The sequence below is a fragment of the Streptomyces sp. NBC_01275 genome, assembly GCF_026340655.1.
Classification (GTDB): domain Bacteria; phylum Actinomycetota; class Actinomycetes; order Streptomycetales; family Streptomycetaceae; genus Streptomyces.
Genome location: NZ_JAPEOZ010000001.1, coordinates 401,501 through 459,171, shown reverse-complemented (window position 1 = coordinate 459,171; position 57,671 = coordinate 401,501). Strand labels below are relative to the sequence as shown.

Sequence of the window (57,671 nt, the reverse complement as noted above, 5' to 3'; positions counted from 1 at the left end):
ACGTACTCCCGCATCCGCGAGGCGATCCGGAAGGCCGCCGAAGGCCGTCGGACCGACGCCTGACCCCGCGCACCGGCACAGCCGTCTCCCGCCCCCCCGGAATCCGGGTCAGGCCCGCCCGTGTGCCTCCTGCGAGCGGCGGGACAGGGAGTCGATGACCACCGCCGCGAAGAGCACCCCGCCCGTGATCACGAACTGGAGGGCGGTGGGGGTGTCCGTGATCGCCATGCCGGAGGCGATCGACTGGATGACCAGCATGCCCAGCACCGCGGACCAGGTCGTGCCGCGCCCGCCGAACAGGCTGGTGCCGCCGATGACGGCCGCCGCGATGGCGTTGACCAGCAGGACGCCCGAGCCCGAGCTCTGGCTCACCGAGGTGATGCGGGAGGCCAGGAACAGGCCGCCGATCGCGGCCATGGTGCCCGACACCGCGAGCACCGCGGTCTGCACCCGCAGCACGCTGAGGCTGGCGCGCCGGGCCGCCTCGACGCTGCCGCCGACGGCGTAGACCTGCCGCCCGTAGTGGGTGCGGCGCAGCACGATGTCGAGGCCCGCCACGATCACCAGGAAGATCAGGAGGGCCAGCGGCAGTCCCTGGAACCGGTTGAGCAGATACGCGACGGTGAACGCGAGCACCGCGACCATGCCCGTGCGCACGAGGACGCCCCGGAGCGAGCGGTACGGCATGCCGACCGCCCTGCGCCGCCGTCGGTCTCGGTCGGAGACCAGGAAGACCACACCCGCGGCGACCGCGGCGAGGCCGTAGGCGACGGCGTCCTGGCTGAAGTAGTAGCTGGTCAGTTTGGCGACGAGGCCGTCCTCGTCCAGGTTGACGGTGCCGCTGTTGCCGAGGATGGACAGCATGATGCCGTTCCAGGTGAGCAGCCCGGCGAGGGTGACCACGAACGCAGGGACCCGGGTTCTGGCGATGGAGAAGCCCTGGACGGTGCCCGCTGCGGTGCCCGCGAGCACGGCGAGGATCACGGCGAGCCACTCCGGCACGCCGTGGTTCACGTTCAGCACGGCGAACACGGCCGCCGCGAGTCCGCTGATCGAGCCCACCGACAGGTCGAGCTCGCCGAGCAGCAGTACGAAGACGATGCCGACCGCGATCAGGCCGGTGCCGACGATGTCCACGCTGAGGTTGGACAGGTTGCGGGGGGAGAGGAAGTTGTCGTTGAGGGACTGGAAGGTGATCCAGACGACGGCGAGGACGAGGACCACGGGGAGCGATCCCAGGTCGCCGGCCCGCAGCCGGCGCCGGAAGGCGGCGATCCCGCTCTCCGCGGCACGGGCGACGGCCTGTCCGCGGCGAGGTGGGCGGGGCGCGGCGTCGGCCGCGGCGCGCTCGGTCCGTGGGTCGTCCGCAGTGCTGCGCATGTCTTTCACCACCCCGCCTCCCGGGAGGCCGGCCGGCGGGGCACGTTCTCCGTGGCGCCGGTGATGGAGGAGATGATCTGCTCCTGGGACGAGGTGTTCACGTCGAAGAAGCCGTTGTTGCGGCCGAGCCGCAGTACCGCGGCGCGGTCCGCAAGCGCCTTCACGTCGCCCATGTTGTGGCTGATGAGCAGGACCCCGAGGCCGCGGTCGCGCAGTTGGTCGATGAGGTCCAGGATCTCGGTGGTCTGCTCGAACCCCAGCGCGGCGGTCGGCTCGTCCAGCAGGAGGACGCTGGGGTCGCCGAGGAGCGAGCGGGCGATGGCGACCGTCTGCCGCTGTCCGCTGGAGAGCGAGACGACCGGGCCGCGCAGCTCGGGCAGCCGCCGGGTCAGGCGCTCCAGCAGTTGCCGGGTACGGCGCTCCATCTCCATCTCGTCGAGGAACCCGTACCGGCGGATCTCCCGCCCCAGGAACAGGTTCCCGACGACGTCGAGGTTCCCGCACAGCGCGAAGTCCTGGTGGACGGTGGCGATGCCGAGGTCCCGGGCGTCGTGCGGGCGTCTGATGTGGACCGCCCGGCCCTGCCACTCGATGACGCCCCTGTCGGCGGGGGCGACCCCGGAGATCACTTTGACCAGGGTGGACTTGCCCGCCCCGTTGTCCCCGAGGAGAGCGACGACCTGACCGGGGTGGATCTCCAGCTCGATGTCGGTGAGGACCTCGACGGCGCCGAAGCGCTTGCACACGCCGCGCAACGCCAGCAGCGGGGGATCCGCCACGTCAACCATCTCCTTCCCCGGCCGGAACCGGCCGGTCAGGTCAGCCCGACCCGGTCGCAGGCGGTCCGCAGCTGCGGGATGCAGATCTGCTGGACCGTGTACAGGCCCTCCTTCAGCACGGTCTCCTTGAGGTTGCCGGCGGTCACGGACACCGGGGTGAGCAGAACGGCCGGGACCGTCTTCCCGTCGTCGGTCCGCACCTCGCCGGTGGACACCCCGTCGAGGCCTTCCCCGCGGGCCGCGGCCACCGCCATGGCGCCCCCGGCGGCGGCCTCGGGCCCGAAGGGCTTGGACACGGTCATGTACTGCTCGCCGGCGACGATGCGCCGCAGGGCCGCGAGTTCGGCGTCCTGCCCGGTGACGGGCGGCAGCGGGTCGACCTTGTTCGCCTTGAGGGCGGAGATGCTCCCGGCGGCGAGGCCGTCGTTGGCCGCGTAGACCCCGTCGATGCTTTCGGCGCCGAGGGCCGAGAGGGCGCCGGACATGTTCATGTGCGCGGTCTCCGTCCGCCACTGGAGGGTGTCGTACGCCTTGCCGATCTTCACCCGTCCGTCGAGCACGGACAGCGCGCCCTCCTTGAAGGCCACGGCGTTCGGGTCGCTGGGGTCGCCGTTCATCATGACGATCTGGCCGCCGGGCACCTTGTCGCCCATGGCCTTCAGCAGCGCGCGGCCCTGGAGCCTGCCGACCTCCTTCCCGTCGAAGGAGACGTATCCCGAGATCGGGCCGGCGGAGAGCCGGTCGTAGGCGATGACCGGGATGTCCGCCTGCTGGGCCTTGGCGACGGCGGGGCCGAGGGACCGGCCGTCGACGGCCACGAGCAGGATCGCGTCCACGCCCTTGGTGATCATGGAGTCCATCTGTTCCTGCTGGAGGGCCACGTCGCCCTTGGCGTTGGCGTGCTCGACCGTGCACGTGTCGCACAGCTCCTTGATCTTCTTCTCGAGCAGGGGGCGGTCCCGGGTCTCCCAGCGGGCCGTGGTGGCGTCCGGCAGCAGCACGCCGATGCGCGGGCCGTTCCCTCCTTCGGAGTCGTGCTCCGCCCCCGCCCCGCAGGCCGCGAGGGCGACGGCCGTCCAGAACGCGGTCACGGTGACGGCCGTGGCCCGTATACAGGCCTTCATGTGCGACACCGCCTGCTGTCTAGGGCCATGAGGTCGATGGCAATAAGGTAGATATGTTCGGTTGGCCCGTATATGCGATTCTGGTGTGCGGGTGCCCTGATCTCAACCTGTCGCACCGTCGACCTGGACGGGAGGTGGGTGGCGGACATGCCTCATGACGGCCGTGCCGGGGCCGGGGTCTCGCAGCTGTGGGCGACCGAGGCCGCCGCGGCGGACACCGGCCCGCCGCCCCTGGCGGCTCAGCCCGCCACAGGGGTTCCGGCCCTGACATTCGCCGGAGTGGACCTGGCGGCGGTCTACGCGCCCCGGGGCGAAGAGCTTCGACTGCTGGACAGCGCCGGGGCCGCCCGCGCCGGGCCGGGGCCGCCCGAGCTGCTGCCGCTGTCCGGCGACTCGCCCGCGGCGCGGGCCTACCGCACCGACCGGCCCCTGTGGCCGGCCCCCGGCGAACCCGCCTCCCTTCCCGGGACCTCGCTCGTCGCACTGCCCCTGCGCACGGAGGGCAGACGGCTCGGCTGCCTCCTCGTCACCGGGGCGTCGTCGGACGGCTTCGCGCCCGAGCAACGCCGCTTCCTGGAGTCGTACGCCGACGCGGTCGCCGACCGGCTCGGGGCCGGGCCGAGCCCGCCCGTGCCGTCGGCGCTGCTCGAGCCCGCCCTGCGCGCTCTGGGCGTCGGCTCCTTCGTGCTGGTCCCGGACACCGGCCTGATCGAGGCCGACGACACGCTGCTCGCCCTGGTCGGCATCACACCGGACGACTTCGACGGCAAGGCCGACACCCTCCTCGCGCACGCCCTCCCGGAGGACATGCACGCGCTGATGTCGGTCCTGGAGACGTCCACCCAGACGTCCGGCCGGCGCGACCTGGAGTTCCGGGTCCGCGGCCCCACCGGCGAGATGCGCTGGCTGAGCCTGAGCTGCCGGGTGGAGGCGGGCGCCGGAGACCGGCTGGAGCAGGTGCGGGGCGTGGTGACGGCGACCTCGGTCCTGCGCCGCGGCGCCGACGACGTCTCCCGGATCCAGTGGCTGACCGCCGCACTCGACGACGCCGCGACCGTCCGTGACGTCGGCCGGGTCGTGATCGCCGCCCTGCGCGAGCCGCTGGGCGCGGACCGGGTGGCGCTCGCCGAGGTGCAGGACGACCGGCTCATGGTCAGCGTGCTCGACCCGCCGTACCCCGCCGCCTGGCCGGAGATCTGGCGTTCCGAGTGGCGTACGGAGTGGCCCGACGCGCCCGTCCGCGCGCTGCCCACCCTGCAGAGCGCCCTGCGGGACGGACGGATGGACCTGTGGCCCGCCGGCGCCGCCCTCGAACCGGGGCTCGCGGGCATCGGCGCCGGGGGACTGGCCGTGCTGCCACTGCCCGCCAAGGGCCGGGTCGCCGGGCTGTGCCTGATCGGCTGGGACCAGCCGCACGAGTTCGTCCCCGAGGAGCGGTCCCTGCTGACCGCCACCGCGGCCCTGGTCGGACAGGCCCTGCGGCGGGCCCACGCGCACGACGCGGAGCAGGAGCTCGCGACGATGCTCCAGCGCAGCCTGCTGCCGCGCCGCCTCCCCGAACTGCCCGGGGGCACGGCCGTCGCCCGCTATCTGCCCGCCCGCCGGGGCCTGCAGGTGGGCGGCGACTGGTACGACGTCATCGCCCTCTCCGAGGACCGGGTGGCCCTGGTGATCGGGGACGTGCAGGGACACAGCGCCGGAGCCGCGACGATCATGGGACAGATGCGCACCGCGGTCCGGGCCTACGCCATGGAGGGCCACCCGCCCGACGTGGTCGTCTCCCACGCCAACCGGCTCCTCGTCGCCATGGAGACCGATCTGTTCGCGACCTGCTGCTACGCCGAACTGGACATGGAGGAGGGCAACACCCTGTTCGTCCGGGCCGGCCACCTCGCCCCGCTGCTGCGCCGGCCCGACGGCACCGCCGAGGAGGTGGAGGTCGAGGGAGGGCCCCCGCTGGGCGTCCTCGCGGAGGCGGACTTCCCCATGACCGCGGTGGCGCTGACCCCCGGCACGGTGCTCGCCCTGGTCACCGACGGCCTGGTCGAGGCCGCCGACCTGCCCCTGGACGAGGGGATGCGCCGCACCCGAGGCGCGCTCGCCGCCGCCGACCCGGCGGACCTGGGCAGGACCGCCGACGAACTCCTCGGCGACGTCGGCCGCCGCGAGGACGACGTGGCGGTACTGCTCCTGCGCTACGACGGCATGGCGGTCCGGCCGATCAGGGCCGGCTGGATGGTGTGGCGGCTGCCCGACGCCGTCATGCACGCCCGCCGCTTCACCGCCCGCATCCTGCGCCGCTGGAAGGTCGAGGAGACGGCCGACGCGGTGCTGCTCGTCGTGTCCGAACTCGTCACCAACGCCCTGGTCCACACCCAGGGCCCGGTCCGCCTCGACCTGGTGCTGCGCGGGAACCGGGTGCGCGTCTGCGTGAGCGACTCCTCGCCCCGCGCGCCCGCCAAGCCGGTGATCGTGGACTGGGAGTCCACCGGCGGCCGCGGCCTGCTGCTGGTCGAGGCGATGTCGGACTCCGTCGGCTCGATGCCGGTGGCCGGCGGCAAACAGGTGTGGAGCGAGATCGCCGTACCGGACGGGGAGTCGGCTCCCGAGGCCTCGGGCCCCGCGGCGGAACGGGAGGGCCTGCCATGAGAGCGCCCAGGCAGACCTCCGGACCGGCCTCCGGACCGGCCTCCGGACCGGCCTCCGGACCGGCCTCCGGACCGGCCTCCGGACCGGCCTCCGGACCGGCCTCCGGACCGGCCTCCGGACCGGCCTCCGGACCGGCCTTCGGACGCATGCGGCGACGCGGACGCGTCCTCGCCGCGCTCGCCGCGGCGCTCCTGGCGCTGCCCCTGGCCGCCTGCGGGGCGGACCACGGGAAGGACGCGGACGGCTTCACCGTCGGCCTGCTGCTCCCGAGCCGCGCGGTCCCCCGCTGGGAGCACGCGGACCGGCCGCTCATCGAGGAGCAGCTGAAGAAGCGCTGTCCCGCCTGCACGCTGGAGTACGCCAACGCCGAGAACGACGCGACGCGACAGCGGCAGCAGATGGTCACGATGATCACCAAAGGGGCCGAGGTCCTGATCCTGGACGCCGCCGACACCAGGGCGCTGCGCTCCTCGATCCAGGAGGCGCGCCGGGCGGGCGTCCCCGTGGTCGCCTACGACCGGCTCGCCGAAGGCCCGATCGCCGGCTTCGTCGGCTTCGACGGCCGACAGGTCGGCAGACTCCAGGGCGAGGGGCTGCTGCGCGCCATGGACGCGGCGAACCCCGGGCGCGTGGGCACCGTCGTCATGCTGAACGGCGACCCGACCAGCCCCAACGCGGCCTGGTACCGCAACGGCACCCTGTCCGTCATCGCGGGCAAGGTGCGCATCGGCAGGTCGTACGACGTCCAGGACTGGAGCACGCAGAACGCCCACGTCGCCATGTCCGCCGCCATCGCCGCCCTGGGCCCCGACGGGATCGACGGCGTCCTGGCGGCCAACGACTCCATCGCCGCGGGCGCCGTCTCCGCGCTCAAGGCCGCCGGCGTCACGGACCTTCCGCCCGTCACCGGCCAGGACGCCGACCTCGACGCCGTACGGCGCCTCGTCAACGGCGAGCAGTACATGACCGTGTACAAGTCCTTCCGGCAGGAGGCCGCGGCGGTCGCCGCCATGGCGGTCGCCGTGGGGCGCGGCGGGGACGCCCGCGACACCGCCACCACGACGATCGACAGCCCCACCGCCCGGCGGGTCCCGGCCGTCCTGCTCACCCCCAGCGCGGTGACCCTCGACACCATCAAATCGACCCTGGTGAAGGACGGCGTGTTCACCGTCGACCGGATCTGCGCGCGGGAGCTGCGCGCTGCCTGCGACCGGGCCGGACTCGCCGGGTGAGCCGACGACGACCGACCCGGCGCTCGCTCGGCCGGCGCTCGCTCGGGCGGCACCCCCTCAGCGGGTGGCCGTCCAGCTGTGGGCGACGTCCACGACCAGGTGGCCGTCCAGACGCAGTACCCGGAAGGGCAGCCGGGCGCGCACGCCGAGCCCGAGCTGTGTCTGGCCCTCGAAGCTGCTGGCGAACCGGGTGTCGCGGAAGGTGAGATACCCGGTGAGGTTCACGCCGGGCAGGGGCTGTCCGGCCCGGCCGGGGTAGGTGGAGGCGCCGGTCTCCGGGTCGTAGGAGGGGGCGTTCACCCGTACTTCCAGGATGGCTCCGCCGCCGACCGGGATGACCCGGCCGGAACCGTCCTGGTACAGCGTGTCGACGTACCCGACGGAGTAGCCGAGGTCGTCGCCGGCCGCGCCGGGCACGTCGATGACGAGCCGGTCGTAGCAGTCGTGGCGGCCGGTCCTGACGTTGGTCACGGGCGTCGAGGTGCTGGAGAGGTATGTCTTGTCGAGGCTGCCCCAGCCGGTGGGGCAGGCGACGGCCTGCGCGGCGGCGACCGGCGCGGCCACGGCCGGAACCGCGGCCACGCCCAACGTGGCGGTCATGAGGGCTGCGGTCACCCAGACGGCGCTGCTTCGTACCATGATGTCCCCCGAAGAGTAGGAGTGCCGGATATCAGGTGAGACATTCTGGTTAGCCCAAAGGTTGCACTGTTTTTCGGTCAGTCGGCGCGTTGAACGACCACGGGACGGCGACCGCACGCCCCGTGCACGCCCACTCGACGAGCTCTCAGTCCTGTGGACCGTCTGTGAGTGCGGTCCGAAGGGTCGGCTGCGCTCCGGCGGTCGCGCCGGTCAGGTACGGGTTCTCGATCGGCGCCAGGTGCGACGACCTGGCTCAGGGCCCCTGTGCTCAGGGGCGGCCCGGCGTTGCCCTGAGCACAGCGGGCGGTGGGCGCGGGCGTGATAGGTGCAGCGGCTCGAAGGAGGATCAGGCGCCCGTTCATGGGTGCTGCGTCCGGGCTGATCGGTGGGGTTCAGGGGCGAGGGGCGGAGCCTCCGTTCGACGACGACGCGCTCGACGGCGGATGCGACGAAGGGCTCGACGACCGGCGTGACGACGGGCTCGACGACGTACTGTGCGTGCCTCCGCGGGTGGGGGAGGCGGTGTGCCGTCCGCCGGCCGGGGTCGTCCGGGCCGGCGGTGGTGCGGTGGAGGCGCGAACGGCGAGGTCGACCGGTGGGTCGCTGGACGGCAAGGGATCTGCGTCCGGGTTCTCGATCGCGTGCACGAGACGCTTGAGTCCCTCCTGCGCCACGGCGTCGAACGGCTGGGGCACCGTGGTGAGGGGAGGCGTCACATAGGCGGCGACCGGGACGTCGTCGAAGCCGACGACGCTGACGTCCTCAGGCACCCGCCGTCCGGCCTCCGACAGCGCCCGGATCAGACCGATCGCCATGTCGTCGTTGGCGGCGAAGACCGCCGTGACGTCACCGTCCTCGGCCAGCACGCGTCCCGCGCGGTAGCCGGAAGCGGCCGACCAGTCGCCCTCGACGACCGTGGGCACGGTGCTGCCCCGTTCGATCAGCGTCGCCCGCCAGCCCTCCAGCCGGTCCCGGGCGGCGTACCACCGTTGCGGACCGGCCAGATGATGGACCGTCAGATGACCCAGATCCAGCAGGTGCGCGGTCGCCGAGCGGGCCATCAGGTCGGCTCCGACCCCCGCGGTCAGCACCAGGGGCGCGGAGACCGGGGAGGGCGCGCCGAGGACGAGGACGGGTACGTCGACCCGGAGGGGGGCCTGTCCTTCTGCCCCCGTGCCCTCCTCGTCGATCGGCTCGGAGACGACGATGCCGTCCACGCCCTGGTCGAGGAGCGAGTCCACGGCGCCGGCGAGACCCGCCGGGTCGCCCTCCATGGTGTTGACCACGCGGAGCGCGTAGCCCGTGTCCCGGACGGCCCGCTCGACGCCCATGAGCAGCGAGGCGGGCCCGTACAGGGCGGTGCCCAGGGTGACCACGCCGATGGAGCGGGTCCGTCCCGAGGCCAGGGCTCGAGCGGCGTTGTTGCGCCGGTAGCCGAGCTGTTCGGCGGCCTCCAGGACGCGCCGGCGGACGTCGGCGGAGACGTACGGCTCGTCGTTGAAGACCCGGGACACCGTCTTCTGGGAGACCCCGGCCAGCCGGGCCACGTCCATACTGCGCGGCGCGGCGGAACTCCCGCCCCGCCCTGTTCCTCGCGTCATGGCGTCTCCCGGTGGCCGTTCGATCGAGCCCGGGGTCGAGCCCGGCAGCAAGCTCGGCGTCTAGCTCAATGATGTCAGGCGCGCCTTATGGCTGCGCAGTCATGCCTGCGCAGCCATAACGCGGGCGTCAAGAGTTCGGAACGCGCCTGCGGCGATAAATCCCCCTGGGGATATATGGGTCTTATCGACTCAAAGTCGCGCAGGGGTGTCGCTAGACTGGCGCGGTCCAGGACCCGGGCTCCCCACGGATAGGGTGATCGTCTTGCTCTACATCGCATTCCTGCGAGGCATCAACGTCCCCGGCCGCTCGGTGAAGATGGACCATCTGCGAGGGCTGTTCCGTGACATGGGCTTCGACTCCGTCCGCAGCCACATCCAGAGCGGGAACGTCTTCTTCGAGACCGACGAAGAGGACCGGAAGGTGCTCGCCGACACGATCGGCGCCGGTCTCCGGGAAGCCCTCGGCTACGACGTGGCGGTCTGCCTGCGCACGATCCCCGAGGTGGAGGCGCTGATCGCGCTCGACCCGTTCAAGGACGTCACCGTCACCGAGGGCATGCGCTGCTGCGTGGTGTTCACGACCGAGCGGATCGATCCGGCGCTGGAGCTGCCGCTGCTGTCCCCGAAGAAGGACATGGAGATCATCGGCGCCAGTCCCTACGAGGCCTTCGTGGTCTGGTACCTGATCAAGGGGCGGCCCCCCGCCGCCAAGGGCTTCCAGCGGCACCTGGGACATGACGCGACGACGCGCTTCTTCCACACCCTCGTAGCCATCCTCGCGGCCGCCAAGAAGGGCGTGTCCTGACGGACCGGGCACCCGATCGGGAAGCCGTCAGCCGTCAGCCGTCAGCCGTCAGCCGTCAGCCGTCACCGTCAGCCGTCGAGTGCGCCGAGGGGATCCCCGACGAGGCCGGCCGCCAGCCACTGCTCCACCGCCGCGATGTGGACCGTGGCGGTGGAGACCGCCAACTGCGCGTCGCGGGACCGCAGTGCGCGGAGAATCTCGTCGTGCTCCCGGTGGGCGTGCTCCACGGCCCGCTGGGTCCGGGTGCCCCGGACGATGCGGACCCGCTGGGTGCGGGTGGACAGCACGCGCAGCAGCATGGACAGCACCGGATTGCCGACCGCCTCGACGATCCGCAGATGGAACGCGATGTCGTGGCCGACGAACTCCTCGACCGTCGCGGCGGACCGGGACCGCTCCAGGATGGCGCCCAGCTCCTGGAGGTCCTCCGCGTCGAGCAGCGTGGCGGCCAGCCCCGTCGCCTGGGGTTCGAGCAGCCGGCGCACCTCGAGCAGTTGCAGGGCCGTCTGCCCCTGCGAGACGTCCGAGGCGAAGGACAGCGCCTCCAGCAGGAGATGGGGCTCCAGACTGGACACGTACGTGCCGTCCCCCTGGCGGGTCACCAGGATCCGCATGGCGGTCAGCGCCCGCACCGCCTCGCGCAGCGAACTGCGGGACAGTCCGAGCTGTCCGGCGAGGATCTCCTCCTTGGGCAGCCGCGAGCCCGGCGCGAGGTCGCCGGCCACGATCATCGCCTTGATCTTGTCCATGGCCTCGTCCGTCACTGCCACGAGCGTGCCTCTCTGCCCGACTGCTGCCGATTCGACTCCCGGTTCCGCTCCTGCGGTCGCTCCTGGTTCCGCTCCTGGCGCTACTCCTGCTTCTCGCCGGACGCGAAGCGGGAGATGATCAGCGCGACGATGATGATCGCGCCGTTGAGGAACTGGTTCCACAACGGCGGCACACCCGCCAGCGTCATCACGTTGACCACGAGCTGGAGCGTCAGCACACCGGTCAGCGCGCCGAACACGGAGCCCTTGCCGCCGTTGAGGCTGACCCCGCCGATCACGGTCGCGGCGAAGACCTGGAAGATCCAGCCGCTGCCCTGGGTGGCGGAGATCGAGCCGTAGTGACCGCTGTAGAGGATGCCGGCGAACGCGGCCAGCAGACTGCCGATGATCAGGACCGCCCACACGATCCGGTCCACCCGGATGCCTGCCGTGCGCGCCGCCTCCGCGTTGCCGCCGATCGCGTACAGTGCCCGGCCGTGCCGCAGCCAGGCCAGGGCGGCGCTGCCGAGGGCGAACAGCACCACGCAGATCCAGATCGCGGCGGGCGCGCCCCACCATGACGCCTTGCCCAAGTAGGTGAAGGAGGACGGCAGTTCGACGATGGACTGGCCCTCGGAGAGTGCGACCTGGAGCCCGCGCAGCATGGTGAGCATGCCGAGGGTGACGATGAAGCCGTTCAGGCGCAGCTTCAGGATCAGGAACCCGTTGACGGCCCCGATCGCCACGCCGACCAGCAGACAGAGCGGCACGGCCGTCCACTCCGGGAACAGCCCGAGGCCGGTGAACCGCGCGCCGCTGGTGGGCAGGACCAGCCAGACGGCGATGACCGGAGCCACGCCGATGGTCGACTCCAGGGACAGGTCCATCCGTCCGCAGATCAGGATCAGCGCGGTGGCGAGGACCAGCAGGCTCAGCTCGGTGGACTGCTGGGCCACGCCGATCAGGTTGTCCGAGGTCAGGAAGGCCGGCGAGACGATGAACCCGATCAGCCCCAGGACCAGGATGGCCGGGATCAGCGACAGCTCACGGAAGCGGCCGAGGTCGAGCCTCCGCCGGGCGCCCTCGGCGGCGGGCTTCTGCGCCGTGCCCGCTCCCGGGTCGGTGACATCTGTGGTGGCGGACATGACTACCTTCCGTGCTCGTCGGTGTCGGATGCGTCGGCCCGGCCGGCCACGCCCTCCATGGCGGCGACCATCTGCTCGTCCCGCCAGCCGGGGGCGAACTCGGCGACCACCCGGCCGTGGAACATGACGACGACCCGGTCGCACCCCCTCAGGTCGTCCAGCTCGTCGGAGACGATCAGCGCGGCCTTCCCGCCGTCCGCGACCTGGCGGATACGGCGCAGCAGGAACTCCTTGGAACGGACGTCCACCCCGTTGGTGGGGCGGACGGCCACCAGGACCCGGGGGTCGGTGGCCAGCGCCCGCGCGACCACGACCTTCTGCTGGTTGCCGCCGGACAGCGCGGACACGGGGGTGCCCGCCCCCGGGGTCTTGATGTCGAGATCCCGGATCATGCGCTGCGCGAAGACCCTGGTCCGGGAGGGCAACACCGTGCCGAACGGCCCGAGTTGGCCGGTGACGGTGAGCGTCGCGTTCTCCGCCACACTGCGGTTGTTGACCAGCCCCTGGAGATGGCGGTCCTCCGGGACCAGCCCGACGCCGGCGGCGAGCGCCGACGGGACGCTGCCCGTGCGGACACCGCGGCCGCCGACCGAGATCCGGCCCGCCTCGGCGCGGTGCAGACCGGCCACGGCCTCCCCCACCCGCACATTGCCGCTGGCCGCCGCTCCGGCGAGCCCGACGACCTCGCCGGAACGGACCGCCAGCGACAGATCACGGCAGGCGCCGGGAAGGGTGAGGCCCTCGATCGTCAGGAGTTCCCGGACCTCGGCCGGTGCGGCGGCAGAGCTGTCGCCGAGCGAAGCGCCGCCGAGGGAACTGCCGGTGGGGGAAGCGGTCTCTCCGGTCATGGCCTCCACCAGGGCCTGGTGACCCACCTCGGCGACGGGCGCGGTGAGGACATGGGTCGCGTCACGGTAGACGGTGACGGTGGTGCAGAGGTCGTACACCTCCTGGAGGTGGTGGGAGATGAAGAGGAAGGCGACGCCCTGCCGCCGTAGGTCGTGGAGTTTGTCGAAGAGTCGGCCGATGCCGCGGGCGTCGAGCTTCGCGGTCGGCTCGTCCAGGACGATGAAGCGTGCGCCGAACGACAGCGCGCGGGCGATCTCCACGAACTGCCGCTGCTCCACCGTGAGTTCCCTCGCCCGGGCGGTGGGATCGACGTCCACGCCGTACTCGCCGAGGAGTTCCTCGGCCCGTCGGCGCAGTTGCTTCCAGCGGATGGGCTGCAGGGGGCCCGCGCTCTGCCGGTTGAGGAAGAGGTTCTCCGCGACGGTCAAGTCCTGGATGATGGTGGACCGTTGATAGACGCAGGCGACCCGGGAGCGCCAGGCGTCGATGTCGCCGACGGCCGGGGCCGGTTCGCCCGAGAAGCGCACGGCGCCGGTGTCGGGCCGCTGGAGTCCGGTCAGCAGGGACACGAGCGTCGACTTGCCGGCTCCGTTGCGGCCCACCAGGGCGTGCGACTCACCGGCGGCGACGGCGATCCGGGCGTCGCGCAGCGCCACGGTCGCGCCGAACCGTTTGCCGACTCCGATGGCCTCGGCCACCGGGGCCGGGCTGCCGCCGCCGTGCGCCGGCGCGGACGCGGTCTCCGCCATGCGGGATACCGTCCTTCGTGGGGAGGGGACGAGGGGGTGCGGACGAGGAGGAGGGGTGATCAGGTCGGTCACTGGCCGACGTTGTTGCCCCACAGGGTCTTGTCGTCCACGTTGTCCTTCGTCACCAGCGGCGCCGGCAGCTGGTCCTCGAGGCCGTTCGGGATCTTGATGATCGTGGAGTCGTGGTCCGTCTTGCCGGGCTCGAAGGTCTTGCCGTCGGCCGCCGCCTGGGCGTAGTACAGCGCGTACTTGGCGTAGAGGTCGGCGGGCTGGGAGACGGTGGCGTCGATCTGGCCCTTGCGGATCGCTTCGAACTCCTGCGGGATGCCGTCGTTGGAGATGATCGAGATGTGCCCCTTCTGGCCGGCCGGCTTGAGCAGTCCCTTCTGCTCCAGCAGGGCCAGCGTCGGCTGCAGGAAGACGCCGCCCGCCTGCATGTAGACGCCGTTGAGGTCGGGATGCTGGGCCAGCAGGCTCTGGAGCTTGGCGGAGGCCACGTCGCCCTTCCAGTCGGTGGGCAGCTCGAACACCTGGATCTTCGGGAACTTCTCCTTCATGCACTGTGCGAAGGCCTCCGAGCGGTCGCGCCCGTTGATGGAGTCCAACGCCCCCTGCAGCTCGGCGACCTTGCCCGTGCCGCCGAGCTGCTTGCCGAGGAACTCGCAGGCCTTGGTGCCGTACGCCCGGTTGTCGGCGCGTACGACCATGTAGACGTCGCCCTTGTCGGGGCGGGTGTCGACGCTCACCACGGGGATCTTCTTCGAGGCGAGGGTGTCGAGGGTGGAGGCGATGGCGCCGGTGTCCTGCGGGGCCATGACGACGGCCTTGGCGCCCGTGTTCTCGAACACCTGGACGTTGGCGACCAGTTTGGTGATGTCGTTCTGCGAGTTGCTCAGCGGCAGCGCGTTGACCGCGTCGGTCTTGATGTCCTTCTTCAGGTATTCGGCGTAGGAGTTCCAGAAGTCCGAGTCGGCGCGGGGCAGGTCGATCCCGATGGCGGGGCTGTCGCCGCCCGACCCGCCCGAGCCCGAGCTGTCCCGGTTGCACGCGGTGAGGAGGGTGAGGGCCGCGACGACGGCGCCGACTGCTGCGGCGGTGGAACGGGTGCGAGCGAGCTTCATGGCCGGGTTCTCTCCTTAGCCAGGGCTGTGAGCCGCGCGAGGCGGTGATTCCTCCGATGTATCTCGAATGCTGAGGACGTTACGGCGGCGTTGCGCGCACTGACAAGAGGTCGTCACCGACGAGTTGCGCGCACACATGCAGCCGGGGCGACGGATGTTCTCCGTCGCCCCGGCCGCCAGGTGTCAGTACTGTCCGGTACTGTCTCTAAAGCCGCTTTGCCGTCATTCCTCCGATGAATGGCTGTTACTCGACGGTGGCCCAGTCGAGCGTGCGCTCCACCGCCTTCTTCCAGCCCGCGTACCCCTCGGCCCGCTGTTCCTCGGACCACTGGGGCTCCCAGCGCTTGGACTCCTGCCAGTGGGTGCGCAGTTCGTCGGTGTCGCGCCAGAAGCCGGTGGCCAGCCCCGCCGCGTAGGCGGCGCCGAGCGCGGTGGTCTCGGCGACGACCGGGCGGCTCACCGGCACGCCGAGCACATCGGCCTGGATCTGCATGCACAGGTCGTTGGCGGTCACGCCGCCGTCGACCTTCAGCACGTCCAGGTGGACGCCGGAGTCCTGCTCCATCGCCTCGACGACGTCGCGGCTCTGGTAGCAGATGGCTTCCAGGGTCGCGCGGGCGAGATGCCCGTTGTCGTTGTAGCGGGCGAGACCGACGATCGCGCCGCGTGCGTCGGAACGCCAGTACGGGGCGAACAGGCCCGAGAAGGCCGGGACGAAGTACATCCCGCCGTTGTCCTCGACGGTACGGGCCAGCGTCTCGCTCTCGGCCGCGTCGCTGATGATCTTCAACTGGTCCCGCAGCCACTGCACCGCGGACCCGGTGACCGCGATGGAGCCCTCCAGGGCGTAGATCGCCGGGCTGTCGCCGAACTGGTAGGCCACCGTGGTGAGCAGCCCGTTCTGCGAACGCACCAGCTCCGTACCGGTGTTGAGGACCAGGAAGTTGCCGGTGCCGTAGGTGTTCTTGGCCTCGCCCGGCGCGTAGCAGACCTGGCCGACCGTGGCCGCCTGCTGGTCGCCGAGCACCCCGGCGATGGGGATGGCGGCCCGCAGCGGGCGGGAGGTACGGGTGACCCCGTACGCCTCGGCGTGGGACGAGGGGTTGATCTTGGGGAGCATGCGCCGGGGGATGCCGAAGAAGCCCAGCAGTTCGTCGTCCCAGTCGAGGGTCTCCAGGTCCATCAGCATGGTGCGGCTGGCGTTGGTCACGTCGGTGGCGTGGATGCCGCCGTCGGGGCCGCCGGTGAGGTTCCACAGGACCCAGCAGTCCGTGTTGCCGAAGACCGCGTGTCCCTGCTCGGCGGCCTCGCGGACGCCGTCGACGTTCTCCAGGATCCACTGGATCTTGCCGCCGGAGAAGTACGTCGCCGGCGGCAGTCCCGCCTTGCGGCGGATGACGTCGCCCTGGCCTGAGCGTTCCAGGGCCGCGGCGATGGAGTCGGTGCGGGTGTCCTGCCAGACGATGGCGTTGTAGTAAGGGCGTCCGTTGCGCGGATCCCATACGACGGTGGTCTCCCGCTGATTCGTGATGCCGATCGCCGCCAGGTCCTCCGGCGCCAGGTTCCCGTGCCGCAGGGCGTTCTGCATCACCGAGTTGGTGCGCTCCCAGATCTCCACCGGGTCGTGCTCGACCCACCCGGAGCGCGGGAGGATCTGCGCGTGCTCCAGTTGGTGCTTCGCCACCTCGTTGCCCGCGTGGTCGAAGATCATGAATCGGGTGCTGGTGGTGCCTTGGTCCACCGCGCCGACGAAGTCAGCCATGGGTTGCCGCCTCTGTAGTGGGTGTCAGTCCTCGGGGGGCGCGATGCGTCCCGCAGGCTCCGGCTCCGCCGTCGGCAGGAACCGACCGATGAAGGCCTTGTACAGCCCGGCGCCCAACAGGCCGCCGACCAGGGGACCGATGATCGGCACCCAGAAGTAGAGGTTGCCGTACTGATCTCGCCATGCTGTGCCGTAGCCCGTGAAGAAGCTCGCCAGCCGGGGTCCGAAGTCACGGGCCGGGTTGATCGCGTAGCCCGCGTTGGTGCCCCAGGCCATGCCGATGCCCACGACGATCAGGCCGACGATGAACGGGGCCAGGTTGGCGCCCGGCGGGGTGTTCAGCAGATCCGTGACCGCCAGGATCAGCAGCAGCAGGATGGCCGTGCCGATGACCTGGTCGCGGAACGCGCCCCACTCGTGGACCGGCAGGTTCGGATTGCCGTTGGCGGGGAGCGTGGAGAAGACGCCCTGGGTCTTGATGGTGTGCCCCGGGTCGGCCTTGGCCAGGGCCTCGGTGTAGTTCCAGCGCACGATGAGGGCCGCCACGAAGGCGCCGGCGGTCTGCGCCAGCGCGTAGGGCGCCACCTTGCTCCAGGGGAACCCCTTGAACGTGGCCAGGGCGACGGTCACCGCCGGATTGAGGTGGGCGCCGCTCAGCCGCGCGGCGACGTAGACGCCCATGGTGACGCCGATGCCCCAGGCCCAGGCGATGCTGTCGTGGTTTCCGAGGCCGCCCGGGGGCGTGGTGAGCGCTCCGCCGGCGACGACCTGGGCCACCACGCCACAGCCGAAGAGGATGAGAATCATGGTGCCGGCGAACTCGGCCGACACCTCGCCGATCAAGCCCAATCTTTTGAATCGCTCAGCCATGGAAGCCCGCTTTCCCGCCGGCACAGAGCCGGCTGTCGACTGCCCGAGCTCTCCCGGTAACAGCATAAGGCGATCAGTGATTTATCGCATAGATCGTGAAATGTCCCCCTCCTTGCTCGGGTGTAGGCCCGGTGGATATGAGTTCGGCAGGTCATCTGAAAGGTCGAATTTTCAGTACGACACTTGTTTGCGTACGGCCTGTCCGGGACTCTCCTAGCGACAGCGACGACGGTCACTACGCGCAACGGGGGGTTCGGTGACCGAGGACTGCGGTGCGACCGCGGGGGCGCGGCCATGACCGCCGCGCGCGCGAGAGCCGCGAAAGCGATGAGAGACGGTGCCGCACCGGCCCGCGCCGACGGCGCCCGGACTGCGGCGGACCGACGCTCGGCCGAGACCGAGGCGGGCTGCGACCTGACCGCGGGCCGTCCACTCGATCCGGCCGTCCGGCTGGCGATGGAGGCCAGGCTGGGCGCCGACCTGTCCCGGGTCCGGTTGCACACCGACGGCGCCGCGGCAGCGGCGGCCGACCGACAGCACGCCAAGGCCTTCACCGTGGACCAGGACATCGTCTTCGGAGCCGGCGAGTACAGCCCCGGCGACACGTCGGGCCGCGCGCTGCTCGCCCACGAACTGGCGCACACCGTGCAACAGGCCCGCGGCGGGCCCGCACCGGCGGGCGGGCGCTCCGCCGAGCGGGCGGCCGACGCGATGGCGGCGGGGGGCGGCGCGAGGACGGCGGGGGGCGGCGCGAGGACGGCGGGGTCCTTCGCCGGAGGCGCGGGGAGTACGGCGGGCACCGCGGTGGGGATCGCCCGGCAGCCCAAGGACGGGGAACCCAAGGACGGGCAGGCCAAGGAGGGGGCGCCCCAGGACGGGCGGCGGGCCCCGGGACCGGGACCGGACTCGCTCGGATTCTTCGGGGACGCGATGATCGATCTCGTCGCCGGAGGGTTCGCCGCCGACGGGCTCGCGCACCGCATGCTGGCCGGCGCCCTGCGCTCCTTCCTCGCCCAGCTGCGCCGGGAGGCCGAGGCGGGAGCCGGGCAGGGCGTCGCCGCACTGAAGGCGAAGGTCGCGGAGTTCCTGGTGCCGGCCAACGCCAGGGAGTTCGGCCGCGGATACGGCCTCGGGGTGGCGGCCGGCTTCGTCAGCCCCGCCACCGATCTGCTGATGCTGACCGCGACGGCTGAGCAACTCCCCCTGATCGCGGCCGGTGTGCTGACGCGCGCCGGCCAGGCCGGGGCCGGGCTGGCCGCGGAGGCCCTGCAACTGGAACGCGACCTGCGGGCCAGGGCGGACGAGCTGCCGGGCATGCTCACCACCCTGTGGCTGACCAGCCCCCGCGAGATCTACCAGCTGATCGAGGACCAGGGGCCCGCGACCGAGCAGGCGGCCGCGGAGATCGGCCGCAACGCCGCACGGACCCTGGCGGCGCTCGTCACCGGCAAGGGCTCGGCCGAGGAAAGCGGCAAGGGCGAGGCAGGCGACAAGGGCGAGGCAGGCGACAAGGAGGCGGGCGGCGGGCTGCCGGGGCAGCCGAAGGGGCCCGAGACCCTCGGCCAGATCCTCGGCACGCACACCGCCGCCGAACTCAGCGGCCCCGTCAGCTTCGGCGTCGGCAAGGCGAGCCGCGCCGTCGACGCCCAGCTCACCACCCCCCACTCACGGACCGGATACGACGTCGGTCACGCGGTGGGCGCGATCGTGAGCAACCTGTTGCTGGCCCTCTTCAGCGTCGGCGTCGGCAACGTCATCAGCAAACTCGCCGGGACCCTCGGCCGCTTCGGCGGGCTGCTCGGCCGGGTCGGCGAGGGCGTCGCGGTGCTGGGCGCGGCCGTGACCGCCGTGGAGGAGGCGATCGCGGCGGTAGCCGGGGTCGTACTCAGGGCGAAGCCCTTGCAGCGGCTGCTCGGGCCGCTCATGAAGGTGTGCGAGCGGCTCATCGGGTTCCTGCGGCGGGTGCTCGGGATCGCCGGGCGTGGGGTCGAGGCTGCGGCGACGCACGGAGCGGCGACGGCCGGCGAGCGGCTCGCGGAACACGGCCCGACGGCACACCCGCCGGGTCCGGCACCCGCACCGGCCCCGGCGACTCCCAAGCCCGCGACTCCTTCGCCGGCCCCGGCGGCTCCCAAGCCCGCGACTCCTTCGCCGGCCCCGGCGGCTCCCGAGCTCGCGTCCACGACCCCCACGCCCGCCCCACTGAAACCCGCTCCCGCGACACCCGCGCCGGCCCCCGCGGCCCGGCCCGGCGCGAAGGTGCTGCCCCTCAAACGCGCGACGCCCCCGCCCGTGTCCGAGCTCAGCCGCACCCAACGGGCCAAGCTGGACGCCCTCCCCAAGGGCGGGAGCGAGGTGAGCCATCTCCCGGCCCCGCACCAGCCCCGGCTCCCGGACGAGATCCCGCACGTCGCGGCGGTCCACGCGGAGGAGGACGCGGTCCTCGCAGCGACCGGCACGGACGGCCCCGGCCCTGCCCCGGCACGACCGGGCGAGGTCCGGGCGTCGGCGGCAGGCGGTGGCCGACCGCCCAAGGCAGGGACCAACAAGGCTGTGCCCAACAAGACCGTGCCCAGTAAAACCGTGTCCGACAAGGTCGTGCCCAACAAGCCCGTTCCGGCCGGGACACGGCGGACGGCCGGTCCGAAGGCAGCCGGGAGCGGGAAGGCGGGGGCCACGGCGGCGCCGGGCCGATCCGGCCCCGCCGCCCGCCCGGGCGGCGGCCCCCGCACTCCCGACGACGAGTTCGAGGACTTCGTGACCTGGCTGAAGGGGGAGGGCGCGACGACACTGCCGGAGTCCTCCGAGATGCTCGAGTTCTTCGCGTACCGCAACGGCACGCGGGCACGAGCGGCGTATCGCAGCGCGATGGGAACCGAGCACGCGACGGTGGACCTGAGCAAGTCGCAGGCACTGCACCTCCACCCCCAGTCGGAGGGGTGGAAGAGCGTGCCGGACTACAACCCGGACGACGCCCTCACCTTCTTCGGGAACGATCCGCTGCTGCCCGGGGAGAAGTGGGCGAAGCCGTGGGACCAGGCCAAGCACCGCAGCCTCGACGGCCCCTGGAAGTCGGCGCAGAGGGAGTGGGTGAAACGCGGAAGCGTGACGCCCCAGGAGGTGTACGACGCGGTGGCCGCCGCCATCGACCAGGCCCCCCATATGACACCCGCCCGTAAGGCGACCCTCAAAGCGCGGCTCCAGGACGAGATGTTCGTCGAGCATGGCCTGATCCCCGACAAGCCGTACTCCGCGAAGCCCGTGCCGCACCACCTCCGCAAGCCGCCCAAGAGGCAACGATGACGACGGCGCCCGCACGACACTCTACGGAGCACGGCGACCCGCTCCGCCTCCCCGCCCTGGCCCGCCTCGACGCCCTCCTCCGCCGCGCCCTCCGCGAGGCCGGTCTGACCGGTGCGGGTGAGGCTGCGGCGGACGGTGAGGCTGTGGGTGAGGTGCCGGGCTGGGGTGACATCTGTGCCGGGGACGACGGGTGGGGGTGGCTGCGCGGGGCGTACGGGCTGACGGAGTTCGAGCTGGACGTCGTACTGCTGGCGCTCGCGCCCGAGGTGGATCTGCGGTACGAGCGGATGTTCGCGTATGTGCAGGACGACGTCGGGCGGCGGCGGCCGACGGTCGGGCTGGCGCTCGATCTGCTGACCGACGGGCCGCGTGAACGCCTGGCCGCCCGGGGCCGGTTCGCCGTGGACGCGCCGTTGACGGCCGCGCGGGTGCTGGAGCTCGTGCCGGCCGGACCGCATGCCGTTGCGCCGCCGCTGCTCGCCCACGTCCTGGTGCCCGATCCGCAGATCGTGGACGTCCTCCTCGGCCAGAGCGGACTCGACCGCCGGCTCGCACCCCACTGCCGGCTGTGGACGCCGACCGCCGACACCGCGGCCGTCGGCGCGGCCGACCCCCGGCTGCTCGCACCGGCCCGTGCGGCCTGGGGCCTTCGCCCTTTGCGACTGCATCTGCACGGTCCCCGGGGAAGCGGCCGGAGACGGGCCGCCGCCGCGCTCGCCGCCGCGCTCGACGTTCCTCTCCTGGGCGTCGACCTCGGGCGGCTCTCCGACGGCCCCGACGACCGCGAGGCCCTCGGGGACCTGCTCGCCCTCGTGCTGCGCGAAGCCCTGCTGCACGGCGCGCTGCCCTGTCTGGAGGACGTCGACTCCGTCGCCGGACGGCCGGAGCTGACCGAGCGGCTCGCCGCCCACGACGGGGTCGTCGTCCTCGTCGGCGGCCGGCCCTGGACGCCCGCGCCGGGGCGGCCGCTCGCGGTGCGGTCCGTGCCCTGCGCACGGCTCGACGCGGCGAGTCGGCGCGCCGCATGGGAGGCCGCCCTCGCCGCGCACGGGACGCGCACCGGGGACGGCGAACTCAACGCGCTGGCCGGGCGGTTCCGCCTGGGTCCCGACCAGATCGAGAACGCCGTGGTGACGGCCCTCGCCGCCACGGACGACCCCGCCGACCCCGCCGACTCCTCCGGTCCTTCCGGCGAAGTCGCCCTGCACTCCGCCCTGTTCGCCGCCGCCCGCGCGCAGGGCGCCGGCGTCCTCGACGGACTCGCCCGCCGTGTCGAGCCCCGTCGTGGCTGGTCGGACCTGGTGCTGCCCGACGAACCGCTGTCCCAGTTACGGCAGTTGGGCGACCGGGTCGTGCACCGGCAGCGTGTCCTGGACGAGTGGTGCTTCGAGCGCCGGACCGGCGGCGCCCGGGGCGTCACCGCCCTGTTCGCGGGACCGCCCGGCACCGGAAAGTCGCTGGCCGCCGAGGTGATCGCGGCGGAACTCGGCCTGGACCTGTACGCCGTGGACCTGTCCGCGGTGGTCAGCAAGTACGTCGGCGAGACGGAGAAGAACCTGGAGCGCGTCTTCACCGCCGCCGACGACATCGACGCCGTCCTCTTCTTCGACGAGGCCGACGCCCTCTTCGGCAAGCGCTCCGAGGTGCACGACGCGCACGACCGCTACGCGAACACCGAGGTCGCCTACCTGCTCCAGCGGATGGAGCGCCACGACGGCATCGCGCTGCTGGCCACGAACCTGCGCGGTCACCTCGACGAGGCCTTCACCCGCCGGCTGCACTTCGTCGTCGACTTCCCGCTTCCCGAGGAGCCCGAGCGCCGCCGGATCTGGCGCGTCAGCCTCCCCGAGGAGGCACCCCTGGACCCGGCCGTCGACCTCGACGCGCTCGCCGCCGACCATCGGCTGGCCGGCGGCGCCATCCGCAACGCGGCCCTGCACGCCGCCTACCTCGCCGCCGCCGAGGGCGCCCGCATCGGCTCGGCGCACCTGCTCGCCGGAGTCGGACGCGAGTACCGGGCCCTGGGCAGACTCGCGCCCCCGACCGGGAGCCCGCATGAGCGCTGAGCACCTGGACCCGCAGCCGCAGCCGCCCGAGCCGACCCGAACGAGGTGAGCCGCACATGTTTCAGGACCTGGACGCCACGCTCGCCGCGCTGCTCGACGACCCCGCGGCCCCGCCCGCGCTGCGCGCGGCCGACATCAGCTTCGCCACGCCCGACAAGGACTTCCGCCCGCCGCAGCCCACGGTGAACCTGTTCCTGCACGCGCTGCACGAGAACCTGGACCTGCGGGACCAGAGCCCCCTGGTGGAACGCACCACGGGCGGCGGGTTCGTCCACCGGCGTCCGCCCCTGCGGGTGGACTGCTCCTACCTCGTCACCGTCTGGTCGGCGCTGGCCGGCGGTCTGAAGGCCGAAGAGGAGCACCGGCTGCTGGGCCTCGCCCTGCTGTGGCTCAGCGGCTTCCCGGTGATCGAGGAGCGCCACCTGCGCGGCGGACTCACCCACCCGCCGCAGCTGCACGCCGTGCCCGCGCAGTGGGGCCGGGCGGAGGACGGAACGGGCTCGGGCCAGTTCTGGACGGCGCTCGGGGTGCCGCCCCGGCCCGCGCTCACGCTCGTCGTCACCGTGGACGCCCTCCTGGCGGAGGAGCCCGACGTCTATCCGCCGACCAAGGAGGTCCAGGTGAAGACGCGCTTGCGGTGACCCGTGCGAAGCCGAACGCGACGAAGCCGAACGCGACGAAGCCGAGAACGAAGAGAACGAGCAGAACGAAGAGAACGAAGAGAAGGAAGAGGAGGAGCGGGTGCTGAACTACGCGGACAAGACCCCGGGCGTCCACATCGAGGAGGACACCGCGGCCGGTCCGATCACCGGCGCGGGGACCGGCGCGGCGGCGTTCATCGGCATCGTGGCCAAGCCGCCGCCCGACGCGCAGCTGGGCAAGCCGGTGCCCGTCACCAGCTGGACCGCGTACACCGACGCGTTCGACGGCCACAAGGCGGGCCTCAACCTGCCGCACGCCGTGCGCGGTTTCTTCGAGAACGGCGGCGCCCTCGCCCACATCGTCCCCGTCAAGGACACCGCGGGCGGCCTCGCCACCGCCCTTGACCAGCTCGAACGGCAGCCCGGGATCGGCATCGTATGCCTGCCCGGAGTGGTGGAGCCGGCGGCGCAGAAGGAGCTGGTCGGGCACTGTGCCCGGTTGCGCGACCGGTTCGCCGTTCTCGACGGCGCCCAGGACTCGAACCCGCTCAAGCTCGACGGCGTCCTCCAGACCCAGCGCAGCGGGCTCGTCTCGTCCGACGGGGCCTACGCCGCCCTGTACTGGCCGTGGATCGTGGTCAGCGACCCGCTGGCCCCGGCCGACAAGCCCGGCCTGCTCACCGTCCCGCCCTCCGGGCACGTCGCCGGGGTCATCGCCCGCAGCGAGGACCGGCGCGGGGTGCACAAGGCGCCCGCCAACGAACCGCTGCGCGGCGCGCTGGACCTGGCGTACGCGCTCAACGACACCGAGCACGGCAAGCTCAACGAGGGCGGCGTCAACGCGGTCCGTCGGTTCGCCGGCCGGCCGCCGCTGGTCTGGGGCGCACGCACCCTGTCCGACGAGACCGCCTGGCGGTACATCAACGTGCGCCGGCTCGTGTCGTACATCGAGGCGTCCCTGCTCCAGGGACTGCGCTGGGCCGTGTTCGAACCGAACAACACCACCCTCTGGAAGGGGCTGGAGCGGTCGGTCACCGAGTTCCTCACCCGGGTCTGGCAGTCGGGCGCCCTGTTCGGGCGGACCGCCGGCGAGGCCTTCTACGTCAAGATCGACGAGGAGCTGAACCCGCCTGCCGTAAGGGAGTCGGGGCTGGTCGTGATCGAGGTCGGGGTGGCCCCGACCAGGCCCGCCGAACACGTGGTGGTGCGGTTGGGGCTGTCGGCCGGCGGCGCACAGCTCAGCGAGAACTGACCCGAGGCATTGAGAAGCCCGAGGCATTGAGAAGCCCCAGGCGCTGAGAAGCCCCAGGCACTGAGAAGAAGGAGAAGGAGGAGCCAGCATGCCGCAGACCGGTCAGCGCGTCGATCCGTTCCGCGACTACAACTTCCTGGTGGAGCTGGAGGGCATCGCCCGCGCCAGTTTCACCGAGTGCACCGGACTCGGGTCGTCCACCGAGGTCATCGAGGTCCGGGAGGGCGGTGACAACACCACCGTGCGCAAGCTGCCGGGCCGGACCACGTTCGGCGACATCACCCTGAAGTGGGGGCTGACGGACTCCACCGAGCTGTGGGCCTGGCGGCAGCAGGTCGTCGACGGCGCGCTGCTGCGCAAGAACGGCTCGATCGTCGTGTACGACCTGGCGGGCCGTACCGAGGTGGCCCGCTGGAACTTCGTCAACGCCTGGCCCAGCAAGTGGGAAGGCCCGGGGTTCCACGCCAAGGGAAGCGACATCGCCATCGACACGCTGACCCTGGTGCACGAGGGCGTGACCCGGGCGTGAGCGAGGGGGCGCTGGTCACCGAGGTCGAGTTCGAGCTCCCCAAGGGCTATGTCGACGGCGCCGGGACCCTGCACCGGCGCGGGGTGATGCGGCTGGCCACGGCCGCCGACGAGATCTACCCGCTGAAGGATCCCCGGGTGCGCAACTGGCCCGCGTATCTGATCGTCGTCGTGCTGTCCCGGGTGGTGACCCGGCTCGGCACCGTGCCCGAGGTCACCCCCGGGGTCGTGGAGGGGCTGTTCTCGGAGGACCTGGCCCACCTCCAGGACCTCTACAACCGCGTCAACGGCCTCGCGCCGACGGCGGTCGCCGTGCAGTGCCCCGAGTGCGGTGCGCGGCACGAGGTGGAGGTGGACCCGCTGGGGGGATGACGGGCTACCCCCTGGACCGGGTTCACCGGGAGGTGGCCTTCCTCGGACGACACGTGCACTGGACCCTCGCCGAGACACTCGCCCTCGACCACGCCCAACGGCGCCGCTGGGTAAAGGAGATCACCGATCAGCTGGCCGCGGAGGAGCCCTGAGAACCGGAGGATCCCTGAGACACGGAGCAGTCCTGACATGACGGAGGAGCCCTGACATGACGGAGGAGCAGGACCGCGCGCCGCGCACCCTCGGCGTGCGGCTCGACGCGCAAGGGCGGCGGCTGACGGCCCGGCTGGCGCCGCGCTTCCCCTGGGCCGGACCCCTGCGGGCCGTGGCGGAGCGGGCGGCCGACCGGGCGACGGCCTTCGAGGGACGCTACGAGCGGAGCGAGACGGCTCCGCCCGAGGAGGGGCGGCGCCCGCAGTCCCTGCCCTGGGCGCGCCCGAGCGGACCGCCCCGGTCGACGAGTCCGCACGCATCGCCGCCCACCGGGGCGAGGGCCGTTGCGGACCCCTCTGCGGATCCCGCTGCCGGGACGACCCCGGCCGCAGCGGATCCGGCCGTCGGCCGCCCCCTGCCCGCCGACGTCCGGGCCCGTCTGCGGGACCACGTCGGGCCCGCCGCCGACGCGCTGCGGGTGCACGACGACCCGGCCGCCGACGCGCTCGCCCGCGCCCACCGCGCCGACGCCGTGACCGTCGGCCGGGACGTGCACGTCCGCTCGGGCCGGTACCGCCCCCGGGAACCGGAGGGCTTCGCGCTGCTGGTGCACGAGGCGAGCCATGTCCTGGCGCTGCTGGAACCGGGCGCGGCCTGGCACCGGGCGACCGGCGCGGCGGTCGCGGAGGAGGAGGCCACGGCGCTGTCCCGTGAACGCACCGCCGCGGCGCAGCACACGGCCCCGGACCGCTCCCCCTCCGCCCCCTCCGCTCCCTCCGTCCCTGCCCACACACCCGCCGACTTCCCCGACACCTCGCCCCCCGCGGCGAGTTCACCCGCCGCCCGCCCCGCGACCGCCCCCGCCGACCGGGACGCCGGCGCCGGACCCCTCTCGCCGCCCCAGCCGTCCCCGCTGGACCTGGAGCGCCTCAAACAGAGCGTGCTGCGGGAGCTGACCGACCGGCTGCGCACCGAGTTCGAACGCGGAGGATGACACCGTGCCGCCCCTCGACAAGGCACTGATCACCAACACCACGACCGGCGAGAGCTTCCCGGTCATGTACAACCCGGAGGAGTTCAAGCTCGACCAGGGCAACAGCTTCGCCGAGATCGGCATCCCCGGCCTAGGCAGCCCGCCCCTGCAGTACGTCCGGGGCCGCGCCCGCACGCTCACCATGGACCTGCTCTTCGACACCTACGCCGCCTACGGCACAGGCATCACCGGCGCAGGAGCCGGGGCCGGGGCCGGAGCGGCCCAGGACGTGCGCCGCCGTACCGCCCCGATCGTGCGCCTGCTGGACAAGGACCCCCTCACCCACGCCCCGCCCGTCCTGCTGTTCTCCCTGGGCGGCTTCCGCTTCGAGTGCGTCCTCGTCGACGCGGGGCAGCGGTACTCGATGTTCCTGCCCGACGGCACACCGGTGCGCTGCACGCTGTCCGTGCGTCTCCAGGAGTACGTCCGGGTCGACATCGACGTCCGCAGCGGACTGTTCATCGGCTCGCCCACGGTGTCGGCCGCCCTCGACACGGCCGCCGCACGGGCCCGTTCGGTGCTCCAGGGGGCGGCGACCGTGCACATCGCCGTCCAGGGCGACACCCTCAGCAGCCTCGCCGCCGACTACCTCGGCGACCCGGGGCGCTGGCGCGAGATCGCCCGCGCCAACGACACCGAGGACCCCTTCGCCCTGCCGCCCGGCCTGCCCCTGATCATCCCCACGGCCGGCGGGAGGCGCCCGTGACCGAGCCCGCGTACTACGCGCCGCGCTTCGAGGTGCGCGTCCAGGGCCTCACCCTCGCCGCCGACATCGCCGAGCAGGTGCTGAGCCTGACCGTCGAGACCGACCTCGACCTCGCGGGCAGCTTCGCCCTGGTGCTGCGCAACTCCGACAACGCCCTGCTCGACTCCGCCCTGCTCGACCTCGGCCGCACGGTCGAGATCCACCTCGGCTACGGCGCCGAGCTGCACCCCGCGTTCCTCGGCGAGATCACCGCCGTCGAGCCGTCGTTCCCGCAGGACGGCCCGCCCACCGTACGGGTGCGCGGCTACGACCGGTCGTACCGGATGCGGCACAGCCGGCCCGAGCCCACCTCGTACCCGCTGATGAACGACGGCCTGATCGCCGCGCGCATCGCCCTGGAGAACGGGCTCGTCCCCGTCGTCGACCCCACCCCGGGCCTGCCGCAGACCATCCCCCGGGCCGAGAGCGACATGGCGTTCCTCAAGGCGCGCGCCCAGAAGTATTGCTTCGACGTGTACGTCGAGTGGGACCGGCTGCACTTCCACTTCCCGCGCCCTCGCACGGCCGCCCACATCCTCGAATGGGGCCGCAACCTGTCCAGTTTCTCGCCCCGCATCTCCGGGGCCGGACTCGCCGGACTGCAACTGATCCGGGGCTACGACCAGGAGCTCGCCCAGGCCGTCCACAGCGTCGCCTTCGCGGCCGACTTCGACGTGGCGACGCTGACCGAACGCCTCGGCTCCGCGGCCCTGGACCTGCTCGCCTCCTTCGTCCGCGAGGGCGACCGCACCCACAGCGCCGACGACCCGCTCACCGCCGCCACCCTCGCCCGGTCCCTGCTCACCCAGCTGCTGGAGGGCCTCTACGAGGGCGACGGCTCGTGCATCGGACTGCCACGGCTCACGGCGGGCGCGTACGTGGAGATCCGGGGCGTCGGCAAGCGGTTCAGCGGGACGTACCGGCTGCGCAAGGTCACCCACCGCATCGACGCGGGCGGCTTCACCACGGACTTCTCCATCACCCAGCGCGGCCACACCAGCCTCCTCGGACTGCTGCGCAAACAGCTCACCGAGGAGCCCGCGCCGGACCGGCCCGAGCGGTTCCACGGGGTCGTCGTCGGCGTCGTGGAGGACAACGACGAACTGCGTTCCGTGCCTCCGCAGGTGCCGCTCGGCCGGGTCAAGGTGTCCTTTCCGGGTCTGTCGTCCACGCTGACCAGCGGCTGGGCGCCCTGCGCCCGGCCCATGACCGGCGACGGCTTCGGCTTCTACGCGCTGCCCGAGCCCGGCGACCAGGTGCTGGTCGCCTTCGAACACGGCGACCTCGCCCGGCCGTACGTCCTCGGCGGACTGTGGTCGGCGCAGCAGACCCCGCCCGTCGTCAACGCCGACGGCGGCAACAGCATCCGGGTCATCAAGAGCCGGGCCGGGCACAGCATCACCTTCGACGACACCCTGGACACCGGGGAGCTGGTGATCCGGGACGGCTCGGGCAGCACCATCACGCTCGACGCCCGCACCGGCGCGATCACCATCGAGGCGGGCACCGACCTGACCATCAAGGCCGGGGGCGCGATCAGCCTGGAGGCCGCCGGAGGCGCGACCAAGATCTCGATGAACGCGACGGAAGTCGATGTCACCTGACGGCGGGGGAGACCGGACGCGGGTGACGGCGAGGCAGCGAAGGAGACCACCATGGCGTACCCACTGACCACCGGCGGCGCGGTCGGCTGTGCCCATCCGCCCGGCGCCGTGAAGCTGGCCGGCACGGCGAAACTCAAGGTCAAGGGCAATCCCGTGCTGCGCCGGGGCGATCTCGTCGACGCGATGGTGCAGAGCTGCGCCCCGCCCGGGAGCCCACCGCCGCCGCCCTGCACCAAGGTCGCCGCCGTCACCGCGGGCGAGGCGCTCAAGCTGCGGGCGGGCGGCGCACCCGTCCTGCTCGACACCCTCGCGGGGACCAGCGTCAACGCCAACGCCGTCACCTTTCCGCTGTCCTCGGCCCAGGCCGGCCAGACCCGGCTGAGCGCCGTATGAGAGGGGCGGTGCAGCGGACATGACCTCAGCGGACCCGGCGGCCGCCGCCTTCCACGGCAACGGCATCGCCTTCCCCGTACGACCCGCGGCGCTGGGCCTCGCCCAGTCGTCCGGGGCGCGCAAGGTCGAGGAGTCCATCCGGATCATCCTCGGCACCCAGTACGGCGAGCGCGTCATGCGCCCCCGTTTCGGCAGCAACCTCAAGTCCCTCGCCTTCGCGCCCAACGACGCCACCACCGCCCACCTCGCCCGCCATCACGTCGAGGAGGCGCTGCGCCAGTGGGAGCCCCGCATCGAACTCCTCGACGTCACCGTCGACAACGACCTCACCGCCTCGGCCCTCCTGATCGGCGTGACCTACCTGCTGCGCGCCACCCGGGAGACCGGCCACCTCGTTCTGTCGTTCCTCCTGGAGCAGCCACGATGACGTACGAAGCGCAGCGCGGGCGGATCCTCCCGCCCGACCTCGACGACCGGACCTGGGAGGACCTGGTGGCCGAGATGCGCGCCCTGATCCCCCGGTACGCGCCGGGCTGGACCGACCACAACCCCAGCGACCTGGGGATCACGCTCATCGAACTGTTCGCCTGGCTCGCCGAGGGGATCATCTACCGCCTGAACCGGGTGCCGGACAAGCACTACCTGGCCTTCGTCAACCTCCTCGGCATCACCCGCGACCCGGCCGCTCCCGCCCGCGCCCATCTGACCTTCACCACGGGCGCCGGAGCGGTGCGGGTGCCGGCCGGGACCCAGGCCCAGACGGCCGCCGGGGAGGGCGAGCAGCCCGTCGTCTTCCAGACCGACGAGGACGTCACCGTCCTGCCCGCCGCCCTGAGCTCCGCCGTCCTCGTCGGACCCTGGGCGACGGGCGCGACGACCGCCCAGTACGACGACGCGACCGCCCCCGTCGCCGGCCCTCCGGCCGCCCGGTACGAGGTGACCGTGCCGGCCGGGCGGACCGTCCAGCTCTGCCTGGGCTTCGACCGGGCGGTCACCGACGAGGTGGCGCTCCGCCTGCGCTTCCATCAGCCGGCGCCCGCCGCCCCGCCGACCGCCGACCCGCCGGTCCCCGAGAAGATCCAGGTGACCTGGGTGTACGCCCGGGACACCGGCCAGCCGTTCGACTGGCCCGCGGTACCGGCCGTCGTCGACGGCACGGACGGACTACGGCACGACGGCACCGTACGGCTGCGGCTTCCCGCGGAGTGGCGGGCGCAGCACCCCACCGCACCGCCCGGCGGCCCGGCCGGACCGGTCTGGGGCAAGGTCACCGCCCGCGACCCGGCCCGCACGGTCACCGACGCCCGCTTCTGGACCGGGCCGCGCATCGCCAACGCCTCCGACACCCCGCTGACCGTCGGCTTCGAGCGGGTGCTGTTCAACTCGGCGCTCGCCCACGCCGCACCCGGCCTGCGCGCCCCCGAACCGCTCGGCGAGTCCACCGGCGGGGCCTTCCAGACCTTCGCGCTGCGCGGCCGGCCGCTGTTCGCCGAAGGCGACGATCTCGTGGTCCAGGTGGGACAGGGCGACCCGCCTGACTGGCGGACCTGGCGACGCGTGGACGACCTGCCCGAAGGGCCGGGCGAGGTGTACCGGGCCGACCCCGTCACGGCCGAGATCATGTTCGGCAACCACGACGCCCGCACCGGCGAGGGCCACGGCACCGTGCCGCCGCAGGGCAGCCTGGTCCGGGCGCTGAGCTACCGGCACGTCATCGCCGGAGCCGCGGGCAACGTCGGCCCCGAGCAGATCACGGTCGTCGGCACCGCCCCCGACGGCTCCCGGCCCGCCGGGATCACCCGGGTCACCAACCTGGGCGCCGCGGTGGACGGCGTCGACGAGGAGCCGGTGGAGGAGACCCTGCGCCGCGCCCCGGAACAGCTCAAGATCCGTGATCGCGCGGTCACCGCCGACGACTACGAGTACCTGGCCCGGGAGAGCGCGGGCATCCGCGTCAGCCGCTGTCTCGGCCCGCGTCTGCAGACCGCCGACGGCCCCGGCTCCCCGCCCGCCTGGAAGAAGGACGACCCCTGGAGCTTCGCCGGCATCGTCCGTGCACCCGGCAGCGTCAACGTCATCGTCGTCCCCGACCAGGGCCCGGCCGTGGCCCGGCCCGAACCCGGTCCCGACGCCCTGCGCTCGGTCCGCGCCCTGCTCGACGCCCGCCGCGACCTCACCGCCCGGCTCCAGGTGCACGGGCCCCGCTATCTGCCCATCGTGGTGAAGGCGGACGTCGTGGTGTGGCGGCAGGCGGTCGACGCGGGCGCCGACCCCGAGGAAGTGCGGCGGGAGGTGCTGCGCCGGGTCCTCGCCTTCCTCCACCCGGTGCGCGGCGGCCCGGCCGGAGACGGCTGGCGCGTCGGCCGGCATGTGCTCAGCTCCGAGCTCTTCCACGCCGTGCGCCCGTCGGAGGACATCGGCTACCTCTCCGCGCTCGCCGTCAAACCCGAGATCCCCCTCTACCACTTCCCGCCGCTCAAGCCCGGCGGGACCGTCGACAACTACGATCCGCTGCGCGAACGGCCCCTGCGGCTCGGCGACTTCGGCCCCTCGGTGCAACTCGCCGACTACGAGCTGGTGTGCGCCGCCGCTGACGCCGCCCACCAGATCACCCCGACCGTGCTGGAAGGATGAGGCGATGTCCGCGCTGCCCGGGCAGGACGCCCCGAGCGGATACCTGAGGTATCTGCCGCCCGTGCTGTGGGAGCACGAACAGAGCGCCGAACCAGGGGAGTTCACTCTCGGAGGAGCGCTACGGATCTTCGAGCGGATCCTGACCGGAGTGCCGGACGGGGTCGGAGTGTCAGGCGGGACCGGCGTGCCGGACGGGGTCGGAGCGTCGGAGGGATCCGGCGTGCCGCACGGCGACCACACCCATCCGCCGCTCACCGAGCAGATCGCCGGCCTGCCGGACCTCTTCGACCCCTGGCACACCCCGGAGCGCTTCCTGCCCTGGCTCGCCTCCTGGGTCGCCCTGGACTTCCCCGCGCTCGGCGGGAAGCAGCTCTGGGACGAGTACCAGCGGCGCAAGGTCACCGCGGAGATCTCCCGCATCCACCGCCTGCGCGGCCGCCGCACCGGCCTCGACACCTACCTCAACCTGTACGCGGTGGGTCGCGTCCGCCCCCGGGTCGCCCTCGACGACGGCACCCGGGTGATGACCCTCGCCCCCGCGCCGACCGGCACCGGCCCGGTCACCGCCCTCGTCACCCAGGGACCCACGCTCGGCGCGGGCGGCCAGCCCTGGAACGAGGGCGTCATGCGCCCCACCTGCGTCGCCGTCGGCCCCGACGGAAGCCTCTTCCTCGGCGACGCGGGCACCCCCGACGACGCCACCGCCGTCCTGCCCAGCCGGGTATGGCGGCTGAACTCCGCCGGCCACTACGAGACGGCCGGCGCGCCCCCCAAGCCCGTCCCGGTCGCCGCGACCACCCTGCCGCTCGGCCGGGCCGTCGCCGTGGCCGTGCGCCCGGCCCGCGACGGCGCCCCCGAGACGCTGTACGTCGCCGACCGCTCCGGCAAGCTGTACGCCGTCGAGGCCCCCTACACCGGCCGCTCCGCGGTGCTCGTAGGCCAACTGGCTCCCGCCGGAACCGCGGTGTGGCCGGTGGCGATGTGCGTGGACGGCAACGGCGACCTGCTCGTACTGGACCGCGGGGTCGGCCCGCCCTCGACCGCCGCCCCCAAGGTGATCACCGTCCGGACCGCGCCCTTCAGCGCCGTGCCGACCCGACTGCGGACGGTGCTCGAGCCGCTCTCGCTGCTCGTCGAGCCCGACGGCTCGCTGGTGATCGGGGACGGCGGCAACCAACGCCCCGCCCTGGACGCGCCGTTGGCGGGCAACCTGGTCCGCGTCGGCCGGGCCGCCGCCGACTGGACCGAGACCGCGCTGCTGCCCTCCGGCAACCCGCTCCTCGCGCCCACCGCCCTGTGCCCCGGCCCCGACGGCAGGCTCGGGTACGTCCTCGACGTCGGCCTCAAGCCGCTCTTCCCGCCGTCCGGCGGCGCGTTCACCCTGAAGGCCGCGGAGCCGGCGGTGGTCCACCGGGTCCGACTCGACGCTGGTACACCGGAGTTGACGCCCCTCACCGATCCGGGCTGCTTCGTCTACCCGACCGGCATGGCCCGCGCCGAGGGCCGGCTCGTGGTGTGCGACCACGGCCAGCCCGACGGCTCCGGCCAGCCCACCCATCTGGCCCGGCTGCGGCCCCACCGGCTGGACGTCGTCGTCCACTTCGCCGAGTCCCGGCTGCCGCAGGACGCCCCGTCCCGGACCCGGGTGCGCAACCAGGCGCTGGGCGTCATCCGCGCCCTCGTCGACCAGCACAAGCCCGCCCACGTCCTGTCGGTCCTCGTCAAGTGACGGACCTGCACCTGGAGTTGAGACAAGCATGGCATTGAAGCGCGCGCAGCACTGGGACCTCGGGATCACCCCGCCGACCCCGCTGCCCGAACCCACCGGGCACCGCGACTGCGTGACCGACATGGAGAGCTACCTGATGCCCATGGAGCAGGCGCGCGCCGCCGCTCTGTACAGCTGGGGCGTCATGGACGGGCTGTGGGTCAGCGCCCGGCCCGGCGAGTCCGGCCTCACCGTCTCGCCCGGGGCCGCGCTCGACGTCAAGGGACGGCTGATCACCCTGGCCGTGGGCTCCTTCGCCGTCGTCGACCAGGACGTGGACCCGGCCCAGCTCCTCAACGTGCCGACGGTTCCGGTCGGTTCGGACGGCGTCACCGTCGACGCGAGCGGACTGACCGGGCTGCACCTGCTCACCCTCAACTGGCGGGAGGCGGTCGGCGCCGACGACCAGACGGTGCTGCTGCACACGCCGTGGCTGCGGCTGGTGCCCGCGGCGGGATTCGTGGACACGGGGGAGCAGGTGGTGCTGTGTCAGGTGGGATCCGAGGCCTCCGGGGTGACGCTGGCCCCCGCGACCCGTCGGCTCGTGCGCGCCCACGCGGAGCGACTGGAACTGCGGGCGCCGGTCGCGGCGAGCAACTACGACACGGACGACCTCCGGGCCGCGGAGATCAGCGCGACTGTCGACGGCGGGCTGGGGATCGACGTGGCGGGGTTTCGCGGAGCGCGTCGCCCGGCGCTGACCGTCCAGGGCCTCACAGGTTACGTCGGCTTCGGCACGGCCGATCCCGCGGCGGTCGTGCACATCCACCGAGACGTGAGGAGAGGTGATCCCGCGCTGTTGCTCACGTCGGACGGCTCGGACTGGGGGGCGGGACTGCGACTCGAGAACGGCCAGTCCGCACGGACGTACGGGATGTACACCGGGTCGGACGGCAACTGGCACTTCGCCGACAGCACGGCGGGCCAGGACCGGATCGTCGTAGACCCCCAGGGCCGGGTGGGCATCGGCGCGACCAGCATGGTCCGCACCCTCCAGGTGGAGGGCAGCGAGGTGCACAGCGGCGGGGGAGGGGGCGGCTTCTCCTTCGCGGACCGGCAGGTCGGCTCGCTCGTCGAGTACCCCGGCGCGGGACAGCGCTGGGTCTGGTACGCGACCGAGGGGAAGGCGCGCCTCTGGTCGGGCTTCGACCGGCTCACCGTCGGCATCGGCGGCGAGGGCGACGCGCTGGACGTGCCGGCCCGGATGCGGGTGCGCCGGGGGTGGGACAACTCGGCGGGCATCTGGTTCCACCAGGGGCCGGGCAGCCGGGCCTTCGTCGGGATGCTCGACGACAACCGGGTAGGCCTCTTCGGGGCCGGGTACGGGTGGAGCGTCTGGACGGACGTCAACGACGGCGGGATCAACGTCAGCGCCCGGCACGTCGGCGTCGTCTCCCGGGTCCCCGGGACCGGGATCATCGCCGGAGGCGGCACGTTCGCCGGCTACTTCGAGGGCGCGGTCGGCGTCACCGGCGACCTCAGCGTGAACGGCCGCGTCTTCAAGGGCGGCGGCGGTTTCCGCATCGACCACCCGCTCGCCCCCACGGACCGCTACCTCTCCCACTCCTTCGTCGAATCCCCGGAGATGCTCAACGTCTACGGCGGAACCGTGGTCACCGACGACACCGGCGAGGCGACCGTCGTCCTGCCCGACTACTTCGAGGTTCTCAACAGCGACCACCGCTACCAGCTCACCCCGATCGGCGAGCCCACCCTGGTGTCGGTCGCCCAGGAGATCCGGGACAACTCCTTCGTCGTGCGCAGCGGCCGGCCTGGCGCCACGGTGTGCTGGCAGGTCACCGGCGTACGCCAGGACGCCTGGGCGCGGGCGCACCGGATCCCGGTCGAGGAGGACAAGCCGGAGGAGGAGCGGGAGCTGTATCTGCACCCCGAGGCCCATGAACAGGCCCCCGAGCGGGGCTTGACCAGGCTGATCGCGGCCCGAGCCGCACGCTCTGACACCCAGGAGGAACAGTGACCGTGACCCCCACCCCCGAGCGGCTGCGGGCCCGGCTGGCGGAACTCCACCGCGAGTACCAGGAGGGCGAGTCCCGGCTGCGCACCCTGGTGCAGCAGGAGACCGTCCTGCGCGAGACGTTGCTGCGGATCAGCGGCGCGGCCCAGGTGCTGGAGGAACTGCTGGCACAGGAGGAGGGCGACGAGGGCAGGACGGGTGAGGAGGGCAGGACGAGCGTGGCGGGCAGGACGAGCGTGGCGGGCGTCGACGGCGCGAAAGCGACGCTGCCCGCCTGATTCGAATCTGCGAGCTCTCTTGACGTGTACGTGACCTGGTGGCTGTATGGGAGCGCTCCCACAACGCGCATCCCCCTTCCCGCCCGAGTTTCTTGACCTCACTTCTGGAGTCGCAGTGAGAAGCACAAGAAGCACGACACGAGGCACGACAAGAAAGCGCCCCTTACCCGCCACCCTGCTGACCAGGCTCGCGGCCCTCCTCGGGCTCTTGCTCCTCGGCGCGCTCTGCCCCACCGCCGCGCAGGCCCAGCCGTCCGCACCTCGATCGTCCGCTCCCCTCGCCGCAGCCGGCCTTCACATCAGTGACGGCCGGCTGGTCGAAGGCAACGGGAACGACTTCGTCATGCGCGGCGTCAACCACGCCCACACCTGGTACCCGGGCCGCACCCAGCAGTCGCTCGCCGACATCAAGGCGTTCGGCGCGAACGCCGTCCGCGTCGTCCTCGCCGACGGCCACCGCTGGAGCGCGAACAGCGCCTCGGACGTGGCCGGCGTCATCGCCCAGTGCAAGGCCAACCGGCTGATCTGCGTACTGGAGGTGCACGACACCACCGGCTACGGCGAGGACACCGCGGCCGGCACGCTCGACCAGGCGGCCGACTACTGGATCGGCCTCAAGGACGTGCTCGCCGGCCAGGAGAACTACGTCGTCATCAACATCGGCAACGAGCCCTGGGGCAACACCGCTCCCGAAGGCTGGACCGCCCCGACGATCGCCGCGATCAAGAAGCTGCGGGCCGCGGGCTTCGAGCACACGATCATGGTGGACGCCCCCAACTGGGGCCAGGACTGGCAGGGCGTCATGCGCGCCAACGCCCAGGCCGTGTACGCCGCCGACACCACCGGCAATCTCATCTTCTCGATCCACATGTACAGCGTCTTCGACACGGCCACGGAGATCACCGACTATCTGAACGCCTTCGTCAACGCCAAACTGCCCCTCCTCATAGGGGAGTTCGGTGGTCCCGCCGACCAGTGGGGCGACCCGGACGAGGACACCATGATGGCCGCCGCCCAGCAGCTCAAGCTGGGCTACCTCGCCTGGTCCTGGAGCGGCAACACCGACCCGATCCTCGACCTGGCGCTCAACTTCGACCCCGGCCAGCTCAGTTCCTGGGGCCAGCGCATCTTCAACGGCGTCAACGGCATCGCCCAGACCGCCAAGGAGGCCACGGTCTTCGGCGGCGGCGCCCCGGGCGACACCCAGGCCCCGACCGCCCCCGGCACTCCGACCGCCTCCGCGGTGACGGCCTCCTCCGCGACCCTCGCCTGGACCGCCGCCACCGACAACGTCGGCGTCACCGGTTACGACGTCGTCCGCGTCAGCGGCAGCGCCGAGACCAACGTCGCCGCCTCCACCGCCAACTCCGTGACGGTGACCGGCCTCACCGCCGCCACCGCCTACACCTTCGCCGTCTACGCCCGTGACGCGGCCGGAAACCGCTCGGCCCGCTCGGCCACGGTGAACGTCACCACCGCCGCCGCGCCCAGCGGCACCTGCTCCGTCGCCTACCGCGTGGTGGGCGAGTGGCCCGGCGGCTTCCAGGGGGACATCACCCTGCGCAACACCGGCACCGCCGCCGTCACCGGCTGGAAGCTCGTCTTCGCCTTCGCCGACGGCCAGACCGTCGCCAACATGTGGGGCGGGACCCCCACCCAGACCGGCTCCACGGTGAGCGTGGCCCCCGCCTCGTACACCTCCACCATCCCCGCCGGCGGCTCGGTGACCGTCGGCTTCATCGGCGTCAAGGGCGCGACCAACACCGCACCGACCGCGTTCACCCTCAACGGCGCGGCCTGCGCCGTCGCGTGACGGGATCGGCCGTACCCGCCTGCGGGCGTGTACGGCCGGACTCCGCCGGTTCGGACGGCGGTTTCAGACGGTGAGCGCGCCTCGGCCAGGACCCCGCCCTCATCGAGGAGCACTGGCAGATGCTCGCCAAGGGCGGCTTCGAGACCGGCGCCCTGTCCCCCTGGACGCAGGCCAGCGGCAGTGCGTCGTCCGTGTCCGCCGCGGGCGCCCGCACCGGCAGCTACGCCCTGACCACCGCGGCCAGTGGCAGCGGCGCCAACCAGGCGCTGACCGGTCTGACCCCGTCCACCACCTACCTGTTGACCGGCTGGGCCAAGGTGGCCACCGCCGGCGAGACCCTCGCCATCGGCGTCAGGAGCTTCGGCGGCACGGAGACCTTCACCAACATCGCCATCTCCTGATCTCCTGATCCGACCTCGTCGTAAGAGCGGACGGAAAAGCGTTTGTCCGGGTGCGTGCGGCCGCGTTACGGTCGCCGCACTCGGCACGACAGCTCTCCAGTACCAACGCCGTAGAACGGGAGCAGGCCCGCGCAAAGTGCGCGAAGCCCAGAGGGGACGGCAGTTCCATCAGCCTGTCCTCCGGAGGATTGTTCCCATGAAGATCGGTCTCGGTCTGCCCATCGACGACCCCGCCCTGCTGCTGAGCTGGGCACGACGTGCCGACGCCGGCCCGTTCAGCACCCTCGGCCTGCTCGACCGGCTCGTCTTCCACAACCCCGAGCCCCTCGTCACCCTCGCGGCGCTCGCCGGCGCCACCTCCCGCATCCGCGTGCAGACCGAGGTGCTCATCGCGCCCGTTCACAACACCGCCCTGCTCGCCAAGCAGACCGCGACCCTGGACCGTATGTCCGGCGGCCGCTTCACGCTCGGCATCGGCGTCGGCGGCCGCGAGGACGACTGCCTGGCCGCCGGCATCGACCTCCGCCGCCGGGGCCGTCGCCTCGACGAGCAGATGGCCCTGCTGCGCCGGACCTGGGCCGGTGAACCGTACGGCGAGGGCGTCGGCCCGATCGGACCCGCGCCCGCCACTCCCGGCGGCCCCGAGGTGCTGTTCGGCGGCTTCGCGCCGGCCGCGATCGAGCGCGTCGGCCGCTTCGGCGACGGCTTTCTCGGCGCCGCGCTGCCGCCGAAGCACCTGACCGGCCTGTTCCGGGACGTCGAGAAGGTCTGGGAGAAGTACGACCGCCCCGGCCGCCCGCGTCTGCTGGCCCAGATCAGCGTCGCGCTCGGCCCGCAGGGCACGCTGGACCGGGCCCGGCGCAACCTCCTCGACTACTACGAGTTCAGCGGCCGCGCCGACTACATGGCGGACGGTCTGCTCACCGCACCGCAGGACATCCGCGCCGCCGTCGCGGCCCTGACCGACATCGGCGCCGACGAGGTCGTGCTCTACTGCTGGGCCCCGGACCCCGACCAGATCGACCGCCTCGCGGAGGTCCTCTTCTAGGGTGAGGCCCTCGTCCGGGGGCCCGGTGACGTGCTGCCCGGCGAGGCGAAGGCGGGGCAAGTGGTTGAAGATCCAAACATAAGGTACGTGGGTAATCTGTGCTCATGTCCAAGACGCCCCGCTGGCTCAACGCCGAGGAACGACGGGCCTGGTTGGCCTACGTCGACTTCTCCACCCTGCTCGCCGACTACCTCAACCGGCAGCTACGGCGCGACGCCGGCATGACGCACGCCGACTACAGCGTGCTGGCCTTCCTGTCGATGGCCCCCGACGGAGCCCTCGGGATGTCCGAACTGGCCCAGCGGCTGAAGATCACCCGTAGCCGGCTCACCCACGCGGTGAACCGGCTGCGGGAGGCCGGCCTGGTGGACCGCAGGGAGGACCCCGCCGACGGCCGCGGCCAGCTCGCCGTCCTCACCGACGAGGGCCACGCCGTGCTGGAAGAGGTCGCCCCCGGCCACGTCGAAGCCGTACGCCGGGCCGTGTTCGACGCGCTCACCCCCGACCAGGTGCGCCAGCTGGCGGTCATCGGCGAAACGATCAGCGAGGCCCTGCACCGGGCCGAGGACGCCGAGTCCGACCCGACCGTGCTGCCCTGGCGACGCCGCTGAGGAAGTTCCCGGCCCCGGATCGAGACGATCGGGCCGATGGCCCGTACCTGGTGGTGGTACGGGGGCCGCCCCGCCCCTCCAGCACGCCACCGATCCAAGGGACTTACCTCATGAACGCAACCGCTGCCATCGGCGTGACCGGCCTCGGCGTGATGGGCCGCAACCTCGCGCGCAACTTCGCCCGCAACGGCCACACCGTCGCCGTCCACAACCGCACCGCCGGCCGCACCCGTGCGCTCGTCGAGGAGTTCGGCCACGAGGGCGCGTTCGTCCCCGCCGAGTCGGCCGAGGACTTCGTGGCCGCGCTCGAACGCCCCCGTCGACTGATGATCATGGTGCAGGCGGGCGCGGTCACCGACGCCGTCATCGACGAGTTCGCCCCGCTCCTGGAGCCCGGCGACATGATCATCGACGGTGGCAACGCGCACTTCGCCGACACCCGCCGCCGTGAGGCCGCGCTGCGCGAGCGCGGCATCCACTTCGTCGGCACCGGCGTCTCCGGCGGCGAGGAGGGCGCCCTCAACGGCCCGTCCATCATGGTCGGCGGCTCGACCGAGTCCTACGACGTCCTCGGCCCGATGTTCGACTCCATCAGCGCGCACGTCGACGGCGAGTCCTGTGCCGCCCACGTCGGCACCGACGGCGCCGGACACTTCGTCAAGATGGTGCACAACGGCATCGAGTACGCCGACATGCAGCTCATCGCCGAGGCCTACGACCTGCTGCGCCAGGTCGCCGGCTACACCCCGGCGGAGATCGCCGACGTCTTCCGCTCCTGGAACGAGGGGCGCCTGGGCTCCTACCTGATCGAGATCACCGCCGAGGTCCTCGCGCACACCGACGCGACCACCGGCCAGGCGTTCGTGGACATCGTGACGGACGCGGCCGGCCAGAAGGGCACCGGCCGCTGGACCGTGCAGACCGCCCTGGACCTGGGCTCCCCGGTCACCGCCATCGCCCAGGCCACCTTCGCCCGCGCCGCCTCCAGCCAGCGCGACCTGCGCGCCGCCTACGCCGGACTGCCCGGCGGCACCACGCCGCCGCTCAGCCGCACCGAGGCCGCACGCTTCACCGCCCAGGTGGAACAGGCCCTGTACGCCTCGAAGGTCGTCGCCTACGACCAGGGCTGGAAGATGATCCAGGACGCGGCGGCCGAATTCGGCTGGAAGATCGACCTCGGCTCGGTCGCCCGGATCTGGCGTGGCGGCTGCATCATCCGCGCCTCCTTCCTCGACCGCATCCGCGCCGCGTACGCCGCCGACCCCGAACTGGTCAGCCTGCTCGGCGAGATGGAGTTCGCGATGGAGATCACCGACGCGCAGGTGCCCTGGCGGGAGACCGTGGCCTCCGCCGCCCGCCGCGGCATCCCCGTCCCCGCCTTCTCCGCCGCGCTCGCCCACTACGACACCCTGCGCGCCGACCGGCTGCCCGCCGCCCTCCTCCAGGGCCAGCGCGACTACTTCGGGGCGCACACCTACGGGCGTACCGACCGTCCCGGCGCCTTCCACACCCACTGGTCGGAGCCCGGCCGCCCGGAGACGGCGTCCTGACGCGTTCGCGGTCGGCGGGTCAGCGTCGCGGACCCGTCGACCGACGGATCACCAACTGCGTGCTCAGCACCACATGGTCGTCCTGGTAGGCGCGCTCCTCCCGCTCCAGCGCCAGCCGTACGGCGGATCGGCCGAGGTCCTCGTACGGCACGCGGACCGTCGTGAGAGCCGGTGTCAGGTCGGCGGCGAAGGGCACGTCGTCGAAGCCGACGACCGACACGTCCTCGGGCACGCCGAGCCCGGCCTCCCGCAGCGCCGCCAGCACGCCGAGGGCCACCATGTCGGTGCCGGCGAAGACGGCCGTGAACGTCAGCCCGGCGCGCAGCGCGTCCCGCGTGCGCAGATAGCCGGACGTGCGGGTGTACGGCCCCGGGACGTCCAACTCTTCGTCGTACGACGCCCCGTGGGCCAGCAAGGCGTCCAGGTGACCGGCCCTGCGCTGTTCGGCGGTGTTGAGGGCCGACTCGCCGCCGAGGAACAGGATGCGGCGGTGACCGGCGGACAGCAGATGGGCGGAGGCCTGGAAGGCGCCGCCGCGGTTGTCGTATTCGACGACCGTGGCGGGCAGACCGGCGGGCAGCGGCGGGCGGCCCACCAGCACCAGCCGGGAGCCCGCAGAGTCCAGCGCCTTCGCGTACCCCGCCATGCGCTCGTGATAGGCGTCGTCGATCTCCGCGCCGCCGACGAGGACCACCGCGGCCGCGTGCTGTTCCCGCATCAGCTGCACGAGGTCGTCCTCGCGGGCCGGGTCGCCGTGGGTGGCGCAGACCAGGCTGAGCCGGCCCCGGGTCGCCGCCTCCTGCTCGACGCCGGCGGCCACATGGGCGAGGGAGGGGCCGGTGATGTCCCGCAGGACCAGCGCGACGGGACCGGCGACCCCGCCGGACAGCGCCTTGGCGTGCACGTTCACCACGTAGTGCAGGGACCGCACCGCCGCCTCGACCCGGGCGCGGGTGGAGGCGGCGACCGGGTAGTTCCCGGCCAGCGTCCGGGAGACCGTGGCCACCGACACGCCCGCCTTGGCGGCGACGTCGCGGATGGTGCTGGGCCTGTCCGGTCCCCTCGCGCGCCGTCGCGCGCGGCCTCCGGTCGCCTGATCCGTCACGGCTCGACGTTACTGCATCCGGAGGACGGCGACGGCGGGGCGAGCGGGACCGCCGAGGAGTGCAGGGTGCGGCGAATTCGTGCGCAACGCCAGAGCTCTGTGCCAGGAGGACCTGGCTGGCCCAGAGGCCCGGCAACCAACGCACGCATGCCCTCACTGGATCGACCGGCCGATGGCCCGCCCGACCTTCCTGACCTGGATGGCGGAGGCCCCGACGACCAGGACCAGTGAGTTCTTGGAGTCGTTCACGCGAGACGAACGGCTGCTGCTGGCGACGGGCGAGGCTGCCATCCCAGTGACGTGGAGAAGGGGGTGTGGAGCGCATACGGGCGAACCTGCCAGCCGACACACCGGGTGGAGATCTACACCTCCGACTACTGCACCGGCGATCCCGGCCACGAGACGTACCGCTGGAACGTCCACGACGACCGCCGCCGCGACTTCTGGGGCAACGCCGTCATCGAGTCCTGGTACAAAGGGGCCACCCCGGTCCTCGACCTCGACGGGAGCCCACAGCCCGTCGACGCAGCAGCGACGCGAGGAGGAACTGCGGGCCGCCTTCGAGTGCCGTTCAGCCCGCGGTAATACGGGCGTTGACCCGCCGCATCCAGTCCCGGTCGGTGTGCCACATGGGGTGGTGCGGAGCGGCGTTGGAGGTCAGGACGACGCCCTGGAAGCCTGCCGCGAGGCAGCGGTCGACGACGAACTCGGCGATGTCCTTGCCGACGGCGTCCTCCTCGAAGCGCGTCAGGAGAGGCGTGTACCCCACGACGCCCTCACCGAGGACGGCGGGAATGCCGCGCAGGCGGGCGAACTCGGCGGCGGAGTCGACCCACCCGGCCAGCGTGTCCCGCATGGCCTGCCGGTGCGTCGGATAGTTCTCGTAGAGCCACAGGTCCCAGCGGTCGGGGTCCACCCAGTCGTGCGCGTAGAACAGTTCGCGCGGGATGCCCGTGGCGGTCAGGCGCCAGGGTTCGTCCGGCTGGTAGTCGGCGAAGGCGGGTGCGTCGGGGCGCAGCATGGCGGCCAGTTCGGGGGTCGGCCAGGAGGTGGTCTCGGGCGCCGCTTCGGTGCCGTGGCCGAGCCCCACCGCCTCGTAGAGCGCGCCGAGGACGCCGTAGACGTAGAAGTGGAAGTGGGCGATCTGCGCCTGCTCGGGCAGGTCGTCGAGTTCGTCGGGCCAGGGCTCGCCCAGTGAGTAGGTGACGGGGATGGCGGGGTGGCGGGCCTGCAGCAGTTTCACGGCGCGTTCGAGGGGTCCGCGCAGCCGGGCGTAGTGGCCGGGGGTGCCGTCGGCCGGTACCAGGTCGCAGTTGTCGACCTCGTTGTGTACTTCGACGTAGGCGACGTGGTCGGCCAGTCCGCGCTCGGTGAGGAAGTCCAGCAGGTCGGCGAGGGCTTCGGCCACTGCCTCGGCGCGGTCCGGGCCGGGGACCGCCGCCAGGGCGCGGTGCCAGGCGTCGGTGTCGGCGAAGCTGGGGGACTGCTGGTACTCCCACGAGGAGACGATCACCTTGCAGTCATGGCGGGCGGCCGCCTCGAACAGCTCGGCGAGCCGTCGGCGGCCGTCCAGCGGGTAGCCGCCGCGCACGTCGTACCAGCGGGTGCGCTGCCCGAACTGCTCGCCCAGGCCGCGGACCTGGAGGGATTCCGGGGCAGGGACGCGTCCGGAGAACAGCAGGAAGGGCATGGCGCAGATCCGCACGGTGTTGAAGCCCCGGTCCACCGTCTCGGCGAAGGCGCGGTCGAGGTCGGCGAAGGGCTCACCGGGTCCGGCCTGGGTGTACCAGCTGAAGTCCCACAAGGTGATGGCCAGTCGGTCGGAGGTCTCGGGAGTAGTGGCTTGCTGTGATGCGGTGGTCATGGGGTCACCCGTCGTTCGTGTTCGGAAAGGTGCCGTCGGCGGCTCGACGTCACCACGCTAGCTCAATTCATTATTTATGAATAATCCTTGACGGGGGTGGCCGGCTTGTCCAGGCTGTGGGGCGGACGAACACGTACGTGTCTCAAGGAGCCGCCCGTTATGACCGAATCCATCCATCCGTCCCGGCGTACCGTCGTCACGGCGCTCGGCGCGGCCGCCTTCGTCGCCCTGCCTGCCTGGCCTCAGACGGCGCGAGCGGCAGACGGCACGGCCGCGGCCGCCGCGAACGGACCGGTGCTCGACACCCACCCCGCCACCGAACCCTCCGCCACCCATGTGCGGGACGTCGGCGGCACCAGCGTCGTCTTTCAGTACGGCACGGTGCTCCCGGCCTTCGACGGCTGGCGCACCCATGAACCCACGCGCGACTACCTGTCCCTGGACAAGCAGTGGCGCTTCCGCTTCGACCCCGCCGACCAGGGACTCGACGAGGGCTGGCAGTCCCCGCACCACGACGACACAGCGTGGGGCCGCATCAACGTCCCGGCGGCCTGGGACCTGCTCGACACACCCGGCTTCGGCTCGGAGACCGCCCCCTTCGGCCAGGGCACGGCATTCACCGACGGCTACGCCTGGTACCGCACCACCGTCAGCGTGCCCGCTTCCTGGCGTGCCCGGCACGTACGCATCGCCTTCCTGGCCGCCGGATACAGCGCCGAGGTCTGGATCGACGGCATGCACCTCGGCAAGCACGAAGGAGCCAACTCGCCCTTCGCGCTGCCGGTCGCGGGGGCGCTGAAGCCCGGAACGCGCCAGGCGATCGCCGTGCGGGTCTTCCGCCGGGCGAGCTACACCGACTACACGTCCGCGACCTCTCAGCCGGTCACCGACGACCACGAACTCCCGTACAAGCCTGTCGACTACTGGCCCTACGCGGGTTTGACCCGGTCGGCCTGGATCGAGGCGGTCCCGCGGGTCACCATCACCAAACTGCTCGTGTCTACCGCGAACGGGCGCCTTGAGGCACACGCGGTCATCGAGAACCACGGGACCTCCGACTTCGACGGCCGGCTCACACTCGATCCCGGCCGGGAGAGCGGCGGCGAGCCCGCTGTGGTTGCGGCCCGGATCGCGGCCCGGTCGGCGGGCGTCGTACGGGCCGCGATCCGCATACCCGGTGCCCCGCGATGGAGCCCCGCCTCGCCGCACACGCTCACCGCCCGCGCGACCCTGACCGCCGGGAGACACTCCGGCCCGCGGGTCGACACACTGTCCACCCTGTACGGCGTGCGTGAACTGACCTTCGGCGAGGCGCAGTTGAGGATGAACGGCGCCCCCCTCTTCCTCAAGGGGCTCAACTGGCACGAGGAGACGGCCGCGCACGGCAGGGCGCTGACGCCAGCCGAGTACGACCGCGAACTGGGCCACATCACGGCTCTGGGCGCCAACTTCATCCGCAACTGCGTCTACAACCGTCACCCGTACGTCTACGACTGGGCGGACGAACACGGCGTGCTGGTGATGGACGACATCGACACCATGTGGCTCAACACCGCCCAGGAGAAGCTCCAGACCGAGCGCTACGGCCTTGCCCGCGCCCTGGCCCTGACCATGGCGTGGAACCAGCACAACCACCCCTCGGTGATCCTCTGGGGACTCCAGAACGAGTCGGAGATCGACGCCGACGGCGCTCCCGTCTACCGGGCCTGGCTCGCCGACCTCAAGGCGGCCGTGAAGACGGTCGACCTCACCGCCCGCCCCGTGACCTGGGCCTCCAACACCAGCGACGATCCCGCCTTCGACCTCGCTGACGTGATCGGGTTCAACGAGTACTTCGGCTACTTCTACGGCAAGGACGCCGACCTCGGCCCCACGCTCGACGCGGTACACGCGAAGTACCCCGACAAGCCCATCCTGATCACCGAGAACGGCACCTGGGCCGTGGCCGGCACTCACGGCCCCGGCACCACGCAGGGCACCGAGGAATGGCAGGCGGCGAGCTTCACGGCCCACTGGGCGCAGGTGACCGGACGCAGCGAGTACGTCGCCGGCTTCACCTACTGGGTCCTCAAGGACTACAAGGAGCGCGCCGGCTACAACCAGGACTACAACGGCATCTCCGTGATGGGCCTGCTCACCTTCGCCGAGGAGCGGCCCAAGCTGGTCTACGACGTCTTCCGGAAGGCGGCAATGCCGGGCGGCCGGTGAGCGTCGAACGGCTGGAGGGGGGAGGGGCGGACCGCCCCTCCCCCCTCCAGCCGTCGAGCTCTCGGCCCTTGACACTGCCCTGCGTCAGCCTCGGACCGCCAGCAGCGCCGCAGCACGAGCATCGCGACGGCCGGCGAGCGGACCGAGAGGAACGCGCCGCCGACCGGATGATCAGTACGGCCCAGTAGGGGTCGGTCAGGCCCACGGTCACGAAAACGGTACACGGAGAGGGCGTACCCGGCGGCGCACGCCAGCAGGGTCGCCAACGCGCCCAACCCCTGAGGGGTTCGTCGCCCTCCACGACCCCGCCACGACGGCTCCCGGACTCGCGGTCGAACGGGCGGTGGTCGTGGTCGACACGGTCTGTCTGCTGCCGGACGGGATGGCCACCGTCGGCGGACACCGGCGACCGCAGCGCTGCCCAGGTCCTGCTGTGGCACGTGGCCGACGCGTTCCACCGGCCGACCAGGCGGGCCGAGAGGCGCTCGAAGATCCACCGTTCGGGCAGCGCCACGAATCCACGCAGGTCGCCCTCCCGACATCGGCTCAAGCCTGGAGCAGGACGGCGACTCCGTCCGCCGCAATGGGCAGGGCCGTCCGGTCCGGCGGCGTCAGCCCTTTACGCTGCCCTCGGTCAGACCGCTGCGCCAGAAGCGCTGCAAGGCGACCATGGCGATCATCAGAGGGACGACGGACACGAAGGCACCTCCAACGGTCATCTGGTAGAGCTGCGGTTGGCGGTCGGCGAAGGACTGCCACGATGTCAGACCAAGGGTGATGGGATACAGCTTGGAGTCGGACAGCATGACCAGCGGCAGGAAGTAGTTGTTCCAGATGCCGACGAACTGGAAAAGGAAGATCGTCACCAGGGCGGGGGTCATGATGCGCAGAACAACGACCGTGAAGATGCGGATCTCTCCCGCGCCGTCGATGCGGGCTGCCTCCAACAGCTCGTCCGGTATGGATGCCGCGGCGTAGATCCGGCACAGGTACACGCCGAAGGGACTGACGAAGCTCGGCAGCAGTACGGCCCAGTAGGAGTTGGCCAGGCCTGCCTTGCTGAACAGCAGGTACATGGGCAGCGCCAGCGCAGTGGCAGGGATCAGGACGCCACCCAGCACGACGCTGAAGATCGTGTCGCGGCCGGTGAAGGAGAACTTGGCCAGCGCGTAGCCGGACATCGCGGCCAGAAGCGTCGCCACGCCTGCGCCGACGCCCGCGTACAGCAGGCTGTTGGCGGCCCAGCGCAGGTAGATCGCATGGTCGTAGGTGACCACCTGGTGCAGGTTGCTCAGGAACTGGGGATGGGAGAACCACAACCCGAAGCTGCCGAACAGGCTGCCGGTGGACTTGGTGGACGCCACGACCAGCCAGTACACCGGGAGCAGGAAGTACCCGGCGGCCGCCACGAGCAGGCCGGTGACCAGGATGCGACTGCGCGTGGTGACCCCGGTGATGCCGCTGCGCGGCGTCGTGCCGTCGTCGGAGGCCGGCGTCCCGCCCTTCGGCGGGACCGTACGGGCCGGTGTCTGGAGACTCACGCGTCCCCACCTCTCTTGTTGATCAGCCGCAGGAAACCGAAGGAGAGCGCGAACGCGGCGAGGGCGAGCAGCACTGCCTCGGCGGCGGCGAGGTGGTAGTTGTCGTTGGTGAACGCCTCGTTGTAGGCGCTGAGGTTGGGGGTGTAGGCGCTGTCGATACTCGAGGAGACGGGCTTGAGCACCAGCGGTTCTGCGAACAGTTGCAGCGTGCCGATGATGGTGAAGACCGTGGTGAGGATCAGTGCCGGGCGCAGCAGCGGCAGTTTGACGTGCCGGACCGTCATCCACGCGCTGGCGCCGTCGATGCGGGCGGCCTCGTACAGCTCCGCGGGGATGGTGCGCAACTGGGCGACGAGAACCAGAACGTTGTAGCCGGCGAACTCCCACGTGACGATGTTCGCGATGGACCACAGAACCGTGTTTCCGCCCAGCAGATCGACCGACAACCCCAGGTGGCGCATGCCGTCCACGAGAGGGCTGACTCCCGGAACGTACAAGAAGCCCCACAGGATGGACGCGATGACCCCCGGAACGCCGTAGGGCAGGAAGAAGGCGGCGCGGAAGAACCGCACGCCTCTGGCCGAGGCGCTGTCCAGCAGCAGCGCGAGCCCGGCGGACAGCGCGACCATGACCGGGACCTGGACGGCCGCGAACAGCAGAACCCGGCCGATGCTGCGCACAAAGGCGTGATCGGACAACGCGTCGGAGTAGTTGCGCAGCCCTACGAAGACGGTATGGCTGCCGCCGAGCCCCAGGGCGCCGGTGTGTTCGACATCCATGACGCTCTGGTAGACGGCGTAGCCGATGGGGAGGGCGAAGGTCAGGAGGAACAGAAGGAGGAATGGCGCGACGAAGGCGACGGGCACCAGGTCTCTGCGGCGGCGGGGCGCTCGGGTGGGCATCAGGGTTCTTTCTGGAGTCCGGAGGGGAGAACGGCGGCGGCCGTGTCGCGCCCTCCGGAGGTGGTCACTTGCCGGTGGAGACCTTCAAGCCCTTCCTCTTCAGGTCCTCGACGGTCTGCTTCTGTGCCTGCTGGACCGCGGAGACGAACGTGCCCTTGCCGGCGAGGGCGGCCTGGAAGCCGTCGTTGAGGTGCTGGTAGGTGGCGTCGATCGTCGGTATCCACTTCCACGAGTTGTCGATGCTCTTGTCCGCCTGTGCGAAGACCTCGTTGTACTTCTGGTCTCCGAAGAACTTTGACGGCTTGTCCAGCGAGGAGCCCTTGTACGCGTCGGCCGCCGCGGGCCAGCCGTATCCGCCCTGCAGCAGCAGATCGACGCTCGTGGGGTCGGTGTTGAGCCATTCGGCGAACTTCAGGGCCTCGGGGATGTGCTTGGCGCCCTTGAGGACAGCCGTGGAGGATCCTCCCCAGTTCGCGGACGCGTTCGAGCCCTTTGTCCACTGAGGCATGGGTGCGACCGCCCATTTGCCGGCGGTCTGAGGAGCGTTGCCGCTGATGATGGCGTCGCCCCACTGGGCACTGACCCACGAGGTGATGGCACCGGTCTGCAGGTCCTTGTACCAGCCGTTGGCGAAGTCGGGTTCGGTCTTGATCACTCCCTTGCTGCGCAGTTTGTCCCAGAAGGCGGCGACCTTGAGGGTCTGCGAGGAGTCGATGTTCACCGACCATGTGTCGCCGTTCACGCCGAACCACTTGGCGCCGGCCTGCCATGCGAGTGCGGTGAACCAGGCGGAGTTTCCGGCGGGGAAGGTGCTGATGTAGGCCTTCGGGTCGGCGCTGTGGATCTTCTGCGCGGCCTGGGCGAACTCGTCCCAGGTGGCGGGCGGCGTGATGCCCCATTTCTTGAACAGGTCGGAGCGGTAGAACAGGCCCATCGGACCGGACGCCTGGGGGATCGCGTAGACAGCCGAGTCGAAGACTCCCTGCTGCCACTGCCAGTCCACGAACTTCGACCGGTCCTTGTCCGCGCCGTACCGGGACAGGTTCACCAGGCCGTTCTCCAGCAGGAACGAGGGGATCTCCTGGTATTCCACCTGTGCCAGGTCGGGCGCGTTGCCGCTCTTGAGCGCGGCGCGCATCTTGGCGTAGCCGCCGCTGCTGCCTGCCGGGATCTTCTCCAGTTTGACGTGGATGTCCGGGTGGGTGGCGTTCCACTTGTCGACGGCCTTGTCGACACCGGGGACCCACGACCAGAAGCGCAGGTCGACCTTTTGGCCGGGCTTGACAGGTGCCTGGACTGCGGGGTCCTTCGAACCGGTCGAACCCCCGCAGGCGGAGATCAGCAGGGAGGCGGCGGCAAGGGTCACTGCGAGTGCGCCCCGGCTTCTGCGGCGGGGTGTGGTGCGGCTCATGGGAGGAGGTCCTTCCTAGCTTCGTACCGAAGGTGCCTGTTGCATGCCGGTCAGTTTCGGAGCGGCATCACCACCCCGTCAAGATATATTCATAATTAATTGAAACAGCTATGATGGGTGCGTAGACAGCCACGAGGGGAGACACACGCGATGACGGAATGCCGCAGGATGAGCGGACGCGTGGCGGTGATCACCGGCGCCGCCCACGGGATCGGCGCGGCCACGGCTCGCCGACTCGCGGCCGAGGGGGCCCTGGTGGTGGTCACGGACGTGGACGACACCGCGGGCAAGGAAGTCGCGGTCGCCATCACCGACCAGGGAGGTCGCGCGGAGTACGTACGCTGCGACGTCACCTCGGCCGCCGACTGGGAGCACCTGGCCCGCCACGTCGAGCAGCGCCACGGACGGCTGGACGTGTTGCACAGCAACGCCTTCGCCCAGCTCAACAAGCCCGCCGACGAACTGAGCGAGGCCGAGTGGGACGGTCAGATGGCCGTGCTCCTCAAGCCCGCCTGGCGGGCGATGAAGACCTTCGCGGCCATGCTGCGTGAGGCGTCGGGGTCCGTCGTGCTGACCTCCTCGGTGCACGCAGTCATCGGGCTGCCGGGCCATGCCGCCTACGCCGCCGCGAAGGGCGCGCTGTGCTCGCTGGGCCGGCAGCTGGCCGTCGAGTACGGGCCGGACATCCGGGTCAACACCGTGCTTCCCGGACCCATCCTCACCGCCGCGTGGGCGGGCATTCCGGAGTCCGAGCGGGCCCGCAGCGTGGCGGCCACAGCGGCCAAGCGCTTCGGGCAGCCGGAGGAGGTGGCCGCCGCCGTCGCCTTCCTCGCATCGGCGGACGCCTCCTACGTGACCGGAGCGAGCCTTGTGGTCGACGGAGGATGGAGCGTCATGAAGGAGTCCTCGTGAGTACCGCGCACCTCGCGGTACGCCAAACGAGGCCTCCGCGAACAGCATCGACACGGAAACGGAGAACGTGGTGAGCCAACCCGGTAGGGGGCTGCACGGCCAAGCGGTGGAAGAACTGGGCCGGCGCATCATCCGCGGCGACTACCCGCCGGGGTCCGTGGTGGACCCGGCCAAGTTCGAAACCGAACTCGGTGTCAGCAAGACCGTCGTGCGCGAGGCGCTGCGTGTGCTTGCCGCCAAAGGTCTGCTCGAATCACGGCAGAAACGCGGTACGACCATCCGGCCCCGCGCCGACTGGAACCTGCTCGACAGCGACCTGCTGCGCTGGCAGGGCAGCAGCGCTCCCACCGACGGCTTCCTGGGGGACCTCGCCGAGGTCCGCGCGATCGTCGAGCCCGCCGGAGCCCGGCTCGCCGCCACCCGCCGAACCACGTCCGACCTGGACACGCTGCGGCAGGCGTTGGACGCGATGGCGGCCGCTGGGACGGACGCGGACGCGATGGTCGAGGCGGACCTGGCCTTCCACCGCGCCCTGCTGGACGCCGCGCACAACGAACTCCTCAGCCGGATGGAGGTCGTCATCGAGGCCGGCTTGCGCGTGCGCGACCGGATCGTGCATGGTGCCCGGCACTTTGCCGATTCCATCCCCGTGCACCAGAAGCTGCTCGAAGCCGTCGAAGCCGGCGATCCGGATGCCGCCGTGGCCGCCGTCGAGTCACTCCTGGCCCAGGCCACCGACGACCTGGCAGCCGTACAGGCACGGGAAGACGAGGAAGACCGCGCCGCCGACGTCGCGACCGACACGCCGCCGAAGGAAACTCCTTGAAAATAACCGGACTTGAGACGTTCTTGGTGGCTCCGCGCTGGCTGTTCCTGCGCATCGCCACCGACGAGGGCGTCACCGGCTGGGGCGAGCCACTGATCGAGGGACGCGCCGAGACCGTACGCGTCGCGGTCCACGAACTCGCCGACTACCTCGTCGGCCGGGACCCGCTGCGTATCGAGGACCACTGGCAGGTGCTCACCAAGGGCGGCTTCTACCGCGGCGGCCCCATCCTCTCCAGCGCGGTCGCCGGCATCGACCAGGCCCTGTGGGACATCGCCGGCAAGACCTACGGCGTCCCGGTGCACCGCCTCCTGGGCGGCCCCGTCCGCGACCGCGTCCGGATGTACGCCTGGATCGGCGGGGACCGCCCCAGCGAGGTCGCGGAGCTTGCCGAGGAACAGATGAAGGCCGGCTTCACCGCCGTCAAGATGAACGGTTCGGCCGAACTCGCCCCGATCGACACCCCGGCGCGCACCTCCGAGGTTGTCGCCCGCGTCGCGGCCGTCCGGGAAGTGCTGGGCGACGAGCGGGACATCGCCGTCGACTTCCACGGCCGGGCTTCCACCGCCATGTCACGCCGCCTGCTGCCCCTGCTCGAACCTCTGCACCCGCTGTTCGTCGAAGAACCCGTCCTGCCGGAACACTCGGGCCACCTGCGTAGCCTGGCCGAGTCCACCAGCATTCCCCTGGCGACCGGCGAGCGCCTCTACTCCCGCTGGGACTTCCGCGAGGTCATGTCCAGCGGCATCGCCGTCGCCCAGCCCGACCTCTCGCACGCCGGCGGCATCTCCGAGGTGCGCCGCATCGCGGCCATGGCAGAGACGTACGACGTCGCCCTGGCCCCCCATTGCCCCCTCGGCCCGATCGCCCTGGCAGCGAGCCTCCAGATCGCCTTCTCCGTGCCGAACTTCCTCATCCAGGAACAGAGCATGGGCATCCACTACAACCAGCAGTGCGACCTGCTGGAGTACGTGATGGACCCCGAACCCTTCCGCTTCCAGGACGGATACGCCGTAGCAAGCTCCCGCCCGGGGCTGGGCGTAGAGATCGACGAGGAGGCGGTACGCCGCGCCGCCGAGACCGGACACCGCTGGCGCAACCCCGTATGGCGGGGCGCCGACGGGGCGTTCACCGAATGGTGAGCACCATCAGCCCCGACCGCGAACCCCACGCCCAAGGAGGGCCCGCTCCCATGAACCTGGTGGAATCCCTACGAGCCCACCGCCTGTTGGCGATCGTGCGCGGCAAGGATCCCGGCGGGGCCCTGAACACGGTACGTACCCTCGCGGAGGAGGGCATTGCGGCCGTCGAGGTCTCGCTGACCACCGCCGACGCACTGACCGTGATCCGGCAGGCGCGCGCCGAACTCGGTCCCGGCGCGCTGCTCGGCGCCGGGACCGTGCGCTCGGCCGAGGACGCCGCCCGCGCGGTCGACGCGGGCGCCTCCTTCCTCGTCACCCCGGCGCTGGTCGACGGGCTGGAGCCGTACGGCGTACCCGTGCTGATGGGCGCCCTGACACCGACCGAGATCGAAACCGCCCTCGCGCGCGGCGCCGACGCGATTAAACTCTTCCCCGGGTCCCTCGGCGGCCCCGACTATCTGAAGGCTCTGCGCGACCCGTTCCCCGAGGTGCCCTTCGTGCCCGTCGGCGGAGTGGACGCGCAGACCGCCCGTGACTACCTCGACCGGGGTGCCCTCGCCGTCGGCGTCGGCTCACCGCTCATCGGGGACGCGGCCGACGGCGGCGACCTGGAGCAACTGCGCGCCCGTGCGGCCGAGTTCCGCAAGACGGCCGCCGGGGAGAGGCTGTGACACATCCTGAAGTCGTGACCTTCGGAGAGACGATGGCGGCGCTCCGTGCCCACGGCGCGCTGCGGCTGGGCGGCAGCCTCGGCCTGTCCGTCGCCGGAGCCGAGTCCAACGTCGCGATCGGCCTCGCCCGGCTCGGCCACCGGGTGCGCTGGGCAGGGCGGGTGGGCGCCGACGAACTTGGCGCGCTGGTCCTGCGCACGCTGCGCGCCGAGGGCATCGACATCAGCCACGCGGTCACCGACGACACCGGCCGGCCCACCGGGCTGCTGCTGACCGAACCTCGTCTGGGAACGCTGACCCGAGTCAGTTACTACCGGGCGGGTTCTGCGGGTTCGGCAGTCGCACCGGACGACGTACTGCTCGCGCTGGCCCCCGGGTCCCGCGTTCTGCACCTGACCGGCATCACGCCGGCGCTCGGTCCGTCGGCGGCCGAGGCAGTCCTGGCCGCCGCCAAGACCGCCCGCGAGAGCGGTGTCACCGTATGCCTTGACGTCAACTACCGCTCACGGCTGTGGACCTCCGACCGCGCCCGCACCGCACTGCAACCGATCCTGGACCACACGGACCTGCTCATCGCCTCCGAGGACGAGCTGCCGCTGGTGCAGGAAGTGCCCGGTGCGGGCGAGTCCGGAGCCGTGCACGGCGCGCTGGCGGCAGGCGTCGCCGAGGTGGTCGTCAAGCGGGGCTCTCGCGGCGCGACCGTCTTCACCGCCGACGGCGCAACCGACCGTGCCGCGCGCGAGGTTGACGCCGTCGACCTGGTCGGCGCAGGCGACGCCTTCGTGGCCGGATACCTGTCCGGCCTCCTGGACGGCGCGGACATCCCCGCCCGGCTGCACCGGGCGGTCACCACCGCGGCCTTCGCCGTCGCCACCCGGGGTGACTGGGAGGGCCTGCCGACGCGGGACGAACTCGGCCTGTTCGACAAGCCCGACGGCACGACCATCCGTTGACCCCGGAGAACTGATCATGACATCTGCATCAGCGCCGACGGCGGTCGTCGTGGACGGCGCGTACGAACTCGCCGAAGGCGGCCGCTGGATCGACGGCCGGTATGTGTACGTCGACATCCTCAGCGGCCGGCTCTTCGAACTCCCCGACGGCACCGAGCCGGCGACGCCGCGCCAACTGGCCCGGCTCGACGTGCCGTTGGGTGCCGTCGCACCGGTGGGGGACCGGCCCGGGGCGTGGATCGCCGCCGCGGGCACCGGCATCGCGCTGCTCGCCGCCGGCGGCGCACTGCAATGGCTGGACCGCCCCGAGGACCGCACCCCTGTTCCCAGCCGAATGAACGACGGTGTCGCGGACCCCGCAGGCCGCTTCTGGGCCGGCAGCATGGCCTGCGACGGCACCCCCGGCGCGGGCTCGCTCTACCGGACGGACCCCGACGGCACGGTGGTACGAGTCCTCGACGGCCTGACCATCGCCAACGGCCCGGCGTTCACCGCCGACGGCACGACCCTGTACCTCGCCGACACGGCCGTCGGCACCATCCTCCGCTGCCGGGTCGACTCCGCCTCCGGCGACCTCGTCGGCGGCCCGGAGACCTTCGCCCGACTGCGCGACGGCGAAGGCAGCCCCGACGGAATGACCGTCGACGCCGAGGGTTGCCTGTGGGTCGCGATGTGGGGCGCCGGCACGGTCCGCCGCTACCACCCCGACGGTCACCTGCTCCACACCCTGACCGTGCCCGCCCCGCACCCCACGTCGGTGTGTCTGCCTCCCAGCGGCAACCGCCTCTACGTCACCACGGCCCGCTACGGGGTGAAGAATCCGACCGCGGCCTCGGGCGCGGTGCTGAGCGTTCCCGTTCCGGTCGGAGGAACGGCGGCCTGTTCCTGGCGGGTCCGGCACTGACGCACTCTCGCCGGTGAAGAGACGGCGAGAGTGCGTCAGTCCTGCCTGAGTCCGGCCACCACCGGCAGGTGGATCAGCGGGGCTCGCGGATCACGGCGACGCCTCCCGGTGGGACGGTGACGGTTCCGGTGACCGGTGTGCCGGTGAGGAGTTCGATGCCTTCGGCAGGAGCTTCGGCGCCCTTTCCGGTGTGGTCGATGAGGAACAGGTAGTCGGCCTCCGCGCCGCGGCGCCGGACGACCTCGATCCCGGCGGGTGCGTCCCGCTCCGGTGTGACGCCGGCCTCCCGACGGATGCGGTCGAGCAGGGCGGCGAGAGTGTCCTGGTCGGGGTGGGTGCCCAGATACCAGGCGGTGCCGTTGCCGTGCCGGTGGCGGGTGACGGCGGGGTGGCCGGCCAGTGGGCCGTCGGCGTGGGAGGCGACGGCCTGTGCGCCGGTGAGCCGTATGCGTTCCGACCACAGGTCGGCCGTGGCGCCCGATGTGACGTCGCCGGTCAGGCCGGTCGTCTCGCCCGGCAGCAGGGGGAAGAGCTCGTCGCTGACCACGCCGAGGACATCGCGGAACGCGCCGGGGTAGCCACCCAGGTATACATGGGCGTTCTCGTCGACCATGCCGCTGTGGAAGCCGACGGCCAGCGTGCCCCCGCGTTCGGCGAACCGGGCGAGGTTCGCCGCGGCTGCCTCCGCGACCAGGTACAGCGAGGGTGCCAGGACGAGCTTGTAGCGGTCGAGTTCGGGGTCGTCGGGGCGTACGAAGTCGACGGCGACCCCCGCCCGCCACAGGGGGGTGTACCAGTCCCGTACCAGGTCCTGGTAGCGCAGTTCGCCGCTGGGCTGGGAGGGCAGTTCCAGGGCCCAGCGGGCATCCCAGTCCCACACGATCGCCACCTGTGCCGTGCTGGTGGAGTCCCGAACTTCGGCCAAAGCCCGCAGGTCCACGCCGAGTTGGACGACGGACCGCCAGATCTGGCTGTCGGTTCCGGCGTGCGGCAGCATCGCCGAGTGCCACTGCTCGGCGCCCGCCTTCGCCGCCCGCCACTGGAAGAACGCGATGCCGTCGGCGCCGTGGGCCACGTGCGCGAGAGCGTTGCGGCGCATCTCCCCGGGGAGCTTGGCGCGGTTGACGGGCTGCCAGTTGACGGCGCCGGTCGAGTGCTCCATGAGGAACCACGGGCCGCCCGCGAGCGAACGCATCAGGTCGCCGTGCAGGGCGATGTCGACCTCGGCCTCCGGGTCGTCGGACAGCAGGTAGTGGTCGTTGGAGAGGATGTCCAGCTCGGGTGCCCAGCGCCAGTAGTCGAGTGCGTCGATGGTGCGCAGGACCAGGAAGTTGGTGGTCGCGGGGGTGTCCGGAGCGGCCCGGAGCAGTACCTCGCGTTCGGCGGTGCACAGGGAGAGCAGTTCGTCAGAGCAGAAGCGGCGCCAGTCGAGCTGGTGGGTGGGATTCGGGGGAGCCGCGGTGGCGCGAGGCGGCAGGATCTGGTCCCAGTCGTAGTACCACTGACTCCAGAAGGTGGTGCCCCAGGCGTGGTTGAGGGCGTCCAGGTCGTCGCCGTAGCGGGCACGCAGCCAGGTGCGGAAGGCGGCGGCGCTGGTGTCGCAGTAGCAC

51 protein-coding genes (2 of these 51 running past the window's edge) are annotated in these 57,671 nt (G+C 71.9%); 33 read left to right on the top strand and 18 right to left on the bottom strand.

Annotated features, from left to right (window positions below; genetic code table 11):
• A protein-coding gene (locus OG562_RS01980) for a (2Fe-2S)-binding protein (RefSeq protein ID WP_266392880.1) crosses the window boundary here: on the top strand, positions 1-63 show its 3' portion. The gene continues 405 nt to the left of window position 1, outside the view; only the last 63 of its 468 coding nucleotides appear in the window; its start codon lies beyond the left edge, outside the window; the stop codon is at positions 61-63.
• A 45-nt stretch (positions 64-108) separates the two neighbouring features.
• Here the strand turns inward: OG562_RS01980 and OG562_RS01975 are convergent, their stop codons facing one another.
• The 3 genes from OG562_RS01975 to OG562_RS01965 are packed head-to-tail and all read right to left on the bottom strand — an operon-like array spanning position 109 to position 3,283.
• Positions 109-1,380 (bottom strand): sugar ABC transporter permease, encoded by a 1,272-nt coding sequence (locus OG562_RS01975; RefSeq protein WP_266392878.1) that lies wholly within the window; start codon positions 1,378-1,380, stop codon positions 109-111.
• 5 nt (positions 1,381-1,385) lie between these two features.
• The gene (locus OG562_RS01970; protein ID WP_266392875.1) at positions 1,386-2,168 is read right to left on the bottom strand and encodes an ATP-binding cassette domain-containing protein; all 783 of its coding nucleotides are present in this window, start codon (positions 2,166-2,168) and stop codon (positions 1,386-1,388) included.
• A gap of 26 nt (positions 2,169-2,194) precedes the next feature.
• Positions 2,195-3,283, bottom strand: a complete 1,089-nt coding sequence (locus tag OG562_RS01965; protein WP_266408948.1) for a sugar ABC transporter substrate-binding protein — start codon at positions 3,281-3,283, stop codon at positions 2,195-2,197.
• 147 nt (positions 3,284-3,430) lie between these two features.
• Here OG562_RS01965 and OG562_RS01960 point away from each other — a divergent pair, with 147 nt between their 5' ends.
• The gene (locus OG562_RS01960) at positions 3,431-5,932 is read left to right on the top strand and encodes a SpoIIE family protein phosphatase (protein WP_266392872.1); all 2,502 of its coding nucleotides are present in this window, start codon (positions 3,431-3,433) and stop codon (positions 5,930-5,932) included.
• Positions 5,933-6,078: 146 nt separating this feature from the next.
• On the top strand, positions 6,079-7,164 hold the full coding sequence (locus OG562_RS01955) for a sugar ABC transporter substrate-binding protein (protein WP_266408946.1): 1,086 nt from the start codon (positions 6,079-6,081) through the stop codon (positions 7,162-7,164).
• A gap of 57 nt (positions 7,165-7,221) precedes the next feature.
• Here the strand turns inward: OG562_RS01955 and OG562_RS01950 are convergent, their stop codons facing one another.
• Complete coding sequence (locus tag OG562_RS01950; RefSeq protein ID WP_266392870.1) at positions 7,222-7,764, bottom strand: hypothetical protein; 543 nt, start codon at positions 7,762-7,764, stop codon at positions 7,222-7,224.
• Between the two features lie 431 nt (positions 7,765-8,195).
• Positions 8,196-9,404: a LacI family DNA-binding transcriptional regulator gene (locus OG562_RS01945; RefSeq protein WP_323187464.1), complete on the bottom strand. Its 1,209-nt coding sequence runs from the start codon at positions 9,402-9,404 to the stop codon at positions 8,196-8,198.
• A 262-nt stretch (positions 9,405-9,666) separates the two neighbouring features.
• Here OG562_RS01945 and OG562_RS01940 point away from each other — a divergent pair, with 262 nt between their 5' ends.
• The gene (locus OG562_RS01940) at positions 9,667-10,209 is read left to right on the top strand and encodes a DUF1697 domain-containing protein (RefSeq protein ID WP_266392867.1); all 543 of its coding nucleotides are present in this window, start codon (positions 9,667-9,669) and stop codon (positions 10,207-10,209) included.
• A gap of 68 nt (positions 10,210-10,277) precedes the next feature.
• On the opposite strand, the gene OG562_RS01935 is transcribed toward OG562_RS01940, so the two are convergent.
• The 6 genes from OG562_RS01935 to OG562_RS01910 all read right to left on the bottom strand — a co-directional run bounded on the left by OG562_RS01935 (position 10,278) and on the right by OG562_RS01910 (position 17,454).
• Positions 10,278-10,979 (bottom strand): FadR/GntR family transcriptional regulator, encoded by a 702-nt coding sequence (locus tag OG562_RS01935; protein WP_266392865.1) that lies wholly within the window; start codon positions 10,977-10,979, stop codon positions 10,278-10,280.
• A gap of 80 nt (positions 10,980-11,059) precedes the next feature.
• Complete coding sequence (locus tag OG562_RS01930; RefSeq protein ID WP_266392863.1) at positions 11,060-12,103, bottom strand: ABC transporter permease; 1,044 nt, start codon at positions 12,101-12,103, stop codon at positions 11,060-11,062.
• Between the two features lie 2 nt (positions 12,104-12,105).
• Positions 12,106-13,701 carry a sugar ABC transporter ATP-binding protein gene (locus OG562_RS01925; protein ID WP_266392861.1) on the bottom strand — a complete coding sequence of 532 codons (1,596 nt, stop codon included), beginning with the start codon at positions 13,699-13,701 and terminating at the stop codon, positions 12,106-12,108.
• Positions 13,702-13,769: 68 nt separating this feature from the next.
• Positions 13,770-14,822, bottom strand: coding sequence for a sugar ABC transporter substrate-binding protein (locus OG562_RS01920; RefSeq protein ID WP_266392858.1), 1,053 nt, complete (start codon positions 14,820-14,822; stop codon positions 13,770-13,772).
• Between the two features lie 244 nt (positions 14,823-15,066).
• Entirely contained in the window at positions 15,067-16,584 is a 1,518-nt protein-coding gene (gene glpK, locus OG562_RS01915; protein ID WP_266392855.1) for a glycerol kinase GlpK, read from the bottom strand.
• A 24-nt stretch (positions 16,585-16,608) separates the two neighbouring features.
• On the bottom strand, positions 16,609-17,454 hold the full coding sequence (locus OG562_RS01910; RefSeq protein ID WP_266392852.1) for an MIP/aquaporin family protein: 846 nt from the start codon (positions 17,452-17,454) through the stop codon (positions 16,609-16,611).
• Positions 17,455-17,781: 327 nt separating this feature from the next.
• Between OG562_RS01910 and OG562_RS01905 the strand changes: the two genes are divergently transcribed.
• The 21 genes from OG562_RS01905 (at position 17,782) to gndA (ending at position 41,622) form a co-directional block, all read left to right on the top strand.
• Positions 17,782-20,757 (top strand): DUF4157 domain-containing protein, encoded by a 2,976-nt coding sequence (locus OG562_RS01905; protein ID WP_266392843.1) that lies wholly within the window; start codon positions 17,782-17,784, stop codon positions 20,755-20,757.
• Positions 20,754-22,823, top strand: coding sequence for an ATP-binding protein (locus tag OG562_RS01900; RefSeq protein WP_266392840.1), 2,070 nt, complete (start codon positions 20,754-20,756; stop codon positions 22,821-22,823). The genes OG562_RS01905 and OG562_RS01900 overlap by 4 nt, the downstream gene beginning before the upstream one ends.
• Before the next feature lie 56 nt (positions 22,824-22,879).
• Positions 22,880-23,464 carry a Pvc16 family protein gene (locus OG562_RS01895; protein WP_266392837.1) on the top strand — a complete coding sequence of 195 codons (585 nt, stop codon included), beginning with the start codon at positions 22,880-22,882 and terminating at the stop codon, positions 23,462-23,464.
• Between the two features lie 100 nt (positions 23,465-23,564).
• Positions 23,565-24,716 carry a phage tail sheath subtilisin-like domain-containing protein gene (locus OG562_RS01890; protein ID WP_266392834.1) on the top strand — a complete coding sequence of 384 codons (1,152 nt, stop codon included), beginning with the start codon at positions 23,565-23,567 and terminating at the stop codon, positions 24,714-24,716.
• An 88-nt stretch (positions 24,717-24,804) separates the two neighbouring features.
• The gene (locus OG562_RS01885) at positions 24,805-25,245 is read left to right on the top strand and encodes a phage tail protein (protein WP_266392831.1); all 441 of its coding nucleotides are present in this window, start codon (positions 24,805-24,807) and stop codon (positions 25,243-25,245) included.
• Positions 25,242-25,616 (top strand): hypothetical protein, encoded by a 375-nt coding sequence (locus tag OG562_RS01880; RefSeq protein ID WP_266392830.1) that lies wholly within the window; start codon positions 25,242-25,244, stop codon positions 25,614-25,616. Before OG562_RS01885 ends, OG562_RS01880 begins: the two co-directional genes overlap by 4 nt.
• A complete protein-coding gene (locus tag OG562_RS01875; RefSeq protein WP_266392829.1) occupies positions 25,613-25,768 on the top strand; it encodes a DUF6760 family protein in 156 nt (51 codons plus the stop codon). The genes OG562_RS01880 and OG562_RS01875 overlap by 4 nt, the downstream gene beginning before the upstream one ends.
• Positions 25,769-25,824: 56 nt before the next feature.
• Complete coding sequence (locus tag OG562_RS01870) at positions 25,825-26,763, top strand: DUF4157 domain-containing protein (protein WP_266392826.1); 939 nt, start codon at positions 25,825-25,827, stop codon at positions 26,761-26,763.
• Between the two features lie 4 nt (positions 26,764-26,767).
• Positions 26,768-27,508, top strand: a complete 741-nt coding sequence (locus tag OG562_RS01865; RefSeq protein WP_266392823.1) for a LysM peptidoglycan-binding domain-containing protein — start codon at positions 26,768-26,770, stop codon at positions 27,506-27,508.
• Entirely contained in the window at positions 27,505-29,151 is a 1,647-nt protein-coding gene (locus tag OG562_RS01860; protein ID WP_266392820.1) for a phage baseplate assembly protein V, read from the top strand. The genes OG562_RS01865 and OG562_RS01860 overlap by 4 nt, the downstream gene beginning before the upstream one ends.
• A gap of 51 nt (positions 29,152-29,202) precedes the next feature.
• The gene (locus OG562_RS01855; RefSeq protein WP_266392817.1) at positions 29,203-29,544 is read left to right on the top strand and encodes a hypothetical protein; all 342 of its coding nucleotides are present in this window, start codon (positions 29,203-29,205) and stop codon (positions 29,542-29,544) included.
• 19 nt (positions 29,545-29,563) lie between these two features.
• Entirely contained in the window at positions 29,564-29,971 is a 408-nt protein-coding gene (locus OG562_RS01850; RefSeq protein ID WP_266392814.1) for a GPW/gp25 family protein, read from the top strand.
• Positions 29,968-32,178 carry a putative baseplate assembly protein gene (locus OG562_RS01845; protein ID WP_266392811.1) on the top strand — a complete coding sequence of 737 codons (2,211 nt, stop codon included), beginning with the start codon at positions 29,968-29,970 and terminating at the stop codon, positions 32,176-32,178. The genes OG562_RS01850 and OG562_RS01845 overlap by 4 nt, the downstream gene beginning before the upstream one ends.
• 4 nt (positions 32,179-32,182) lie before the next feature.
• Positions 32,183-33,907 carry a phage tail protein gene (locus tag OG562_RS01840; protein ID WP_266392808.1) on the top strand — a complete coding sequence of 575 codons (1,725 nt, stop codon included), beginning with the start codon at positions 32,183-32,185 and terminating at the stop codon, positions 33,905-33,907.
• Positions 33,908-33,935: 28 nt separating this feature from the next.
• Positions 33,936-35,924: a hypothetical protein gene (locus OG562_RS01835; protein WP_266392806.1), complete on the top strand. Its 1,989-nt coding sequence runs from the start codon at positions 33,936-33,938 to the stop codon at positions 35,922-35,924.
• 2 nt (positions 35,925-35,926) lie between these two features.
• Complete coding sequence (locus OG562_RS01830) at positions 35,927-36,199, top strand: hypothetical protein (RefSeq protein ID WP_266392797.1); 273 nt, start codon at positions 35,927-35,929, stop codon at positions 36,197-36,199.
• A gap of 178 nt (positions 36,200-36,377) precedes the next feature.
• A complete protein-coding gene (locus tag OG562_RS01825) occupies positions 36,378-38,012 on the top strand; it encodes a cellulase family glycosylhydrolase (RefSeq protein ID WP_266408940.1) in 1,635 nt (544 codons plus the stop codon).
• A 119-nt stretch (positions 38,013-38,131) separates the two neighbouring features.
• Entirely contained in the window at positions 38,132-38,413 is a 282-nt protein-coding gene (locus OG562_RS01820) for a carbohydrate binding domain-containing protein (RefSeq protein ID WP_266392795.1), read from the top strand.
• Between the two features lie 196 nt (positions 38,414-38,609).
• Positions 38,610-39,461 carry an LLM class flavin-dependent oxidoreductase gene (locus tag OG562_RS01815; RefSeq protein WP_266392792.1) on the top strand — a complete coding sequence of 284 codons (852 nt, stop codon included), beginning with the start codon at positions 38,610-38,612 and terminating at the stop codon, positions 39,459-39,461.
• Between the two features lie 104 nt (positions 39,462-39,565).
• Positions 39,566-40,072 (top strand): MarR family winged helix-turn-helix transcriptional regulator, encoded by a 507-nt coding sequence (locus tag OG562_RS01810; protein ID WP_266392788.1) that lies wholly within the window; start codon positions 39,566-39,568, stop codon positions 40,070-40,072.
• 110 nt (positions 40,073-40,182) lie between these two features.
• Positions 40,183-41,622 (top strand): NADP-dependent phosphogluconate dehydrogenase, encoded by a 1,440-nt coding sequence (gndA, locus tag OG562_RS01805; RefSeq protein ID WP_266392786.1) that lies wholly within the window; start codon positions 40,183-40,185, stop codon positions 41,620-41,622.
• Between the two features lie 19 nt (positions 41,623-41,641).
• On the opposite strand, the gene OG562_RS01800 is transcribed toward gndA, so the two are convergent.
• Both OG562_RS01800 and OG562_RS01795 read right to left on the bottom strand, forming a co-directional pair.
• Positions 41,642-42,634, bottom strand: coding sequence for a LacI family DNA-binding transcriptional regulator (locus tag OG562_RS01800; protein ID WP_266408939.1), 993 nt, complete (start codon positions 42,632-42,634; stop codon positions 41,642-41,644).
• 246 nt (positions 42,635-42,880) lie between these two features.
• Complete coding sequence (locus OG562_RS01795) at positions 42,881-43,018, bottom strand: hypothetical protein (RefSeq protein WP_266392783.1); 138 nt, start codon at positions 43,016-43,018, stop codon at positions 42,881-42,883.
• A 63-nt stretch (positions 43,019-43,081) separates the two neighbouring features.
• On the opposite strand from OG562_RS01795, the gene OG562_RS01790 reads away from it, so the two are divergent.
• Positions 43,082-43,312, top strand: a complete 231-nt coding sequence (locus OG562_RS01790; RefSeq protein WP_266392781.1) for a hypothetical protein — start codon at positions 43,082-43,084, stop codon at positions 43,310-43,312.
• Here the strand turns inward: OG562_RS01790 and OG562_RS01785 are convergent.
• A complete protein-coding gene (locus OG562_RS01785) occupies positions 43,299-44,591 on the bottom strand; it encodes a cellulase-like family protein (protein ID WP_266392779.1) in 1,293 nt (430 codons plus the stop codon). The two genes, OG562_RS01790 and OG562_RS01785, sit on opposite strands and share 14 nt — an antisense overlap.
• A gap of 159 nt (positions 44,592-44,750) precedes the next feature.
• On the opposite strand from OG562_RS01785, the gene OG562_RS01780 reads away from it, so the two are divergent.
• On the top strand, positions 44,751-46,799 hold the full coding sequence (locus OG562_RS01780; protein WP_266392776.1) for a glycoside hydrolase family 2 protein: 2,049 nt from the start codon (positions 44,751-44,753) through the stop codon (positions 46,797-46,799).
• 611 nt (positions 46,800-47,410) lie between these two features.
• Here the strand turns inward: OG562_RS01780 and OG562_RS01775 are convergent.
• From OG562_RS01775 to OG562_RS01765, 3 genes are all read right to left on the bottom strand, one after another.
• Positions 47,411-48,340, bottom strand: a complete 930-nt coding sequence (locus OG562_RS01775; RefSeq protein ID WP_266392774.1) for a carbohydrate ABC transporter permease — start codon at positions 48,338-48,340, stop codon at positions 47,411-47,413.
• Entirely contained in the window at positions 48,337-49,242 is a 906-nt protein-coding gene (locus OG562_RS01770; RefSeq protein WP_266392772.1) for a carbohydrate ABC transporter permease, read from the bottom strand. Before OG562_RS01770 ends, OG562_RS01775 begins: the two co-directional genes overlap by 4 nt.
• Before the next feature lie 64 nt (positions 49,243-49,306).
• Positions 49,307-50,653 (bottom strand): ABC transporter substrate-binding protein, encoded by a 1,347-nt coding sequence (locus OG562_RS01765; RefSeq protein WP_266392769.1) that lies wholly within the window; start codon positions 50,651-50,653, stop codon positions 49,307-49,309.
• A 168-nt stretch (positions 50,654-50,821) separates the two neighbouring features.
• On the opposite strand from OG562_RS01765, the gene OG562_RS01760 reads away from it, so the two are divergent.
• The 6 genes from OG562_RS01760 (at position 50,822) to OG562_RS01735 (ending at position 56,061) form a co-directional block, all read left to right on the top strand.
• Complete coding sequence (locus tag OG562_RS01760) at positions 50,822-51,565, top strand: SDR family NAD(P)-dependent oxidoreductase (RefSeq protein WP_266392766.1); 744 nt, start codon at positions 50,822-50,824, stop codon at positions 51,563-51,565.
• A gap of 67 nt (positions 51,566-51,632) precedes the next feature.
• On the top strand, positions 51,633-52,391 hold the full coding sequence (locus tag OG562_RS01755; RefSeq protein WP_266392763.1) for a FadR/GntR family transcriptional regulator: 759 nt from the start codon (positions 51,633-51,635) through the stop codon (positions 52,389-52,391).
• Positions 52,388-53,533 carry a galactonate dehydratase gene (dgoD, locus tag OG562_RS01750; RefSeq protein WP_266392756.1) on the top strand — a complete coding sequence of 382 codons (1,146 nt, stop codon included), beginning with the start codon at positions 52,388-52,390 and terminating at the stop codon, positions 53,531-53,533. The genes OG562_RS01755 and dgoD overlap by 4 nt, the downstream gene beginning before the upstream one ends.
• 50 nt (positions 53,534-53,583) lie before the next feature.
• Positions 53,584-54,204, top strand: a complete 621-nt coding sequence (locus tag OG562_RS01745) for a bifunctional 4-hydroxy-2-oxoglutarate aldolase/2-dehydro-3-deoxy-phosphogluconate aldolase (RefSeq protein WP_266392753.1) — start codon at positions 53,584-53,586, stop codon at positions 54,202-54,204.
• Between the two features lie 32 nt (positions 54,205-54,236).
• A complete protein-coding gene (locus OG562_RS01740) occupies positions 54,237-55,157 on the top strand; it encodes a sugar kinase (protein ID WP_266408938.1) in 921 nt (306 codons plus the stop codon).
• Positions 55,158-55,173: 16 nt separating this feature from the next.
• Positions 55,174-56,061: an SMP-30/gluconolactonase/LRE family protein gene (locus OG562_RS01735; protein ID WP_266392750.1), complete on the top strand. Its 888-nt coding sequence runs from the start codon at positions 55,174-55,176 to the stop codon at positions 56,059-56,061.
• Between the two features lie 73 nt (positions 56,062-56,134).
• Here OG562_RS01735 and OG562_RS01730 read toward each other — a convergent pair whose 3' ends face one another.
• Positions 56,135-57,671, bottom strand: partial view of a beta-galactosidase gene (locus OG562_RS01730; RefSeq protein WP_266392747.1) — the 3' portion only. 479 nt of this gene lie beyond the right edge of the window; the window shows 1,537 of its 2,016 coding nt (coding positions 480-2,016); the start codon falls outside the window, past its right edge — the gene reads right to left on this strand; its stop codon occupies positions 56,135-56,137.

Coding starts and splice junctions, on each gene's coding strand:
- OG562_RS01875 (WP_266392829.1), top strand. CDS start 25,613: ATGACGGGCTACCCCCTGGACCGGGTTCACCGGGAGGTGGCCTTCCTC.
- OG562_RS01810 (WP_266392788.1), top strand. CDS start 39,566: ATGTCCAAGACGCCCCGCTGGCTCAACGCCGAGGAACGACGGGCCTGG.
- OG562_RS01945 (WP_323187464.1), bottom strand. CDS start 9,404: ATGACGCGAGGAACAGGGCGGGGCGGGAGTTCCGCCGCGCCGCGCAGT.
- OG562_RS01835 (WP_266392806.1), top strand. CDS start 33,936: ATGGCATTGAAGCGCGCGCAGCACTGGGACCTCGGGATCACCCCGCCG.
- OG562_RS01740 (WP_266408938.1), top strand. CDS start 54,237: ATGGCGGCGCTCCGTGCCCACGGCGCGCTGCGGCTGGGCGGCAGCCTC.
- OG562_RS01965 (WP_266408948.1), bottom strand. CDS start 3,283: ATGAAGGCCTGTATACGGGCCACGGCCGTCACCGTGACCGCGTTCTGG.
- OG562_RS01785 (WP_266392779.1), bottom strand. CDS start 44,591: ATGACCACCGCATCACAGCAAGCCACTACTCCCGAGACCTCCGACCGA.
- OG562_RS01910 (WP_266392852.1), bottom strand. CDS start 17,454: ATGGCTGAGCGATTCAAAAGATTGGGCTTGATCGGCGAGGTGTCGGCC.
- OG562_RS01895 (WP_266392837.1), top strand. CDS start 22,880: ATGTTTCAGGACCTGGACGCCACGCTCGCCGCGCTGCTCGACGACCCC.
- OG562_RS01795 (WP_266392783.1), bottom strand. CDS start 43,018: ATGGCAGCCTCGCCCGTCGCCAGCAGCAGCCGTTCGTCTCGCGTGAAC.
- OG562_RS01840 (WP_266392808.1), top strand. CDS start 32,183: ATGTCCGCGCTGCCCGGGCAGGACGCCCCGAGCGGATACCTGAGGTAT.
- OG562_RS01930 (WP_266392863.1), bottom strand. CDS start 12,103: ATGTCCGCCACCACAGATGTCACCGACCCGGGAGCGGGCACGGCGCAG.
- gndA (WP_266392786.1), top strand. CDS start 40,183: ATGAACGCAACCGCTGCCATCGGCGTGACCGGCCTCGGCGTGATGGGC.
- OG562_RS01900 (WP_266392840.1), top strand. CDS start 20,754: ATGACGACGGCGCCCGCACGACACTCTACGGAGCACGGCGACCCGCTC.
- OG562_RS01975 (WP_266392878.1), bottom strand. CDS start 1,380: ATGCGCAGCACTGCGGACGACCCACGGACCGAGCGCGCCGCGGCCGAC.
- OG562_RS01870 (WP_266392826.1), top strand. CDS start 25,825: ATGACGGAGGAGCAGGACCGCGCGCCGCGCACCCTCGGCGTGCGGCTC.
- OG562_RS01885 (WP_266392831.1), top strand. CDS start 24,805: ATGCCGCAGACCGGTCAGCGCGTCGATCCGTTCCGCGACTACAACTTC.
- OG562_RS01815 (WP_266392792.1), top strand. CDS start 38,610: ATGAAGATCGGTCTCGGTCTGCCCATCGACGACCCCGCCCTGCTGCTG.
- OG562_RS01780 (WP_266392776.1), top strand. CDS start 44,751: ATGACCGAATCCATCCATCCGTCCCGGCGTACCGTCGTCACGGCGCTC.
- OG562_RS01770 (WP_266392772.1), bottom strand. CDS start 49,242: ATGCCCACCCGAGCGCCCCGCCGCCGCAGAGACCTGGTGCCCGTCGCC.
- OG562_RS01855 (WP_266392817.1), top strand. CDS start 29,203: ATGGCGTACCCACTGACCACCGGCGGCGCGGTCGGCTGTGCCCATCCG.
- OG562_RS01765 (WP_266392769.1), bottom strand. CDS start 50,653: ATGAGCCGCACCACACCCCGCCGCAGAAGCCGGGGCGCACTCGCAGTG.
- OG562_RS01745 (WP_266392753.1), top strand. CDS start 53,584: ATGAACCTGGTGGAATCCCTACGAGCCCACCGCCTGTTGGCGATCGTG.
- OG562_RS01845 (WP_266392811.1), top strand. CDS start 29,968: ATGACGTACGAAGCGCAGCGCGGGCGGATCCTCCCGCCCGACCTCGAC.
- OG562_RS01820 (WP_266392795.1), top strand. CDS start 38,132: ATGCTCGCCAAGGGCGGCTTCGAGACCGGCGCCCTGTCCCCCTGGACG.
- OG562_RS01735 (WP_266392750.1), top strand. CDS start 55,174: ATGACATCTGCATCAGCGCCGACGGCGGTCGTCGTGGACGGCGCGTAC.
- OG562_RS01970 (WP_266392875.1), bottom strand. CDS start 2,168: ATGGTTGACGTGGCGGATCCCCCGCTGCTGGCGTTGCGCGGCGTGTGC.
- OG562_RS01950 (WP_266392870.1), bottom strand. CDS start 7,764: ATGACCGCCACGTTGGGCGTGGCCGCGGTTCCGGCCGTGGCCGCGCCG.
- OG562_RS01925 (WP_266392861.1), bottom strand. CDS start 13,701: ATGGCGGAGACCGCGTCCGCGCCGGCGCACGGCGGCGGCAGCCCGGCC.
- glpK (WP_266392855.1), bottom strand. CDS start 16,584: ATGGCTGACTTCGTCGGCGCGGTGGACCAAGGCACCACCAGCACCCGA.
- OG562_RS01955 (WP_266408946.1), top strand. CDS start 6,079: ATGCGGCGACGCGGACGCGTCCTCGCCGCGCTCGCCGCGGCGCTCCTG.
- OG562_RS01850 (WP_266392814.1), top strand. CDS start 29,564: ATGACCTCAGCGGACCCGGCGGCCGCCGCCTTCCACGGCAACGGCATC.
- OG562_RS01905 (WP_266392843.1), top strand. CDS start 17,782: ATGAGAGACGGTGCCGCACCGGCCCGCGCCGACGGCGCCCGGACTGCG.
- OG562_RS01920 (WP_266392858.1), bottom strand. CDS start 14,822: ATGAAGCTCGCTCGCACCCGTTCCACCGCCGCAGCAGTCGGCGCCGTC.
- OG562_RS01960 (WP_266392872.1), top strand. CDS start 3,431: ATGCCTCATGACGGCCGTGCCGGGGCCGGGGTCTCGCAGCTGTGGGCG.
- OG562_RS01760 (WP_266392766.1), top strand. CDS start 50,822: ATGAGCGGACGCGTGGCGGTGATCACCGGCGCCGCCCACGGGATCGGC.